This window comes from Bradyrhizobium sp. Ken64 (assembly GCF_055807555.1).
The window spans coordinates 109,020-165,543 of record NZ_JBVVPA010000011.1; the positions used below are offsets into that span (position 1 = coordinate 109,020).

Sequence of the window (56,524 nt, forward strand, 5' to 3'; positions counted from 1 at the left end):
CCAACGCCGCCAAGGTTCAAGTCTCGGGCTCGCGTGACGACGACGCCGCGACTGCCCATGTCGATGCGTTCGCGCGGCAGCATCTTCCGCCACGCGAACTCTGGCCGGAATTCATCTTCACGCGACCGGAACTGCAATATCCGCCTCGCCTCAACTGCGTCAGCTATTTCCTCGACCGCTGGGTCGAGCAGGGACATGGCGACGCTCCCTGCGTGATCAGCCCCGCCGTCGGCTACACCTATCGTGAGCTGCAAACGCTCGTGAACCGCATCGCCAATGTGCTGGTCGGCAAGCTAGGTCTCGTCACCGGCGGGCGCGTGCTGCTTCGCTCGGCCATCAATCCGATGATGGTCGCGACCTATCTGGCGGTAATCAAGGCCGGAGGCATCGTCGTAGCGACCATGCCGCTGTTGCGCGCCAAGGAGCTGTCTTATCCGATCCAGAAGGCGGAGATCACGCTCGCGCTCTGCGATGGCAAGCTCGCCGAGGAAATGGAGAAGGCGAAAGCCGCGGCCCCCGGCCTCAAGCGCGTAGTCTATTGGGGTAACGGCGGCAGCGACTCGCTCGAGGCGCTGATGGGGGATGCAAGTCCCGAGTTCAACGCTGTCGATACTGCCTCCGACGACGTCTGCCTGATCGCGTTCACGTCGGGCACGACCGGCGATCCCAAGGGCACCATGCATTTCCACCGTGACATGCTGGCGGTGTGCGATGGCTATGCGCGCAACATCCTGCGCGCGGAGCAGAAGGATCGCTTCGTCGGCTCGGCACCGCTCGCCTTCACGTTTGGCTTCGGCGGTGTGCTGTTTCCGATGCACATCGGCGCCTCCTTCGTCGTTCTGGAGAAGACGGCGCCCGACGACATTCTGAATGCGATCGAGCAGTACAAGACGACGGTCTGTTTCACCGCGCCGACCGCGTACCGGGCGATGATTGGCAAGCTTCCGGGCCGCGATATTTCCTCGCTTCGCAAATGCGTGTCCGCCGGCGAGACGCTGCCCAAGCCGACATTCGATGCTTGGCTGAAGGCGACCGGCATCAAGCTGATGGACGGCATCGGCTCGACCGAGCTGCTGCACATCTTCATCAGCGCGACCGAGGACGAAATCCGCCCCGGTGCGACGGGCAAGCCGGTGCCAGGATATGAGGCGAAGATCGTCGATGAGTCCGGCAATGATTTGCCGCCGGGCACGATGGGACGGCTCGCCGTCCGCGGGCCGACCGGATGCCGTTATCTCGCCGACGAGCGGCAGCGCAAATACGTCCAGAACGGCTGGAACATTACCGGCGACACCTATCTGATGGATAGCGAGGGCTATTTCTGGTACCAGTCACGCTCGGACGACATGATCGTGTCGGCGGGCTACAACATCGCAGGCACGGACGTCGAGGCGGCGCTGCTCACGCACCCATCCGTCGTCGAGTGCGGGGTCGTCGGCGCGCCGGACGAGGCGCGCGGCATGATCGTGAAGGCCTATGTCATTGCCGCACCGGGCGTAATGCCGGACGCCGAGTTCGTGACTGCGTTGCAGGAGCATGTCAAACGCGAGATCGCGCCATACAAATATCCGCGCGCGATCGAGTTCGTGACGCAACTCCCGAAGACCGAGACCGGCAAACTAAAGCGCTTTGCCCTGCGGCAACTGGCGCAGACCGCGGTGACGTCCTCCGGCGTCGCGGCGGAATGAGAAGGATAGAGAATTGTCTGTGACGACGCCGAAAGGCCCGCACCTCGCGGCGCTGCCGACAGCAGCCGAGGACGAAACCCGCGCCAGGGCGCAGGTGCTCCAGCCGTCCGGTTGGCCGGTGCCGAAAGGCTATGCCAACGGCATGGCCGCCGAGGGACGCATTGTCGTCACTGGCGGCGTCATCGGCTGGGATGCCGAGGAGCGTCTCGCGGAGGGTTTTGTCGCGCAGGTGCGCCAAACCCTAGGCAACATCGCCGCGATCCTCGCAGAGGGCGGCGCGCAGCCCGAGCATTTGGTGCGCCTGACTTGGTACGTCGTCGACATGGACGAGTACCTGGCGAACCTGAAAGAGCTCGGTAAGGTCTACCGCGCCATCTTCGGCACCCACTATCCAGCGATGGCGCTGGTTCAGGTCGCCCGCCTCGTCGAGACGGCGGCGCGGGTGGAAATCGAAGCCACCGCCGTCATTCCGCGCTGAACTGCGATCGGGCGCTCGCTCAGCTTGCCTTGGTCACCTTGCCTTGGTCAGCTTGCCTTGGCGAGGTCATCATCCTCGGGCGAGTTCAGATATATTCCTGACATGGTGTCGACCCAGCAGAGATGGTCATGCACCTTCTTCACGCCGTTGACGTTCTCCGCTGCGACGACCGCGGCCTGTCGCGCGCGCTCCTCGGTGATGACGCCGCTGAGATGAACGATGCCGTCGCGGACGATGACATTCAGCCCGAACGGGCACCAGTCGTTCTTCTCCATGGTATCGATGATGCGGCTGCGAATGTGATCGTCGTCCGCGGTCGGGTCGGGTACGTCCCGGGCGAGGTCCGCCACCGCCTGGAGCAGGTTCGCCCGCGACACGATGCCGACGATTTTGTCGCCGCGGATCACCGGCAGACGCTTCACATTGTTCCGTTCCATGAGGTCGACGATCTCGGCAAGTGCCGTATCCTCGCTGATGGTCACCGGTGAAGGGGTCATCACCTCCGAGACCTTGCGGCCGTGCTCGTGGATGAAGTCGTTGGCCGATTTGCCGGATCCGAGAATGAACCGCAGCCAGCGCCCGCGCTTGCGTCCCGTGCGGATTTCGCTGCGGCGGATGAAGTCGCCTTCCGAGACCACGCCGATCAGCTTGCCGGCGCCGTCCACAACCGTGAGACCGCTGACATGCCGCTTCAGCATGATGTTTGCCGCCTCGACGATGCTGGTGTCGGGGGTAACCGAGATGACCGACCGGGTCATGATCTGATGGGCACGCATGGCAGTCTCCGCTGGCTTTTGATGACTCTGAAGTTGAGCTTAATCTCGGCATGGCGATTGGATTTGACGCAGGTCAATCAAGGAAAGTCCGCCGCGGCGAGTAGCCCGACTTGATGCAGCTCAACGTTTCCGGCCCGGTTGACTGTACCCTGATGGAGAAGCGCCCCTTGTGGGTGATCAGGAGGCTGATCGTGAGTGAGCTCGTCCAGTTGCAAGAGCCTGCGGCCGAACCGTTGCCCTCCAATCCAATTGCAGGGCTGGCCAGCGCGAACCAGCGTGCGCTGGATACCGCCCTTGGAGCGCAGGGGCTCATATTCGAGGAGGTCGTGTTCATGGCCAACGAACTCCTGGACCGAACGCAAACCGAGACACATTTGTTCGCGGAGTTCGTGTCGAAACTGGCAGGCTCTCACTCCGTGAAGGATTGGACAACCATGTACCGGGAATGCAGCCAGCATCAGCTCGACTTCATTCGTCGCGACTGCGATCGGTATTTTCGGCATGGCGAACGGGTCGCGGCAGCCATCCTTGGCATGCTGAACGAGCGGCCGCGGCTGACCAGCGCTGTCGCTGACGGAAAATCCGGAACGCCTAAGAATATCCAGCCATGAACGTCACGCAGGCATCGAACCTCCTGCTAGCCGAAGGGCAACTGGCGTCGGAGCCGCCCGTCGATCTGGTAAAGGGTTCCGCAACGCCGGCCGCGACCGTTCAGGAGCGTATTCCGGCTGGCGATGCGCCGTCCGTGCCCGAACCATATCCGCTCGATCGGGCCTTCCATGCGATGCTGGCGCGATTCACCGGCGGCATTTCGCCATTAGCGCTGTCGCTCGCCTATCTCGATTGGAGTTCGCATCTTGCAGCAGCACCGCAGCGCCAATTGGAGCGGACGCGCGAGATCGTTCGGGACACCAGCCGGTATTTCGACGCCGTCGCGCATGCCGCTGCACCAGGCCAAAACCCCTGGTCGGTGATCAAGCCTCAAGCGCAGGACCGTCGCTTCGCAGGGCCGTTATGGCAAAGCCCTCCTTTCAACTTGATGGCGCAGTCGTTTCTCCTCGGAGAACGGTGGTGGCACGATGCTGCGACGGGTGTGCGTGGCGTCGCCCCCACGAATGAAGCAATCGTCGAGTTCTCGGGACGCCAGATCCTCGACATGCTTGCACCATCGAATTTCGCTGCCACCAACCCCGAGGTCCTTCAGAAGGCCTTACAGAGTGGGGGAAAGAATTTCGTACTCGGGTGGCAGAACTGGTGCAGGGACTTGATGCGCATGCTCTCCGCGGGAAAACCGGCAGGCGACGAACAGTTCATTGTCGGCAAAACCGTCGCGACGTCGCCCGGCAAGGTTGTCTATCGAAACGAGCTGATCGAGCTGATTCAGTATCATCCCACCACCGAAAAGGTGCGGCCGGAGCCGATCCTGATCGTGCCCGCATGGATCATGAAATACTACATCCTCGACTTGTCGCCGCGGAACTCGCTCGTCAAATATCTGACCGGCGAGGGCCTCACCGTATTTGCGATATCCTGGCGCAGTCCGAACGCGGCCGATCGCGACGTGGCGTTTGATGACTATCGCACATCGGGCGTCCTTGCTGCGCTGGATGCGATCGCCTGCATCTTGCCGCGCCGGAAAATTCATGCGCTTGGCTACTGCCTGGGTGGCACCTTGTTGTCGATCGCGGCCGCAGCGATGGCGCGCGACGGCGATAATCGGCTGAAGACAATCACGATGCTTGCTGCGCAGACGGATTTCACCGAAGCAGGCGAGCTGACGCTTTTCATCAACGAGAGTCAGGTCTCGTTCCTGGAAGACATGATGTGGGAGCGAGGCTATCTCGATACGACGCAGATGGCCGGCGCTTTTCAGCTGCTGCGCTCGAACGATCTGATCTGGTCGCGGCTCTCGCACAATTATCTGATGGGGGAGCGGGCACCGCCGAGCGATTTGATGACCTGGAATGCCGACGCCACGCGCTTGCCCTATCGCATGCACTCTGAATATCTGCGCAAGCTGTTCCTCAGCAATGACTTGGCTGAAGGTCGCTACCGCGTCGACGGCAAGAGCATATCACTCTCCGACATCCACACGCCGATGTTTGTTGTCGGCACGGTCAGGGATCACGTGGCGCCGTGGCAATCCGTCTACAAGATTCACTATCAAGTCGATGCCGATGTGACCTTCCTGTTGACGAGCGGAGGCCATAACGCCGGCATCGTCGCGCCTCCTGAGGAGCCCGGGCACAGCTACCAGATCATGACCAAGGCGGCGGATGCGCCCTATGTCGATCGCGATGAATGGCTGAAACTGGCACCGCATGCGAAGGGGTCGTGGTGGCAAGAATGGTCCAGATGGCTGACCGCCCGCTCTGGTGCACTCAATGAGCCGCCACGGATGGGGTTTGGGAACGTCGACAGCCTGCCCGACGCGCCGGGAGACTACGTCCACACCTAGTCCTCAGGCTCCGCATTCGGCGCAAGGTCGGCGGAGCGGAACGGCTTGGCCTTGCCGAGTTTCCGGTAGGCGCGCGAGGCGGTCCGCAACAGTTTCTTTTCGCGCTTGCGGTTGAGGAAGCGAATGCCCGCCTCGGGGACGGCCTCGTTCAATGACGCCGCCAAGGTTTGCCCTCGCGCATCGTCATTCAATTGCCCGAGGGATTTTTGCGCCTTGCGCAATTGCTTGAGGATCGACTTCTGCTTGGTCAACGACTCGTCGGCGAAAAGGTCCTCGAGCGATTCGACCGAATAGGTCAGCCGCTTGTTGAGAAGCCGCAGCTTGTGCCGTTTCCCGACGTTGAGCTTGCGGAGCTTGCGTGCTTTCTTGAGCAGCGTCCTTTCCCATTCCGTGAGTTTCGCTGTAGCGTGGTCGGCGAGCGTGCAGCGGCGTAGCCTGATAGCTTCCTTGCTGCGCCGGGTCGACCAGGGGCCGCTCTCGATCCAGGCTGACGTCTGCTCGACGAGACGGCGATACCGCGCGGATTGCAGCGCGCGCGCCAACTGGCGATGGCTCTCGGCGCGCTTTTCGTCCCAATGCTGGAGCTCGGCAATCACGGTCAACTCGCCTCCACTCTCGGCGATGACCCGCTCGATTGCCACGTCGAGGTCCCGCACCATGCCGAGTTGGCTGTTCAACCATTTTAGTTCGGTCCAGACCTCCGGCCGAAGGGCATCATCGACCATCGGCGAGAAGAAGCGGATGGCGGTGCGCAGATGCGTCAGTGCAATCCGGATCTGGTGCAGCGCCTCGGGATCGCCGCGGCAGGTGCCGTCATGCTGCGCGAGAACGGCGGCGAGGTGACGGCGAGCGATGATCCGGAAGGCCGTGTCGCAGACCATGCCGGGGCTGAGGCGGCCGGGCAGGGCATTGCGCCTCGCCGCAAGCTTGATGCGCGCGGCCGTCGAACTCGTGCTGGGTCGCGCCATCTGCAGATTGCCTTATTTGCTTTCGGCGATCGCGTCCCGGCAGTTCTGGAGCGTCTGCTCTTGCGTGCCGGATGCATCGATGGTCGCCCAACCGACATGGCCGATATTATAGTGCTCTTGCAGCGCGGCAACCTCTTGCGTGGCGTCGGATGCGTCGCCCCGGCGGCCTCCGATCCGCGCCTGCCGGGTCGGGAGATCCGCAACCAGAAACAGGCCGCTCAGCGGCACGTTGCGCTTGCGCGCCAGTGCGGCGACCGCGTCTCGTTCGTCCTCACGGGCGAACACGCCGTCGATGATCGCTGAATGGCCTTGCGCCAGCACCCGCCCGGCGTGCCCGGCCAACATGTCGTAAACGCGGGCCGTGACCTCCGGCGTGTATGCGGATGCCGGCAGCCGGTCCGTATCTTCGACCCCGAACATCTGCTTGCGGACGAGGTCGCTGCGCAGCACGACGGCCCCCGGCAGCGGCGTAATATCCGGCGCGAGCGCGCGTGCCAAAATCGTCTTTCCGGTGCCTGACAATCCGCCGACTGCTACCAGCCGGGGGGCTGGCGGCTGGATCAGCACGCGGGCGAGGCCAAAATAGCGCCGTGCACCGTCGAGAATGCCCGTATCATGGGGATGCGGCGGCTTCAGCCGTGCCAGCGCGACCTGGGCGCGGATCGCCGCCCGGATGGACATGAACAGCGGCAGTGCGGAGAGAGCGTCGAGATTCTCAACCGAAGTTGCGGCGAGGTAGCGGTTCAATACGATGTTGGCCGCGCGTGGTTGATCGTGATGCAACAGGTCCATCAATCCGAATGCGAGATCGTAGAGCACGTCGGTGGTTGCCATCTGGGCGTCGAACTCGATGGCGTCGAACAGCACCGGCTGCTCGTCGATCGCCACGATGTTCGCAAGATGCAGGTCGCCATGGCAGCGGCGCACGAAACCTTGACGGCCGCGCTCTTCGAGCAAAGGCCGGAGGCGGAGGAACATTGCCTGCGAGTCTCTGCTGATCTGCACGATCTCTTCGGCTTCGAAATGATTGCCGGCCCGCAGGCCATTGCTGTTGCCATCGATCAGGCCGGGGATGGAGGAAACCCATGCGTTGCCGTCGGCGCGAACAGCCTGCGCGTGCGAAGCCACGATCGTCTCGGCGACGGCCGATACAAGACTTTCATCCAGCGGGCCGGCCTTGGCCAGATGATCCAGCGTTCGGTTTTCGTCGAAGCGCAACATATCAACCGCGTACTCGATCGGCCGGCCGCTTCCGTCGACCTTCACCGATCCATCGGCCTCTTCCGTGATCGCGACGACGCGGTGATAGATCTGCGGCGCCAGCGGCCGGTTGATCCTGATCTCCTCCTCGCACGCCGTCCTGCGCTTCTCGAGCGTCGAATAATCGAGGAACGGAAATTGCACGGCGCGCTTGATTTTCAGAGCACGCCCGCCTTCGAGAAAGACCGAAGCTGCGTGCGTATCGATCCGCCTCACGTTTGGATGATCCGCGGAATTGGTGAGCGCCGCAAAGATCCGGTCCTGGGTCGCAGAATCGTCGGTCATTCCAGCTGGTACGTCCAGATGCGTCGGAAGGCGGCTCGCCCCGCGATCAGGGTAATCCATAGAAGCAGACCGCGGCCAGTCCTTGACTTCGGTCAACGCCTGTCTCCCTCGACCGGTCGGAGTTCCCGGGCTTGACGAGGATCAAGCGTCCCAACGAAAGCCGGCCTATTCTGGTGGCCAAGGAGAATTCCGATGCCGATCAAGGACGTCTTTCTGCCGCTCGTCGGCCAGCCACGCGGCCCGGCCCTTGCTGCGATCGAGAAATGCGTGGCCGTTGCCGGCGACCTCGGCGCCAGGATCACCGCGCTGGCACTCGAAGAGGATGTTTTCGTGCGGCCGAAGGTGATGCTCCCCGATGCGGCCGAGGCAAACGGGTCGCTTGAGGCCGGCGATAGTCAGCATCTCCTGGATGCGTTCACCCGCGCAACCTCCCGCACCGGCATTCGCGCTCAAAGCCGGTCGGCCAAGGTGCCGGCAGACCAGATCGCGTCAGTCCTGGCCGAACACGGGCGCTTCAGCGATCTCACGCTGGTCCCCGTGAAGCCACACGACAGCCGAACCGAGCACATCATCGAGACGCTCCTGTTCGAATCCGGGCGGCCAGTGCTGCTCTGCCCGGAGCAGCATGTGGACCAACTGCGCCCGGAATTCGAGAACATCATGATCGCTTGGGATCACTCGGCGCGTGCGGCGCGGGCGGTCGGCGACGCGCTGCCTATCCTTCAGGCAGCCGCCTCGGTCCGCGTGGTGACCGTAGCGGACGACAAGTCCGACGCGATCGTGCAATCCGGGACGGCTCTGGTCGATCACTTGAGGGAACACGGGGTCTACGCCTCGTTCGAAACCACGAAGGGCAGCGGCAGCTCGATTGGCAAAGTGCTCGGAAGCTGGGCGAATTCCCATGCCATCGATGCGATCGTCATGGGCGCCTACCATCATTCGCGCCTGAACGAGATCGTTTGGGGCGGTGTGACAAAGACCGTCATTGGCGAGCCACCGTGCTGGGTTATGATCTCGTACTAGGCGGGTCGCCACTTTCTCGGCTTGATCGTCAACCATCGGAACCGCCACCGACCGGGCGCATTTGCTTTCATGTCAACCTATCGTCTGAAGAACCTGCTGTCGCCGCGTTCGGTCGCGCTCGTCGGTGCGAGCGCCCGCCCGGTCTCCGTTGGACGCGCCGTTCTGGAGAACATCCGCAAGGCTGGATTCACGGGACAGTTCGGCCTCGTCAATCCGCGCCATGCCGAGATCGGCGGCGTCGCGGCCGTGGGCAACCTCGATCAATTGCCGTTCGTGCCCGAGCTTGTGGTCATCACCGCGCCGGCGCGCGCGGTTCCCGGCATTGTCGATCAAGCCGGGCGGCGCGGCTCGGCGGGCGCCCTGATCGTCTCGGCCGGGCTCGGCCATGGACCGGGCTCCCTGCACGAGGCGGCCATCGCTGCGGCCCGCAAATACGGCATGCGGCTGATCGGGCCGAACTGCTTGGGCATCATGATGCCCGGCGTGAGCCTCAATGCGAGTTTTGCCGCGCACATGCCGGGGCCTGGGAATCTCGCGCTGATCTCGCAATCGGGCGCGATCGCGGCCGGCATGGTCGATTGGGCCGCGCAGCGCGGCGTCGGCTTCTCCGGCATCGTCTCGATCGGCGATCAAATCGACGTCGATATTGCCGATCTGCTCGACTATTTCGCGATGGATCACAAGACCCGCGCGATCCTGCTCTATATCGAGGCCATCAAGGACGCGCGCAAGTTCATGTCGGCCGCGCGCGCCGCGGCGCGCGTGAAGCCCGTTGTCGTGGTGAAGTCCGGCCGAATGGCGCAGGGTGCGAGGGCGGCTGCCACCCATACCGGTGCGCTTGCGGGCGCCGACGCCGTCTATGACGCGGCGTTCCGCCGCGCGGGCGTCCTGCGGGTCTCCGATCTGCGCGAACTGTTCGATTGCGCCGAGACGCTCGGCCGCGTCGAGTCGCCGGCAGGAAAGCGCCTCGCCATCCTGACCAATGGCGGCGGCATCGGCGTCCTCGCTATCGACCGATTGGTCGAGCTCGGCGGCATTCCGGCGACCATCTCGGCGGACGCCCGCAAGAAACTCGATGACGCGCTGCCGCCGACCTGGTCCGGCGCAAATCCCGTCGACATCGTGGGCGACGCCGATGCGTCGCGCTATGCGGCGGCGCTCGAGGTGCTGCTCGCCGACGCCGACAACGACGCGGTCCTGGTCCTCAACGTGCAGACCGCGATCGCCTCGGCCGCCGATATCGCAACGATGGTGACCGAACGCGTCAAGGCATACCGCGAGAAGCACCGCAGTTGGGCCAAGCCGGTGCTTGCCGCCTGGATCGGGGCAGACCAGAACATCATCGAAACACTGTCCGGCGCCGGCATTCCGAACTATCCGACCGAGGACGACGCCGTGCGCGGCTTCATGTACCTCGTGAGGCATCGCGAAGTCGTGGAGGAGCTGAGCCAGGTTCCACCCGCAATGCCAGACACTTTCGTGCCGGACGCACGTACTGCGAAGCAGATCATAGCTGCTGCCATCGCAGACGGCCGCCAATGGCTTGAACCCGTCGAGATCAAGCACCTGCTCGAAGCCTACGATATCGCGATGGTGCCCACCTACGCCGCGGCCGATGTCGAGCAGGCGGTGGCCTACGCGAGCGACATCTTTGCGCAAGGCGCCACCGTCGTGCTGAAGATCATGTCGCGCGACATTGTCCACAAATCCGATGTCGGCGGCGTCGTGCTCAATCTGACGACGGTCGAGGCGGTGCGCGCCGCCGCTACCGATATTCTCGCCCGGGCGAGCAAGCTGCGTCCGCAAGCCCGCATCGAGGGCGTCATCGTGCAGGCGATGGTGGTCAAGGCGAAGGCGCGCGAGTTGATTCTGGGTCTCGCCGACGATCCCACCTTCGGCACCGTCGTTGTGTTCGGCCGCGGCGGGACCGCGGTCGAGATCATCAACGACAAGGCGCTTGCGCTGCCGCCGCTCGATCTGCAACTGGCCCGCGACCTGATCGACCGCACGCGCGTGTCCCGGCTGCTTCGCGCTTACCGGGACGTGCCGGCGGTGAAGCCCGACGCCGTCGCCATGGTCCTGGTCAAACTTGCGCAGATGGCCGCCGACATCCCCGGGATCCGCGAATTCGACATCAATCCGCTGCTGGCGGATGAAACCGGCGTGACCGCGGTCGACGCCCGCGTGGCGGTCGGGCTGCCGCAACGGAAGTTTGCCGGCTCCGGCGCCGCCAACTTCGCCGTTCGGGCCTATCCGTCGCAATGGGAGCGCCGCCTCAAGCTCAAGGAGGGCTGGCGGATCTTCGCGCGGCCCCTGCGTCCGGAGGATGAGCCGACCATCCACGCATTCCTGAGTCATGTCACGGCGCACGACCTTCGTCTGCGTTTCTTCGCGCCGATGAAGGAGTTCACTCACGAGTTCATCGCCCGCCTGACCCAGCTCGACTATGCGCGCGCGATGGCCTTTATCGCGTTCGACGAGGCGACCGGTGAAATGGTCGGCGTGGTCCGACTCCACTCGGACTCGGTCTACGAGAGCGGCGAATATGCGATCCTGCTGCGGTCCGACCTCAAGGGCAAGGGTCTGGGCTGGGCCCTGATGCAACTGATCATCGACTACGCGAGATCGGAGGGGCTCAAAGCGATTTCCGGTGATGTTCTCAGGGAGAACACCACGATGCTCGAAATGTGCCGGCAGCTCGGCTTCGAGGTGAAGCCGGATACGACTGAGCCGGATATTTGCGACGTCAGGCTGAAACTCTGAGCGCGCCCGTTAGGGGCGCGCTTCAGCCGGATTTGCGGCGGCGGAGTCCTCGGCCGTTCTCCGCAAATTCTTGATCAGGACCGCAATCAGCGGCACCAGCACGGGCAAGATCGTGCTGAGCGGATGATGGACGGCGCCCGACACCTGGGCCTGGAGTGTGCGCGCCTCGAGCTGAAGAGCTTCGATGGATGCGCCGTGAATCTCGTTGGCGAGTTCGATGTCGCGGCCTGCAGGAGGCCGGCCGGCAATCACAAAGAGAATTGCCGCGATGGCAAAATTGACGGCGCCAAGGATGGCGGCCGCGCCAATGGCACTCCAGATCTGCACCAGTGCGAAATAGGCGGACAGCTCCAGCATCAGGAGCCCGAACGCGGCGATCAGCGCCGCAAAGGCGCGCAGGCCGAGGCCGATCAGCAGGTGGCGCAGCCTGATGTCCGCGATGATCCTGTCGGTACGCCAGAGCACTCGCAGATGTTTGACGACGTTTTCCGTGTTCACCTAGTGCCTCCGCAGCATGAATCCGACGACCACGCCGAGCGCGAAGGCCGAGGCAAGCGATGTGATCGGGCGCTCCGCAATGAGGCCCTGAAGCTGCTCCTGCTCCTCATCGACGGTCTCGCCGAGCTCGGCGAGCGCAGCCTTGATCTGATCGGCAAGGGCCTCCGCGCGGTCTTTCGAACTTTCGAACATCTCCTCGCCGGCCGTGCTCAGCAAGCGTGTGACGTCAACCTTCAGCGTGCGCAGTTCTTCGCTCATCCTGTCGCTGTCGAACATGGACCTGATTTCCCCTTTAATGGAATCAAACCTAGGACCGGCCGGCGCGAGCGCGCTTGATTTGCGTCAAGGAGGCAGACGCGTCGTGGTCTTGAGACAGGTCAAACCGGCTGCCACATGCCGGCCTAGAATGACCGGCTGAATGCGGACCCGGTTGTCCCGATGAGGTGGAAGCGTGAACTCCGAACCGCTGTTGCTGGCAACGCCCTCCGGCGAAGAGCTGAAATTGTGCCCGGAAGGGCCGTGGATTGCCGCGAACGTGTCGATGCTGGAGACATTGTCCCGGTCGGTCGGGGCGGATGTCGATCGATCCAGAACCGTGACGCTGGACATGTCAGGCGTCAGCGCGCTCGACACGCTCGGCGCCTGGGTCCTGGAAAAGCTGTCGCGCAGGGCTTCATCATCCGGTCGATCGGCCGAGTTTATCGGTGTCGCCGACCATTTCAGTGGCCTGATGGAGGAGGTGCGTCAGGTCAACCGCCACACCCCGCCGCCGGCGCCTGCACCCAACCCTGTCCTGCTAAGACTGAACGATCTCGGCAAGTCCACGGTCGGCGGGCGCGAAGACATCACGATCTTTCTTCAAATGCTGGGCGCGTTGTTCATGGCCGTGATCGGCGTGCTGCGCCGGCCGCGCTCGCTGCGGTTGACATCGCTGATCTATCAGCTCTACCGCATCGGCTGGCAGGCCATCCCCATCGTCGTGCTGATCACCTTCCTGATCGGCGCCATCATCGCCCAGCAGGGATTTTTCCATTTCCGCAGGTTCGGCGCGGAATCCTACACCGTCGACATGGTCGGCATCCTGGTGCTGCGCGAGCTCGGCGTGCTGATCGTCGCCATCATGGTCGCCGGCCGCTCGGGAAGCGCCTACACCGCCGAGCTCGGCTCGATGAAGATGCGCGAGGAGATCGATGCACTTTCGACCATGGGCCTCGATCCCGTCCATGTCCTGATCCTGCCGCGGGTTGTGGCCCTGGTCATTGCGCTGCCGATCCTTGCTTTCATCGGATCGATCGCCGCACTCTATGGCGGCGGCCTGATCGCGCAGTTTTACGGCGGCATGGCGCCGGCGATCTATATCGCGCGGCTGCACGATGCGATCTCGGTCGCCCATTTCGAGGTGGGCATCCTGAAGGCGCCGTTCATGGCGCTGGTGATCGGAATCGTCGCCTGCAGCGAGGGCTTGCGTGTGAAGGGCAGCGCCGAGTCGCTGGGACGACAGACCACGATTTCGGTGGTCAAGTCGATCTTCCTGGTGATCGTGCTCGACGGCCTGTTCGCGATCTTCTTCGCCTCGATCGGAATGTGATCATGAGCGAATCGCTAGAGCAGTTCGCGATCCGCGTCCGCGACCTCGTGGTCGGCTTCGGCCGGCAGACCGTGCTCCATCATCTGTCGCTCGATGTGCGCCGGGGTGAGATCCTCGGACTCGTGGGGGCGTCGGGTGGCGGCAAGTCGGTGCTGATGCGAACCATCATCGGCCTCATCCCGCGCCAAGGCGGCACCATCGAGGTCACGGGACGGCCAATCGGCGGCCGCACCGAAGGCGCGGCCACGACATGGGGCATTCTGTTCCAGCAGGGCGCGCTGTTCTCCTCGCTGACGGTGCGGCAGAACATCCAGTTTCCGCTCCGTGAAAATCTCGTCCTGTCGCAGGAGCTGATGGACGAGATCGCGATCGCCAAGCTCGAAATGGTCGGGCTGCGGGCGCAGGACGCCGATAAATATCCGGCGGAGCTATCCGGCGGCATGACCAAGCGGGTCGCGCTGGCGCGCGCGCTCGCGCTCGATCCGCCGATCCTCTTCCTGGACGAGCCGACCTCGGGTCTCGATCCGATCGCGGCGGGCGATTTCGATGCGCTGATCGGGACACTGCAAAAGACCCTCGGCCTCACCGTGTTCATGGTCACCCATGATCTGGCGAGCCTGACCACGGTCTGCGATCGGGTCGCTGCTCTCGCCGACGGCAAGATCGTGGCGATCGGTCCGATGCGCGAACTGCTGCAATCCGAGCATCCCTGGGTGCGCGCCTATTTCCATGGCAAGCGCTCGCAGATGCTGCAACACGAGATGAGATGAGACATGGAAACCCGCGCTCCCTACGTGCTGATCGGCAGTTTCGTCCTGGCCGCGATCCTCGCGGTGTTCGGCTTCGTCTACTGGCTGAACAACACCGGCGGCATCGGGCCGCGCACGAGCTATCACGTGCAATTCCAGGGCCCGGTGCCCGGTCTTCTGGTCGGCGCCGGCGTGCTGTTCAACGGCATCCGCGTCGGCGAGGTCACCCAGCTCGGGCTTGCGCCGGACAATCCACGCTTCGTCAATGCGACGATATCGGTTGCTTCAACCACGCCGGTGCGCGCCGACAGCAGGGTCGGGCTCGATTTCCAGGGGCTGACCGGCGTGCCGGTGGTGACGCTGGAGGGGGGCATCATCGTCGCCAAAGCCGGCGAGCCCCCGACCTTGATTGCCGAGGCCGGTGCGGGCCAGAGCATGATGCAGGCCGCGCGCGATGCACTGCGGCGGGTCGACACCGTGCTGGAGGACAATTCGGGCCCGCTAAAGGACACCGTCGCCAATCTCAAGACCTTCTCCGAGGGGCTTGCGCGCAACACCGGCAGGATTGACGGCATTCTGGCGGGCCTTGAGAAGATGACCGGCGGCGGAACGCCGGCGCAGAAAGTCACCTATGACCTGCGCACGCCGCAGAACCTCGGTCCGGCCGGCAAGACGCTCTCGGCGTCACTGGCCATCCCCGAGCCGACGGCGGTCGCCATGCTGCAGACCCAGCGTATGCTGTTCGCGCCCGGCGGCGATAATCCGGGCTTTGCGGACTTCCTCTGGGCCGACAGCATTCCCAAGCTGGTGCAGGCGCGGCTGATCGACAGTTTCGAGAATTACGACATCGCCCACGCGCCGTTGCGCACGGCCGATCTCGGGCAGGCGGACTATCAGCTGCTGATCGACATCAGGCGCTTCCGCATTGCCACGGAAGGGGAGACACGGGTCGAGATCGGACTGTCGGCACGGATCGTCGACAAGAACGGCAAGGTGATTGCCTCGCGTCTCGTCGAGACCAGCGAAAAGCTCGACAAGGTCGAGCCGGCCGTAGCGGTCGCAGCGTTCGATACGGCCTTCACGCGCATCGCGAGGGAGCTGATCGGCTGGACGGTGCAGGCGGTGTGACGCCGGCTATTCCAGGGTCTTGAGGTAGGACAGGAGATCGTGGATCTGGTCCGGACTGAGCTCGAAGGCCGGCATGTCGGCGTGGCCGGTGTTGATGCCCTCGGCCAGCGCCTCCCCAAGGCTCTCGATGGGATAGCGCTGGTGCAGGGCCCGCAGCGGCGGCGCGATCTTGAGCGGACTGTTCGACGCACGGTCGATCGCGTGGCAGCGCGCGCAATTGGCTCGCGCAAAGGCCTTGCCGCGTTGTTCGGCGGTCGGGGCAGCCAGGGCAGGCGTCATCAGAAGCAACCCGATCAACCCGTGACGCAGCGTTCCTTGCAGCATGTAAAGTGGCCCCGTTTATGTCTGGGAGAAGAATAGGGCGGGGATTCCCTCCAAAATTGATCTGGGTCAACCGGCTTTGGCGCAGTGCAGTAAAATGCAGCCGCGCGACGGAATGGGCCTGATGGGCACCCGGCGCTTGGAGCGGTCGATGAAGCCCGTAGTCACGATTGAGCCGAACTGGCAGCTCTGCAGCGATTGCGCTGTCCGCGCATCGGCGGTTTGTTCGTCGCTGGATGCGGTCGAGCTTCGGAAATTCGAGCATCTCGGCCGGCGTGTCCATTTTTCCTCAGGCGAGACTGTGTTCTCCGAGGAGGACATCACGACCTCGTTCTACAATCTCGTTGAGGGCGTCATGCGGCTGTACAAGCTGCTGACCGACGGCCGCCGGCAGATCGTGGGCTTTGCCTTGCCCGGCGATTTCCTGGGGATGAATGTTTCGGGCAGGCACAATTTTTCGGCCGATGCGATCGGCGCGGTGACCGTATGCCAGTTCGCTAAGGCACCCTTCGGCCGTTTCATCGAGGAGCGGCTGCACCTCCTCAGGCGGATCAACGAACTGGCAATTCGCGAGCTGAACCAGGCCCGGGACCACATGGTCCTGCTGGGTCGCCGTTCGGCGGACGAAAAGGTTGCGGCCTTTCTGCTCGGCTGGCGCGAGCGGCTGGTCTCGCTGAAGGGGGCGTCGGACACGGTTCCGCTTCCGATGAGCCGCCAGGACATCGCCGACTACCTCGGCCTGACCATCGAGACCGTCAGCCGCACCTTCACCAAGCTGGAGCGCCACGGCGTGATCGAGATCATTCATGGCGGGATCAGCCTGCTCGATCCGGCGAAGGTCGAGGCCCTGGCCGCAGCCTGATTCCGACGCAGCGCGGCTCGATTTTGATCGGGATCAATGCATTCGGCCGCGTGCCTCAGACAATGCCTGAAACCACAGGGGAGGGCATCATGCCGGCTGACGCGTTGCTTATGAGCATCTTTGTCGTGGCAATCTTTGTCACATTCGCCGGGGCACTGGTCTGGGCAGACCGGCAAACCAGTCCAGGCCGGCTCAAGTCAGACGTCAAGCGTCCTAGCTCCTGAGAATCACGGTCGCATTTTGAGGCGCCCGCGGCGCGGGCTATACCGTGCGAGCTCGGGACGGTTGGCAGCGCTTCAACGCAAGGCGGCGTGCGGCGCTTGCAACTCTGCATCGACAGGGACGCATTGGCTCACCCTTCGGATGCCGGCTTCGCGCCTGAACCGCGGCATTTTCGCTGCGTTTGCCTCAAACAGCTAGCATGCTTTCCGGTTGAAAAACTGGGCTACACTGACTACGCAGGGACCCCAGTGCCTCGCAGTCTTAGGAGCCCAGTGGCGTGCCTCAGGACAAGACCGGCGACGACCCCCGACAAGCGGCGGGGAATAAATTATCGGTCCTGCGCAAGCACCCGATCTTTGCGGATCTGGAGCCGGAGGCGCTGGATCAGCTCTGCCGTTACGCCAAGCACACCACGGTGAAGCGCGGCGCGACGATCGCTGCCAAGGGCGATCCCGGCAACAATCTGTTCGCGGTGATCACAGGGACGGTGAAGATTTCCTCTTCGTCGCCCGACGGCCGTAACGCCATTCTCAATCTGATCGGTCCCGGAGAGATCTTCGGCGAAATCGCGGTGCTCGACGGCGCCCCGAGGTCGGCCGATGCGACCGCCAACACCAATTGCGAGCTCTACATCATCGATCGCCGGGACTTCCTGCCGTTCGTGAAGAGCCAGCCGGCGCTCGCAATGAAATTCATCGAGCTGCTCTGCGCGCGCCTGCGCTGGACCAGCCAGCAGGTCGAGCAGGTGATCCTGCAAAATCTGCCGGGCCGGCTCGCGAGCGCGCTGCTCGGCCTCACCGAAGAGCGCAAGTTCGACTCCGGCAGCGGCACGCTTGCCATCACGCAGCAGGAGATCAGCGAGATGGTGGGGATGACGCGCGAGAGCATCAACAAGCAATTGCGCGCCTGGGCGGGCCGCAACTGGGTTCGGCTCGAGCACGGCGCCATTGTCGTGCTCGACATGGATGCCTTGCGTGAACTCGCCGAGAGCGGGCTCGACAGCTAGCTGTCGATGATCGCCACGGCGCGGGTCCAGCCCGCGGAGGCCCGCTCGATCTTCACCGGAAAGCATGAGATGGTGAAGCCGGTCGAAGGCAGCTGGTCGAGATTGTGCAGCTTCTCGAGATGGCAATAGCCGATGTGCCGCCCTGCCTTGTGGCCCTCCCAGATCAGGCCGGCATCTTTCGTTTCGGCATATTTCTTCGCGGTATGGACGAAAGGCGCGTCCCAGCTCCAGCCGTCGGTGCCGGTCAGCCGCACGCCGCGTTCGAGCAGATACATGGTGGCCTCATAGCCCATGCCGCAGCCTGAGCTGACATAGTCGGCTTGGCCGAACTTGGCGCCGGCGCCAGTGTTGACGACGACGATCTCAAGCGGCGACAGCGCGTGCCCGATCCGCCTCAACTCCTTCTCGACGTCGTCGGCGCTCGCCACGTAGCCGTCGGGAAGATGCCGGAAATCGAGCTTCACGCCGGGCTGAAAGCACCATTCCAGCGGGACTTCGTCGATCGTCCATGACCGCTCGCCGCGATTCATGGTCGGATGGAAATGCCAGGGCGCATCGAGATGCGTGCCGTTATGGGTCGACAGCGAGACCTGCTCGACCGCCCAGCCTTGGCCGTCCGGCAGGTCCTGTGCCGTGAGGCCGTCGAAGAACTGCAGCATCCGCGGCAGGCCCTGCTGGTGATCGATGTACTGGATCGTCGGGTGATTGCCCGGCGGATCCGCCGTCACGTCGTTTCTGAGCGGCACGGAGATGTCGATCAGCTTCCGCGGCATGGGCATTCCCCGGGATGGTCCGTTTTGTCAGCATCTTGAGGGGGCCGCACCGGGGGCGTCAAGCAACGCGCATGAACACTTCCCGCGGCCGACGGCAGGTTATTTCGGAAAAACAGGACGATGAGCCGGTTGTCTGCCCGAGGCCGGTCTGATCCATCGATGCAACTCTAGCATTGATCGATGCCGGATTTGGCTTGGACAGAGAATGCCGCGCGCCCTAGGGACGACAATGGCGCTTGACTTCCCACCGGAAGTGGAGCGACCCAAAGGCGGCCCGCAACATCTGCCCAACGACATAATCAACTCAGGAGGAAGCCCAGATGAAGATACTCACCGGCATCGTCGCAGCCGCTCTGCTGGCGGTCTCAGCCCCCTTGGCGACCGCACGCGATTTCCGTTCCGCCGACGTCCACCCCGCCGATTATCCGACCGTCGAGGCCGTCAAGTTCATGGGCAAGCAGCTCGCCGCGGCGAGCGGCGGCAAGCTCGGCGTGAAGGTGTTCCCCAACGGTGCGCTGGGCTCTGAGAAGGACACCATCGAGCAGCTCAAGATCGGCGCCCTCGACATGATGCGGATCAACGCATCGCCCTTGAACAACTTCGTGCCGGAAACCATCGTGTTGTGCCTGCCCTTCATCTTCCGGGACACGCAGCACATGCGCACCGTCCTTGACGGGCCGATCGGCGACGAGATCCTGGCGGCCATGGCGCCCGCAGGCCTGGTCGGCCTCGCCTATTATGACAGCGGCGCGCGGTCCATTTACACCGTCAAGGCTCCGATCAAGTCGCTCGCGGACGTCAAGGGTCTGAAAATTCGCGTCCAGCAATCCGACCTGTGGGTCGGCATGATCCAGAGCCTCGGGGCCAATCCCACCCCGATGCCGTATGGCGAGGTCTATACCGCTCTCAAGACCGGTCTGGTGGACGCTGCCGAGAACAACTGGCCGTCTTACGAGTCCTCGCGCCACTTCGAGGCTGCCAAGTTCTACAACATAACCGAGCACTCCCTGGCGCCCGAAGTTCTCGTGATGTCCAAGACGGTCTGGGACACGCTGAGCAAGGAAGACCAGGCGATGGTCCGCAAGGCGGCCAAGGAATCGGTGCCCGTCATGCGCAAGCTCTGGGACGAGCGTGAGCAGGCGTCCCGCAAGACCGTCGAAGCGGCCGGCGTTCAAGTCGTGACGATCGCCAACAAGAAGGAATTCGTCGACGCGATGAAGCCGGTGTACGACAAGTTCGCGGGTGACGAGAAGCTGAAGAGCCTCGTCAAGCGTATCCAGGACACGAAGTAAGGCCATAGCGTCGGTCCGGCGTTGCCGACTGGCGACGCCGGACCGACGCATTGGACGCGCGCAAGGAGACTTGCAAGGAGACTTGGATGACAGACCCTCACGTCGCAGACCACGAACTGGACGTAGCCGGACGCCCGTCAACCGGCTTGCTGTCCCGGATCAATGCTCCCGTCGCTCGGCTAGGGATGTATCTGTCGGTGACCGGGCTGCTCGTCATCGTCACCATCGTCTTCTACCAGGTGTTCGGACGTTACGTGCTCAATTCCAGCCCGACCTGGACGGAGAACCTTGCGTTGGTTCTGATCCTGTATGTCACGTTGATCGGCGCCGCCGTGGGCGTGCGCGATGCCGGGCATATCGGCATGGATAGTTTGCTGGTGATGCTGCCGGACCACACGCGAGAGAAAATCGAGCTTGTGATCCACGTCCTGGTGGCCGGGTTCGGCCTCGCTATGGCCTATAACGGCTGGATCCTCGGAGCGTCGGTCGGAACCGTGAAGATCCCCAATCTCGGGTTGCCCGAGGTCATCCGTTACGTGCCGCTGATCGCCTCCGGCGTCCTGATCGTCTCCTTTTCAATCGAGCACATCATCGCTCTCCTGCGCGGCGAAGAGGTCGTCCCCTCATGGAACTGATCATCCTCGGCGCCACTTTTTTCGGCTTCCTGGTGCTCGGCGTCCCCGTCGCCTTCGCGATCGGCCTCTCGGCGATTTGCACCATCCTCTACGAAGGCCTGCCGGTCGCGGTCATCTTCCAGCAGATGATGTCGGGGATGAACATCTTCTCCTTCCTCGCCATCCCGTTCTTCGTCTTCAGCGGTGAGCTGATGCTGCATGGCGGCGTCGCCGACAAGATCGTGCAGCTCGCCAAGAATCTCGTCGGACACATCCGCGGCGGGCTCGGCATGTCGAACGTGGTCGCCTGCACGCTGTTCGGCGGCGTGTCCGGCTCGCCAGTTGCCGACGTGTCGGCGATGGGGGCCGTGATGATCCCCATGATGAAGAAGGAAGGTTTCGACACCGACTACGCCGTCAACGTCACCACCCATGCTTCGCTGGTCGGAGCACTGATGCCGACCAGTCACAACATGATCATCTATGCGCTCGCCGCCGGCGGCAAGGTCTCGATCGGCGCGCTGATCGCCGCCGGTCTCCTGCCGGCGCTGGTGTTGATGGTGTGCATGCTGGTCGCCGCTTACGCGGTGGCGGTGAAGCGAGGCTATCCGGCCGGCAAGTTCCCGGGCTGGCCCGCGGTTTTTCGTTCGTTCGCCGCCGCTCTGCCCGGCCTTCTGATCGTCGGCATCATCCTTTCAGGCATCCTGTCGGGCGTGTTCACGGCGACCGAGTCCGCGGCCGTCGCGGTCACCTATACGATCCTGCTGACGTTCTTCATCTACCGCACCATGACCTTGCCGAACTTCCTGGGCGCCGCGGCCAAGGCGGTGAAGACGACGGGCGTGGTGCTGCTGCTGATCGGCGTCTCCACCATGTTCCAGTATCTGATGGGACTTTACGAGGTGGCCGACTTCGCCGGCGAGATGATGAGCAGGGTCTCGACGCAGCCCTGGGTCATCTTCCTGCTCATCAACGTCATCCTGTTCGTGCTGGGCACGTTCATGGACATGGCAGCGACCATCCTGATCTGCACGCCCATCTTCCTGCCGATCGCGATGAAGGCGGGCATGGATCCGGTGCAGTTCGGAATGCTGATGCTGATCAACTGCGCGCTGGGGCTGAACACCCCGCCGGTCGGGACCACCCAGTTCGTGGGCTGCGCCATCGGCGGCATCTCGGTGGGCGCGGTGATGCGCACCATCCTGCCGTTCTACGCCGCTCTGATCGCAGCTCTGATGTTCGTGACTTACGTCCCCGCCTTCTCGCTGTGGCTGCCCCGCCTGCTGATGGGCTACAAGGGCTAGCTGCAACGCAGGGAGAATCTATCCGTGACTGACTATCGCAAGCTCTTCGATCTCACCGGCAAGACGGCCGTGGTGCTGGGCGCCGCCTCGGGCATCGGCAAATCGTCGGCCGAGGCGCTGGCCGGGCTCGGCGCCCGTGTCGTCTGCGCCGATCGCGCGCTTGACGCCGCCGAAGCGACCGCCGCCGGCATTCGTGAGAAGGGCGGCTGGGCCGAGGCGGCTGGGTGCGACGCGGCGAGCGCCGCGGAGGTCAATGCGCTGGCCAGGATCGTGATGCAGAAATTCTCGCGGCTCGACATCGCGGTGACGACGCCCGGGCTCAACATCCGCAAGACCATCCTCGACTACACCGAGGAGGATCTCGACCGCGTCCTCAACCTCAACATCAAGGGCACGGTCTGGTTCTTCCAGGCCTTCGGCCGCATCATGGTCGAGCAGAAGGGCGGCAGCATCATCGCCTGCTCCTCGGTGCGGGCGGTGACCATCGAGCCGGGCCTGGGCGTCTACGGCTCGACCAAGGCCGCGATCGGCCTGCTGGTGAAGGGCTTTGCGTCTGAGGTTGGACGCTCCGGCGTGCGCGTCAACGCGATCGCGCCGAGCATCGCCGAGACCGCGCTGACCGGCCCGTTCAAGCAGCGTCCCGACATCTACAATCTCTACGCCGGCCACACCGTGTTCAACCGCTGGAGCAGCGCCGACGAGGTCGCGACCGCCGTGGCCTATCTCGCTTCCGATGCTGCGAGCTATGTCAGCGGCAGCACACTGTTCGTCGATGGCGGCTGGACCGCCGTCGACGGTCCGCCGACCGGCCTCACCCAGTTGCACACATAGGGCGGTTATCTAGCCTGTAAATCCGACGCGCTGGCGCAGATCCTTGCGGTCTGCGCCGGTCAGCAACGCGATCAGCGCCGCCGCCTCTTGCGGATGTGCGGCTCGCATGGTCACGCCGGCCGTGTACATCGTCACGAGCTCGCAGCCCGGCGGCAACGCCCCTGACAGCACGATACCGTCGGTCGCGATGATCTCGGTCGCCTGCGTGCAGCCGATCGGATGCGCGGCGGTGGATGCCGCAAGCTCCCGCATCGAAGTCGCGCCGTTGGGAAAGATCTTGAGGCGCGAAGCGACCTCGTAGGCGATGCCGAGCTGATCCAGCACCTTTGCAACGTGCTGTCCCGCCGTGGAGGCTTTCGTGTCCGGGACGTAGATCGCGTCGGCGCTGCGCAGCGCCTCGCGCAGGTCAGTCTCGGTCTTCACCGTCACCTTGGGATCGCGGCTACGGACCGCCAGCGCGGTCTCGACCCGTCCGACATCCGAGATCGAGGAGGGGATGACGAGCTTCTCTTCGGCAAGCTTTGCAAGCAGCGCCTGCGTCAGGATAACGAGATCGGCCGCCGTTCCCGCGCGCAGCTTGTCGGCCATGACGCCGACCGCGCCGAACTCGCCGTCGATGCCGAAGCCGGTCTGCGTCTTGAAGGGATCGCTGAGGCCGCGCACCAGGCCTTGCGCCGCGCCTCCGCTCAAAATGCTCACTGTCGTCACGATGCCAGCTCCATGGCTGCAATGATCTTGTCGCGGGTGATCGGCAGGTCGCGCACGCGCACGCCGAGGCAATCGTAAATGGCATTCGCGATCGCCGCAGTCACCGGGCCGTGGGCGGCCTCGCCGGCGCCGACCGGCTCGATCTCCGGCCGCTGGACGATCTCGACATCCACCGCCGGCACCTCGCTGAAGGTGAGGATCGGATAGTCGGTCCAGGACGTCGACATGATGCGGGTGCGGTCGAAGCGGACGCGTTCCTTCAGCACCCAGCTCGTCGCCTGGATCGCGCCGCCCTCGATCTGGTTGATGACACCGTCCGGGTTGATGACCTCGCCGACGTCGACCGCCAGCGTCAGCCGCTTGACGCGGATGTCATCGCTGCCTTCGATCTCCGCAATCGCGGCGCAATAGGCCCCCGTGTTCTTGTAGCGGGCGAAGCCGACGCCATGACCGATGCCGGACTGCTTCTGCGGTTTCCACTGCGCGCGTCGTGCCGCGGCCCGGATGACGTCCTTCGCGCGCTCATCGCGCAGATGACGCAAGCGGAACGCGATCGGGTTTTCGCCGCGCAGCGCGGCGACCTCGTCGAGCAGGGACTCGATGGCGAACACATTGCCTTGTCCGCCGAGTGTCCGCAGTGCCGAGGTTCGCACCGGCATGGTCAGCAGCCGGTGGCTCGTGATCGTCCAGGCCGGGAAGTCGTAGAGCGGAACGGAGTTGCGGTCGCCGCCGCCGCCATTGGCCGCGGGCGGATTGGTCGAGATCATGCGCGGCCAGGGGGTCGCAATCTCGGTTGCGGCAAGCAGCGCGGGCTGTGCCGCGCGCCCCGGCCGCGCCGCGTGGCCGTTGCTCCAGATCGCATGGCGCCAACCGACGATCTCGTTGTCCGCATCGAGGTCGGCCTCGATCTCGATCGCCATCGCCGCGCCAAACGGCGCATGGGACATCTCGTCGTGGCGCGACCACTGCACCCGCACCGGACGGCCGCCGGCAGCCTTCGCCAGCAGCACGGCATCGAGCGCGACATCGTCGGCGGCATTGTGCCCGTAGCAACCCGCGCCCTCCATGTGCTCGACGACGATATTTTGTGCCGGCAGCTTGAGCACGATCGCGAGATCGGCGCGCAGCAGATAGACGCCCTGGCTGTGGGTCCAGACATGGACACGATCGCCGTCCCATCGGGCCATGGCGCAGGACGGTGCGATCGAGGCATGCGTAATGTAGGGACGGATGTATTGCCGGCGGAGGGTGCGAGCAGCCTTCTTTATCGTTGCCGCAGTGGTCCTGGCGTCGATCACCGTGGTCTCGACCGGCTGGCTCTTCAGGAATCCGGCCAGATCATTTTCATCCGGCAGCGGCTCACCGGCCGACCATGTCGCGCCCCTGCGCAAGGCTTTCAGCGCGGCTTCCGCCGCTGCCTCGCTGTCGGCAACCACCCCGGCAAAGCTGCCGTCGCGGACGATCGCGACGAGCCCGGGAACGGCTCGCGCCGCCATCTCGTCGAGCGCGATCAGTTTGGCGCCCGAGGTCTCCGGCCGCAGCACGCGTCCGTGCAGCAAGTCCGGCAGCGGACAGTCATGAATGAAGCGCGGCCGTGCGAACACCTTGTCGGGAATGTCGACGCGCTGGACCGAATGTCCGGCGACGGTGCGCTTGGCGACAATCTTCGCCGTCGCGCCCGCATTGGCGTCCTGGTCGAGCGAGATGTCATCGGCCAACTCCCAATAGCTGGTCCTGACATTGCCGGGGCCCGAGATCGTGCCGTCATGGATCTCGAGCAGCGATGCATCGACGCCGAGACGCTCCGACGCCGCGGCGAGGAAGCGCCGGCGGATTTCGGCACAGGCATGGCGTAGCGCGCGGCCGGATTGCTGGACCGAAAGGCTGCCCGAGGTGACGCCCTCGTTCGGGCTGGCCGCCGTGGAGGCGCGGATCATCTCGATGCGACCAATATCGACGTCGAGCTCGTCGGCTGCGATCTGCGCCAGGGCCGTGACGATGCCCTGGCCGATCTCGACCTTGCCGGGCGAGATCGCCACACGGCCGTCGCCGATGAGCTTTACCCAGGATGACAGCTTGGGATTGGCAGCAAGGCTGACCGGCAGTGTCGGGGCAGGGGACGGCGCACTCATGATGTCGCCATCTCCGCGGCCGCCCGCAGCACGGCGCGGACCATGCGGTTGTGCGATCCGCAGCGGCACAGATTGCGATCAAGCGCCGCTTTCACCTCGTCCTCCGTCGGCGACGGATTGCGCTTCAGCAGCGCCGCCGCGCTGATCAGGATTCCCGATACGCAATAGCCGCATTGCATCGCCTGCTCAGAGATAAAGGCACGTTGCAGCGGATGCGGTTGCTCCGCCGTGCCGAGGCCTTCCACCGTAACGATCTCCTTGTCCGCGACCGACCACATCGGCATGTCGCAGGAGGCCATCGCGCGATCACCGACCATGACATAGCAAGCGCCGCACTCGCCGGCTCCGCAGCCGAAATGCGGACCGGTGACGCCGAGCCGGCCGCGCAGCACATCGAGCAGCGTCTGATCCGGATCGGTATCCACGGCCGCCGCCGTGCCGTTGAGCTGGAATCGAATGGTCGGCATTGTCGCTCTGCGGCCTCAGGACTTGTCGAACTTCTTGACCACGTCGGCCCATTTCTCGATGTCGCCGCGGAGGAATTTGTCGAATTCCTCCGGCGTCATCGACATGGGCGCCGCGCCCTGCGCAGTCCAGAGCTTGACGATGTCGGCCCGCTTCACCATCGCGTTCACGGCGGCATTGAGCTTGTCGATCACAGGTTTCGGCGTGCCGGCCGGCGCCATCAGGCCGAGCCAGATCGTGGCTTCATAGCCTGCTATGCCCGCCTCGATCGCCGTCGGCACGCTCTGTAGCACGGCTGAGCGTTGTTTGCCGGTGGTCGCGAGCGCGCGGACCTGGTTCTCGCCGATGTTCGGCGCCATCGCCGGCACCGCGTCGATCATCATCTGCACCTGCCCGCCGATCACGCCACTGCGCGCCTCCCCACTGTTGCGGTAGGGGACGTGGACGAGATCGATGCCGGCCATGGCTTTGAACAGCTCGCCGGCCATGTGATAGGGCGTGCCCTGGCCGGAGGAGGCGTAGTTCAACTTGCCCGGCTGCGACTTGGCGAGCGCGACGAACTCCTGCAGCGTCTTCGCTGCGACTTGCGGGTTCACCACGATGACGAGATCTGAGGAGTTCACCGGCGCGATCGGCGCGAGGTCGCGCATCAGCTCGTATTTGCGCTTATCCGGCGTCAGGAGGGATTCGTTCGCGGTCTGGGTATTGGACATCATCAACAGCGTGTAGCCGTCGGCGGGCGACTTCGCCGCTTCGACCGTGCCGATGACGCCGCCCGCGCCGGTGCGGTTCTCGATCACGAAGGGCTGGCCAAAACTCTCCTGGAGTGCATTGCCGATCTGCCGGGCCGCGACATCGGCCGGTCCGCCCGCGCCGAAGGGCACGACGATCCGGACCGCATGATTGGGATAGTCTTGCGCCAGGGACGGTGCTGCGGAGCATGCACTGAGCAGGCCGGCAGCCAGCGCCAGCATGAATTGTCGGGCCGTCACACCCACCTCCCTGATGTCGTTCTTGTTGGCGGCACTGTAGCGGCAGGGGAGGCGGACTGTCGACGCCTCACAAGGCCGATCGTGCCTGGAATATCCTGCGGTTTTCGGTGTGGCGGCGCGACTTTTCGCGCTCGCGGCAGGAACCGGCGGCGCGCGATTTGAGCAAATCGCATGGGCGTTGCCGGATAAATACCCTCGGCTGACAGGTATTTTGGTGTTACCAAATTGGACATGAACCAGCACGCCAAGATCGAAATCCGCCATTCGACCTGTCCGCATGATTGCCCGTCGGCCTGTGCCCTCGATATCGAGGTGGTCGAGGGACGCAGCATCGGTCGTGTCCGCGGTTCGAAAAAGCAGACCTATACGGCCGGCGTGGTCTGCGCCAAGGTCGCCCGCTATGCCGAGCGCATCCATCATCCTGAAAGGCTGGTGTATCCGCTGCGCCGAACCGGGCCGAAGGGCTCCGGCCAATTCGCCCGGATCACCTGGGACGAGGCGCTGGACGAGATTGCGGATCGCTTCAACCAGGCCGAGCGCGAATTCGGCGCGGAGTCAGTCTGGCCCTATTATTACGCCGGCACGATGGGGCTGGTGATGCGCGACGGCCTCAACCGGCTCACGCATGTGAAGAAATATTCGCGGTTCTATCAGACCATCTGCGCCAATGTCGGCCGCATCGGGTTCGCGATCGGCACAGGCAAGATCGCGGGCGTCGATCCGCGCGAGATGGCGCTGTCCGATCTCGTGGTGATCTGGGGCACCAACCCCGTCAACACGCAGGTCAACGTGATGACGCACGCCGCCCGTGCCCGGAAGGAGCGTGGCGCCAAGATCGCGGCCGTCGACATCTACGACAACGAGACCATGAAGCAGGCGGATATCAAGATCATCCTGCGGCCCGGCACCGACGGCGCCTTTGCCTGCGGCGTGATGCATGTCCTGTTCCGCGACGGCTATGCCGATCGCGCCTATATGGACAAGTACACCGATTGCCCCGGCGAGCTCGAGGCGCATCTGAAGACGCGCACGCCCGAATGGGCATCCGCGATTTCAGGCGTGCCGGTGGCGGAGATCGAGGCTTTTGCCAAACTGGTCGGCCAGACCAAGCGGACCTTCTTCCGGCTCGGCTACGGCTTCACCCGCTCGCGCAACGGCGCGGCGCAGATGCATGCCGCCAACTGCATTCCCGCGGTGACCGGCGCCTGGCAATATGAAGGCGGCGGTGCCTTCTTCAACAATTACGCGCTGTGGCACTTCAACGAATCCATCATCGAAGGCCATGACGCCATCGACCAGACCATCCGCGCGCTCGACCAGTCGCAGATCGGCCGCATCCTTACCGGCGATTCCAAGGCCCTGCACGGCAAGGGTCCGGTCAAGGCGCTGCTGATCCAGAACACAAACCCGATGACCGTTGCGCCGGAGCAGGCGCTGGTGCGGCAGGGTTTTGCGCGCGAGGATTTGTTCGTGGCGGTGCACGAGCAGTTCATGACCGAGACGGCGCAGATGGCCGACATCGTGCTGCCGGCGACGATGTTCATGGAGCACGACGATCTCTATTACGGCGGCGGCCACCAGCACATCTCGGTCGGGCCGAAGCTGATCGACCCGCCCGGCGAATGCCGCTCCAACCACGAGGTGCTGCAGGCGCTGGCGCCGCGGCTTGGCGCCAGGCATCCGGGGTTCGAGCTGACGCCGCGCGAGTTGATCGACGCGACGCTGAAGCTGAGCGACCACGGCGACATTGCCGGCCTCGAAGCCGATCTCTGGCGCGACCTGCAGCCGGACTTCCGCACGTCGCATTATCTCGATGGCTTCGCCCATGCCGACAGGAAATTCCATTTCAAGGCCGATTGGGCGCATCCGCCGTTCGGCCAGACGATGGGTGATTTCGACAAGATGCCGTCGCTGCCGGACCATTGGGCGGTGATCGAGCATTCCGATCAGGCACATCCGTTCCGGCTTGCCACCAGCCCGTCGCGCAGCTTCCTCAACACCACCTTCAACGAGACGCCGTCCTCCCAGGCGCGTGAGGGCAAGGCGAGCGTGATGATCCATCCCCTGGATGCCGCCGCGCTCGACATCGCCCATGGCGACGCCGTGACGCTCGGCAACACCCGCGGCGAGACCACGCTGATCGCCACACTGTTCGAAGGCGTGCGGCGGGGTGTGCTGATCGCGGAGTCCGTTCATCCCAACAAGAACCATATCGGTGAGCGCGGCATCAATATGCTGACGGGCGCGGACACAATCGCGCCGATCGGCGGCGCCGCTTTCCACGACAACAAGGTCTGGATCAGGAAAGCGGTCGCGGCCTGAGCCTGCGCTTCGATCGCCTTTCAAGTTTGTGTCGAGGCGCTAAAGCGGCGCCGCGCCGCAGTTTGCCCTTGCACCTTCGGCCCGAGCTGCCGCAAATGGCCGCTAAACGGGAGCCCAAGGAAGCGAGCGTGCCATGACCGACACCACAGCCGTGATCACCGAGAAGCGCGGGCAGGCGCTCTGGATCACCATCAACCGGCCCGAGAAACGCAACGCGCTGAATGGCGAGGTCATTGCCGGCATCGCGCGTGGCTATCGCGACGCGCATGACGACAAGGATGTCCGGGTCATCGTGCTGACCGGCGCGGGCGACAAGGCGTTCTGTGCCGGTGCGGACCTGCAGAACTCGGGCGCGGCTTTCGCGATGGATCATTCGAAGCCGAATGTCGACTATGCCGATCTGTTGCGCTTGTCGCAGAACGCGACCAAGCCCGCGATTGCGCGCGTTGGCGGGGTCTGCATGGCCGGCGGCATGGGCCTGCTCTGCATGACCGACATGGCCGTCGCCGCCGATCACGTCATCTTCGGCCTGCCGGAGGTGAAGGTCGGCGTATTCCCGATGCAGGTGTTGAGCCTGTTGCAGGAGATCGCACCGCGGCGCCTCGTCAACGAATGGGCGCTGACCGGCGAACCGTTCGACGCGGACGCGGCACTCGACGCAGGCCTTCTCAACTACGTCGTGCCTGCGGCCGAGCTCGACGCCAAGGTCGACTGGCTGATCGGCCGTATCGTCGACAAATCCCCGACCGCCATCCGACGTGGCAAATACGCCATGCGGGCCATCGCGTCGATGTCGTTCGACGAGAGCATCGCCTACACCGAAAGCCAGATCTCACTACTGGCGATGACCGAGGACGCCAAGGAGGGCCTGAAGGCATTCGCCGAGAAGCGCAAGCCGGTCTGGACGGGGAGATGAGGGGCGCTCCGGTCATCAGCTTTCGTTAAGCTGACTGAGATCGTGCATGGCGAACGACCTAGTTATGGTGCTGATGCAGGGAACGCAGACGGAAGACTGCCTGCCCTCAATTCCACCATCATCGACCCGCTGACCGCAATGCCCTGACCGCTTCGCGCGGGTTGCGTTTTGGAAGCGCTTCCGAAGCGTGCATCGCCACTCGCTCCTCTGTTTGCGCTATTCTTGGTCTCGCAGTCGTTCGGCCGCTCACGGGACATCTAGTCAGGCAATCAATGAGCGTGCGCTCGATCGCCTATAGGTCATTTCTTGGATCAAAGCTCCTCCCATTCGGGCTGTCCTCCCTCTCTAGTTTGACGGCAAAAGCGAAAACTTTTCGCATTTGGATTTTCTCCCCGGACCGTGCCGAGTTGCCATCATACGGAAAAGATTGACGTTTTTCCGTTTTGGTGTATCCTGACCGAGGATACTTCAAACGAGAGAGCGTTGGAGCGCGCACGACCATGATGGGCGGCGATCAGTTCGACTATGGCCAAATTCCTCCCCAGATGCGGGACAGGCTGCCGGAGCTCGAGGTCGTCATCCAGGAGGGGGTGGAGCGGGAGGCCTGCAGCGGACTTGTGATCGGCGTCGCGCTGGTAGAGGCCAAGGAAGGTCTGGGGCACGGCATTTTCTTGCGGTGGTGTCGCGTGGTTTTGGGGTTCAAGCCGCGGAAGGCGCAACTCTATATGAACGCAGCGCATCTGTTCCAGCGCCACGGCGAGGTCGTGTGCCGGCTGCCGCTGACCGCCGCTCAGGCGCTGGGTGCTGCGTCGGTGAGCGAGGAAACGGTGCACGAGGTGATCGCGCGGGTGCGGCGCGGCGAGCGGGTGACAGTCGAGTTCGTGAAGCAGACGATCCGGCGCGCCAAGGAGGGCTCCGCTAAAATGGAGACGGACTCGGCTGAATCGGTTCAGATCGCGGCGATGATCACGGAGGCGTTGGACGCCCACCAATGCCGGCTGCTGCACGCTTTTCTTGAGGAGCGGCCGTCCGCGCGCCATTTCGTGGCGGATCTTGCCGATCGCGCGGCCGCGAAGATTCGCAGGAGCCGCTCTGCGCGGGCGACGCCCTCGATCCTCAGCCTGCCGGCGCCCTAATCGAGCATTCCACGTCGTGAAGGGCGGGCCACGCGCAAGCCCAACGGAAGGTATTTTGTTCATCATCTAAGGGCAATGGCACCGCGATGATCCTTGACGAGTTGTTGACGCCGATAGTTGCTGCGCTGGCCGCGACCGAGTTGGGCGTTCCGAAAACGCAAATGGTCATCGACCAACACGTCGGCTCGTTCGAGGCGATTTTGGAGCATGGCTTGACCTACAAGCAGATTGCCGAGGGTCTGAACGTCCGGGGGGCGCGAGGTCGCACGGGCGCGGAGTTCACCGGGCAATCGCTCTACAACTTCATCAAGCGTGCTAAGGGGAAGAAGGATCGGCCGCCCGGAGCGGCAACGAGGGGGCCGTCCGTTCGACCAACCGATGTTGGCGGACCATCGCCGGCGAGCACAGCGAAGAACCAGCCGACGTCGCCCGAACTTGAAAGGTTTAAGCACCGTATCGACCAGGCCCGGATCCACAACGCAATAGACGATCTCTTCCGTCGTGGAAAACGGTAGCGCGCATGCTTATCGAGGAGGATCGTGCCGAGGTTAAGAGCCTCGTCCTCCGGGTCCGCCGTCCTTCGGCGGATGTCGCGGTCCATCTCGAAGCCCTCGACCGGGCCGCGTCGTTGTTTCAGTGCCGGAGCGCGCGGCGCGAGGCCTCGGCTCGTATCGGGGAAGTCATCTCGCAGCTGTCCGTGCTCGTAGATGCGGCGCATCACGCGGCTCACACCGGCGTCGCCTGCATTCCGTCCGAGATATTGCCTGAGACTTTCGACGCGCTGATCGGGCGTTATCCATTCTCGAATTGCGACATGGCGCCTGTCACCGCTGAAGTGCTGAAGAATGCCGTCAGTTGCGCAGTTTCTTCCCGGACGGTCGTCGTAGCTGCGCCCATCGAGCCCCATGTTGTGAATGCGGCGCTGCGCCAGGTCCCGGGCCAACCGCATTTGGTGGCCGTCAGGTCGACACCCTTCCCATTTGACGCGGCGACGACGTATTTTTTCGAAGGTTTGGCCACGCCGGCTGCGGGCGATCTGAGAAGGCGGCTCGGAGATTTCATCGCTGGGATGACAGATGTCGCGCCCAGCTTCCTTGAACATGTGCGCGATCGCGTGTGCCTCGCCACACGAGATCCGCAGCGGCAAAACCGCGGACGGCGAACGCTCTATGATTGGGCCGAGCCGTCGCCCGGAGCCCGTCTGGTTTGGGACGTGCTCGAGGCCGTTCTGGATCCCATGACGGAGCGACCGCAAGGCCCGGTTCAGGACGTCATCATTCGGATCGTCGATATCCTGGCGGGGTCGATTGGCGTAGACAACATCCGTTCCGACGTCGTTTCCGCGATGTTGACGATCTGGGTCGCGAGCTGTCAGCACCATATCGTGGCAACGCGTCTGTCGGAACTCCTGGACGGCGCGTCGGGGCGAGCGGAAACGCTGCGCCATCGGCGTCGACGCGGCTTCTGGATCGCCTGCCATGGCGCCGTCCGTGACTCGGCCGCCGAACTCTGGCGCCGGGCATGCATGGGCGACTATCATCATGTCGCGCTGCTTGGCGGCTCTTCCAAGCCGTTCGATGCCACGTCAGCCTCGCCGGCCGGCGGCGTCAGCAGCACGCCGAAAGCCCGCGCGACGGGAATGCCGATGCCGACTCTCGATCTTGCCGCCGCAGCTAGCGCCGGGACGACTTTTCGATTCCTCCGCACCCTTGCAAAAGCCTGCGCGCCCGCGCTCCGCCCGTAAGCCGAGCCAGGCGTCCTCAGACGATTGATATCAATTTCCGACGGATGACGACAATCTACGACAGTTTCCACATAGGGTTCGTGGGGGCCTTGTTCGTCAAGCCATGCCTTATTCAGCTGCTCGCCGACAGAGGAGAAGCAGCTGATGCCAGCTTGGTACTTCATTGTCATCTTGTCCGCCATCGGCGGCCAGGGAAAGAGCCTGTTTACCGAACTCGTGGCGCTGATCTTGCGCTCGCGCGGATGCAAGATTGAGGTCTTCTCGGCGGACGTCGCCGAGCGGTTGGCTGACAAGCTCGGCAGCGTCACCAAGATCGACACCGATCTGCTCGACGCATCCGACGATCCGCTTGCTTTGTTGCGGGCATTTTCACCCCTGTCTAACGCCCTCGATCAGGCGGTGACAAGCGGTAGCAGCATCGTGCTCGACACGGCGGCCACATGGGACGTGACGGTCTTGCGCTTCCTGCGCGACATGGACGTCGATAAGTTGGTCGCCGACGGGGGCGGCCAGATGATCGTGGCGCTTGTGACCACCTCGAATCGTGACGCCATGCGCGCATTGGCGACGAACACGAGCTTAGTGCGCACCGCGCTACCGCTCGCCCGGCCGCTGTGGGTGCTCAATGAACGGGTCGGCGTCGTGTTCCCGCCGAATTTCGATCCGGGCATCATCGACCTGGAGCCGGAGCACTTCGACGAGATGCGTGCGGGCGTGACGGAGATCGCGCTGCCGCGGCTCGATGACCGTCTGTGGCAGCCGGTGGACCGTGCAGGATTGAACCTCGTCGATTTCGTGAACGCCGATCCGGCGAAACTCGCCCCCTTGTGGCTCGATGCCTCCGGCCGGCCGCTCGATCGGCTGTCGGCGGCGGCGGTCCAGCGGCGCATCGCGAGCTGGATCGCAAAGATGATGGAGGAGGCCTCGCGCGGGCTCAGGTTTCCCGATGCCAATTAAGCTTGGGCCGACCTTCGCACGAGCCGAACAGCGCGGAGCCGCGGCTTCTTGCACGCTGGTCGGGCGCCTCGCTCGATCGACCAGCCTGATTTCCTTGCTGCTAGATCCGCCACGGGAGTTTCAGATGCTGACGCGGGCTGAACGCGAGCAAGTCCTCAAACTCCGGGTCCGTATCCGTCGAAGCCGGATCGGCCGGTGCGAGCACCGGCTGCGGCTCATCGGCCGCTGGATGGACGCCTTCTGGAGCAAAATCACGTGGGTGTAAACAGCTCCAAGCAGGGCAGGAAAAAGCCATTGGCGAAGCATCCAGAGATTGGCTGTAATACGCCGATCACGACCAACGCTCCTTTTTCCGTGCGGTTGCCGCAGGCACTCAAGGACCAGGCCACCGAGCGAGCGGCATCGATGAACATCGACCTCAGCCAATTCATCAAGGATGCGATGGAGGCCTACTTGTCGGGAACCCGTCCGCGCAGGAGGCGGGCCAAACACGACGGAATAAGACAAAAGCTCGCGGAAATCCACGCAACGATCATTCGCTGTGCGAACGAAATCAAGCAGAGCCGCGCTCAGGGCGCAGATGCCCAACACCTCGTGCAGACGACAATCTTGTTGCGAGATGCAGTATCCGCCTTGCTGCTGATCGCCCGCTCGATCGGGCCGCGCTGATGATCGCGCGCGCCTTTTCATATCGGGGGTCGCTAACGGACGCCCGCCGCCTCGATGCACACCTCTGGAAGGACAAGGATCAGCGTCCAGAACTCCTCGAGATGCGCAATCTCTGCGTTCGTCGGACCATCGACGGGATGCAAGTCATGGCGGCCCTGACGGCTGCGTCCCGCGCCGAGATTGCGCTCTGGCATCTCTATATTTCGCCCCGGCGTACGCTGACGGCGGACGAAGTGGCGAAGGTCGTCGATCTCGTCCTCACAGAACTCAAGGCACATGACCACCCGTTGATGGTGTTCGCCCACAACGACAAGCCGCGTGCTGGAGGAGGTGCAAATCATCTGCACCTGGTGTTGGGCCACGTTTCCCCTCAAACTTTTCGCGCGCTGGACATGCGCCATCATGCACCGAGACTCCACAAAGTCATGGCGCTCGCGGCCTACCTGATCGAGGGCGAGGCCGTCCCGAGCCGTTGGCAAAAGTCGGTCATCGAGGCGCTTCGCGCCGATGGCAACGGTCACGTTGCCGACTGGCTTATCGACGAACTCGGGGTCGTGCCGGTCATCGATGCGCCGCGCATGACCGATTCCATGCGCCGAGCGGCTCAGGCTGTTGACTTCCCGCTGCCCAGGTTTCAGTCGGAGCTGAAACGCCTGTGGAAGAGTTCAGCGACGGAAGCCGAATTCGCCTCGTTCCTGGGCCGCAACAACGTGGCGGTCAAACCGGGGAATGCGCCGAGAGTGATCGCGTTTCACCATCCGCAGTTGTTCGTTGGTGCCTTGCATCGCATTCTCAGGCAGGAGGTCTCGGTTGCTTATCACGAGGCGCAGCGCCGGATCCCCCGGTTACTTCACGCCGATGAAGGCAACCCACTCGATGCTGCCTCGTCAGATGCTTCGGCCGAGGTCCTGAAGCCGTCCGATGCTGATCGGCGCGCCCGCCTCGATTTGCAGAAGAGGATCGATGCGATAGAGCGGCCGTTGGCTCGTCTGAAGACGGAACGTCTATCGCTGATCTACCAACCGGGCCGTACAGGCTCGGGCGAGCCGATTTCCCCGGACGAAATCGCCATCCGCATTCACCGTCTTGCCCGAGCCGAGTCCATTTTGGAAAAAGCGATTTCGCTGCTGTGCCAGGATGCTGGATGGATGGTCAGACCGGAGCTCGATTTGATGCAAGCAGCGGCGAAGATCGTCACCTCGGCGGCCGAGGACATTCCGCCGAACATTGAGATCGCGCAGCGCGGGGAGGTGGAAGATGTGCGAGTTTCCGGCTGGAGTCCTTAGTGACGGAAGTTCATGCGGTTGCGAGCCTTTGAAAGCGTCCTCAAGAGACAGGGCTGATCCCGCGGGGGACTTTGGATGACAACGCCTGAGACCTTACCCGCTGTGGCACAGGGGATCGGCGCTATCGTTCAATGGCGGCTTGCGTTGACCTCGCGCTGGCGCAACACGATCTCGAGGAGGCGGCGGAGCCGTCGCACTGATCCGCCGCGCCAATGGTGCGCGATGGCGGAAGTTTCGCTCGGGCTCAGGCCCTCGATCCAGCGCCGGTCCATACCCTGGTCGCGCAGGATATCGGTGATCACCGCGGGGATGAGAGCCAGAAGGTCGGCCTCCGTCGGCTTGGGAAAGTCTATCTTGCGGAAGCGATCGAGCAAAGGAGAGGGCAGGTTGTCGATGAAATTCGCCGTAGCAACGTAGCAAACGTGTCGCAGGTCAACGGGGGTCTGCAGTGCGGGGTCCGGATATTGCCGCGCCGAGTCGATTTCGAGGAACCCAAGAAGGCAATCAAACAGGCGGCCATGGTCTCGCCCCGTCGCGGCTTTGTCGAGCTCATCGAGCAGGATCATTACGTTGGCATGCCGAGCGCGCGCGATCGCCAGAAGCGGATGGCACGGCTGCGCGGTCGCCCATCTGCGGTCGGTTCCGGAGAACGCCGCGCCATCGGCTCCACTTGAATCAGTCCGCCACATGCCGACGCCAAGCAGCTGCTGCAGCCGTTGCGCGAAACGCGTCTTCCCGCTCCCGGGCGGCCCCACCATCAGCAGCGGGCGGAAGGCGACCGTGGGGCGACCGACGAGGTCGGATAGCACAAAATCGACGACATTGGCCGCGTAGCTGAATTCCGCCATCAACTGGCGGCGCACTTCCGCAAGCGCCGGTGTCTTGATCAGCGGCAAGGGTACATCGATCAGGCCTTTCAAGGGCGTGACGATCTCTTTCAATTTATAGCCCGTCATGGTGACCGGATCCGTTCGCACCACGATGACATGCCCCTCGGGAACGTCCAGCAGCGGCCTCTCACTACTGGCGTCGCTGCGCATTGCCTCCCGCTCGTCGGCTTTACGCAGACGCTCCCGCGAGCGGGCGAATGCTGTCTCCTCGGCTTCCTCGATCCTGCGCCGCGCCATGCTGGCGCCGAGCATCGCAGCTGCCCGGATTGCGGGCGTCTGAAAGGCACCTATAACTTCGTGCGCGCAGACTGGCAGTGCCGCCCAGCCATAAACGAGGGCCTCGATCTCGGCGGCGAGCTCGAGGGGGATGGACGGCGGAAGTTTGTGAAAGGCGGCAACAAGCGCGCTTGCGACACGGCGGTGCTCTTCGTCGAGCCCCCTGTCGCGAGGTAGCGCCAGCGAGATCAGCCGCACGCCATCGGCAAGGCTCCGGCACTCCGGCTTGTCTTCGCGGACCGCCCGGTGGTCGAGCTCGACGGCAAGCGCGCATCCGCTTGCGGCGTCGGGCGTGTCGATCCATGTCTCCGTCAGGGCGATGCCCGGGCAGACCGTCTCGATTTCGGCGGCGAGGCGCTGGTAGACCGAATGGTCGGCGCGCGAGGCCAGAACAGCGTAGCGCAGCACGCGTGGCAAGCTGGCAGTGGCCTGCTCGCCGGATGCGGAATCCTCGGCCGCGCCCTCGATGACCTCCTCATCGAGGTCGCTCGGAGGCAGGTCATCCAGATCATCGATCATGAGATTGCTCGGCTCGCGTCGACGCCGAAACACGGCGCCAGCCGGTCCTACTGTGAAAATCGCGGATCGCTCTTGCCATTGCGGAGGAGGGCAAGGCCCCGCCTACGCAAACGACGAACATGGACGCTGCAGAAAACCTTCCGCAGCGTCCAGTCGCGCTCAGGTCTAGAGCTGCATCACCGGGCGCTGCGTCGGATCGACCGGCCGCCACTTCGAGCTGTCGACATGCGCCCCGCAGACGGCCTTGGCGGCGGTCGCCATCGAGGGGAAGGCGATGTCGACGGTGATCCGCATGCGATCTATGGCTCCCGGGATCGGCGTCAGCACGCCGGCCTCGAACAAGGCGGCTCGACGCGCCCGGGTCACCGGGCTCGCGCTCGGATTGGTGGCGATGCGGAAATCCGAGCCGGCGGCCACGACAAATCGGTCGTTGGCGGGATAGCCGCGCGCCCAGATCGTCTCATCATAACGCAACTCGAACTCCGCGCCGCCAGGCGACAGGTGCACGTCGATCTCCATCGGGCCGCTCTCTACATCGTCAGCCGCCTCCGGCGACAGCACCGGCGCGTCCACCTGTGGCATGCCGCCCGGCGGCGGTTCGAAGGCGGTCAAGCCGGCATCGAACAGCAAGCGCTGTGCGTCTTCGAGCATGCGCTCATGCAGCGGCAGGTCCAGCGGATCGATCTCGGGCATCCGTGGCGGGCTGCCCGCGACCACTTTCATGACGCCGCAGCGATCGGCCGCATGCGTCAGCCAGAACTGCAGGTAGGCTGCGGTCTCTTTCGTGAAGCGCACCTCCTTCGAGGTCCCGCGCACCACCACCACCTGGCGGGCCCACGCCTTCTGCGGATCGGCAAGGTGTTCACCGAGCCGCCGGCTGAAGCAGTTCGTCTCGCCGAGATAGATCGGAACGTTGCCGTCCTGAACGTCGCCGGTCATGGCATAAAAGGCCGGGCAGGCGAGCTCGCTCGCCACGAGCTTGGGGCCGAGGCTCATCGGGAACACCAGAACTTTGACATGGGCGGCGCGGTCGATGATCTCGCGAACGTCGGCAACACCTCCATACGGGCGGTGCACATGGCTCGTGGTGCGCGTGCTGATGAGCGGCTTGTCCTTGAAGTAAGACATGTTGAAGATCTCCGGTTCGATCGAATGTCCGTTGAAATCCGAACGGCAGCAGTCCCCAACACCTTGCGTGCCGAGAAGCTGTGCCGTTCGGAAAGCTCGATGGGGGGCGAGGCTAGTGGATCGCGATCCACGACAGCGAAACGCCGCCATCCACGCGCGTCAGGCGGCCCGACGAGCTCATGAGCTCCGAGTGCGCAAGGCGCGACCGGACAGCCATCTGGGAGGGAACAAGAAGATCAAAAGAGAAATTCGCCGACGAATCGGCAATATACTGGCCGATAGCCATTGGTAGACTCCTGGTTAGTCTGCTGTGGTTAGGTCGCCGTCCGATCTGAACCATCGGCGGCGGCCGCCCTTGCGGTTATGCGTAGGCCGGACAAACATAGAACAAAATGTGGCCGGCGCAAAGTCCAAATATTTGTCGATTTTCCCGAAATTCGCCCCCGGGCGATTTTCTCTCCAATTGTGCAGCTCGCTTGACAAGGCGACAACCTCGCTACCAGCCGGCCTGCGGATGGCGGAATGCTGCTCAGAGATATCTTTGCTCCCAGTTTGATAGTAAAGACCGCGAACGAAAGTTTGAGGGCCATCCGTCGTTATCTCAATAGGCGCGACGATTCTAATCAGTCGATCGACCGGTCGCGCACGCAGCAGGCGCGGTAAATTCTATTGAGGCAGGCGGATGATGCTAATGTCCTCTCCGCAACTTTATCTGTGACATTTTTCCGGTGCGCAGCGCTCGAGGGGGACATCGCTACCCAGCGTTGGCCTTTAGGGCCGCGGCCTGGATGCCCGCCACCGCACAAGCTTCGTCATTGTCGGACGTGTCGCCCGACACACCCACCGCGCCGAGCAGGGTCGTGCCGTCCATGATCAGCACGCCGCCGGGGACCGGCACCAGCGCGCCCTTGGCAATCGTGTTCACGGAATCAATGAAATAGGCCTGCTCCTGCGCGCGCTGGAACAGGGCGCGCGAGCCCATGCCCAAAGCGAGCGCGCCATAGGCCTTGCCGTGCGCGATCTCGGCGCGCATCAGGCTGGTGCCGTCCTGCGCCGCGGCGATCTTGAGCACCCCGCGGGCGTCCAGGATGGTGACGACGAGCGGCTTCAGCTTCAGTTCGGTGGATTTCGCGAAGGCGGCGTCGAGGATCTTGCGGGCGGTGTCGAGGGTGAGGTCAGCCATGACTGGTTTCCTTTGCAAGGGGAGTAGTTGTAGATCGGGTTTCGGCGCGATCGAGGCTCATCGCCAGCACGCGAGCAACGTGAAGCGCCTCGCGCTGGGCGCCGTCGTGGATCTGATGCCGGCAGGAGGTGCCGTCGGCCACGACGAGTGTATCTTGGTCCGCGCGCCGCACGGTGGGTAGCAGCGACAGCTCCGCCATCTCGATCGAGGCATCGTAGGTGTCCGCGCCATAGCCGAAGGCGCCGGCCATGCCGCAGCAGCTTGACTCGATGGTCTCGACCTTCAGGCCGGGGATGAGGCGCAGCACCTGCTCGACCGGCTTGAACGCGCCGAAGGACTTTTGATGGCAATGGCCGTGCACCAGGGCTTTGTCTGCGACGGTGCCGAGCGGCAGTTGCAGCCGGCCGGCCTCGGCCTCCCGCACCAGGAATTCCTCGAAGGTCAGCGCGTGGGCGCCGACGGCCTTGGCGTCGTCGTCCTGGCGCAGCGAGGCGAGCTCGTCGCGCAGGGTCAAAAGGCAGCTTGGCTCGAGCCCGACGATCGGCACGCCGCGTGCCGCAAAGGGCGCGAATGCGGCGACCAGACGATCGAGCTCGGATCTGGCTTCGTCGACGAGACCGGCGGACAGGAAGGTGCGGCCGCAGCACAGCGGGCGGCTGCCGCTTGCGGGTTTCGGCAGATGCACGCGATACCCGCCCGTCGCAAGCACGCGCAACGCGGCGTCGAGATTCTCGCGCTCATAGATGCGGTTGAAGGTATCGGCGAACAGCACGACCTCGCGGCCGGTTTCCGGCCCGACCGCTTCGGCAGGCGGCACGAACACGTCGCTGCGGAAGGCGGGCAGCGCCCGCCGCGCGCTGATGCCGGCAAAACGCTCGAACAGCTTTCGCAGCAGCGGGCTGCGGTTGCGCAAATTCGCCAGCGGCGCGAAGCGCGACGCGAGGCCGGCATAGCGTGGGAGGTAGCCGACCAGGCGGTCGCGCAAGGTCAGGCCATGCGAGGCCGTTCGCGCGGCGAGCACCTCGATCTTCATCTTGGCCATGTCGACGCCGGTTGGGCATTCGTGGCGGCAGGCCTTGCAGGACACGCAGAGCTTCAGCGTCTCCATCATCTCGTCGGAGGAGAGTGCGCCCGCGCCAAGCTGGCCGGAGATCGCGAGCCGCAATGTGTTGGCTCGCCCTCGCGTCACGTCCTTCTCGTTGTGCGTCGCGCGGTAGGACGGACACATCACGCCGCCCTCGAGCTTGCGGCAGGCGCCGTTGTTGTTGCACATCTCGACAGCGCCCTGAAAACCGCCGCCGGCCCCGGGATAAGCTGACCAGTCGAGTTTTGTCTTGAGCTCAGCGACGCGATACTCGGGCTTGAAGCGAAACAGCGAGCGGTCGTCCATCTTCGGCGCATCGACGATCTTGCCGGGATTGAGCACGCCACCGGGATCGAAGCGCTGCTTCACCTCGCGGAAGTCGGCGACGAGGCGCTGGCCGAACATCGTTGCGTGGAATTCGGAGCGCACCAGGCCGTCGCCGTGCTCGCCGGAATGCGAGCCCTTGTATTCGCGCACCAACTCGAAGGCTTCCTCGGCGATGGCCCGCATCGCCTTGACGTCCTTCTCCAACTTCAAATTCAGCACGGGCCGCACATGCAGGCAGCCTTCGGAAGCGTGAGCATACATCGTGCCGCTGGTGCCGTGCTTGGCGAACACCTCGCTCAGCCGCGCGGTGTAGTCGGCGAGATGCGGCAGCGGCACGGCGCAGTCCTCGACGAAGGAGACCGGCTTGCCCTCCTGCTTCATCGACATCATGACGTTGAGGCCGGCGGCGCGGAAATCGGCGATCCCGCTCTGCTGCGCGGGCTCGGTGATTTCCACCACGCCGCCCCATTTGCGCTTGTCGTTGTTCCAGCCGAAGCCGAGATCGCCCATCAGCTCGCCGAGCTGCCTCAGGCGCACGAGGTTGTCCGCCTGATCCTCCTCGGCGAACTCGACCACGAGCACCGCATCCGGATCGCCCTTGATGGCGGTGGAGATGATGGGCCGGAACATCGCGATCTCACGGCCAAGCGCGAGCATGGTGCGATCGACCAGCTCGACCGCAATTGGCTTCAGCTTGACCAGATGCTGGGCCGCATCCATCGCCTCGTAAAAACTGCCGAAATGACAGATGCCGAGCGCTTTGTTGCGGATCACAGGCCAAAGCTTCAGCTCGACCTTGGTGGTGAAGGCGAGGGTACCCTCGGAGCCCACCAGCAGATGCGCCATGTTGTTGCGCGCATTGCGCGGCACCAGCGCATCGAGATTGTAGCCGCCGACACGGCGCTGCACTTTTGGAAAGCGTGCGGCGATCTCGCCGGCCTCGCGGGCGCCGAGATCGAGCATGTCGCGGAACAGGGCGCGGGCGCTGTCGTTCGCATCCAGATCGGAGAGATCGCGCGACACCTCGCCGTAACGGCCCAGCGTGCCGTCGGCAAGCGCGGCCTCCATCGACAGCGTGTTGTCCCGCATGGTGCCGTAGCGCAGGCTACGCCCCCCGCAGGAATTGTTGCCGGCCATGCCGCCGATGGTGGCCCGCGAGGCCGTGGAGACGTCGACCGGAAACCAGAGGCCGTGCTTTTTCAGCTGGCGGTTGAGGTCGTCGAGCACGATGCCGGGTTCGACCACGCAGGTGCGGCCTTCGACGTCGAGCGACAGGATCCGGTTCAGGTGCTTCGAGAGATCGACAACGAGGCCGTCATTGACGGTCTGGCCGCATTGCGAGGTTCCGCCGCCGCGCGGGGTCACCTTCAGTCCCTCGTCGCGCGCGATCGCCAGCGCCCGCAAGGCCTCGTCCATGGTGCGCGGCACCACCACGCCGGTGGGCATGATCTGGTAGAAGGAAGCGTCCGTGGCGTAGCGGCCCCGGCTGAAAGCGTCGAACAGGACGTCGCCGGTCACTTCCCGGGCCAGACGTGCCGCGAGGCCGTCCTTTTTGGCCGATTCCTGTGATTTCCCGGGCACTTCCGCCGCCATGATCCACTCTTGCCTGTTCGCTGCCCCGTCTTGCCTCCGGTCACGGCCCTTGGCAAGGCGAGCCCTGCTTCTTGTGCATTGACGGACCCCGCCCGGCGAGGGACAAGCCCGGCGAATAGTGATATTCGAGCGGCTCGCGCAGCCCCCTTCGGCCAACAGGCTCGAAGTCGAGCTGGGCTCAAGACAGACTCAAAGACCGGGAAGGACGCCGATGACCGTGCATACTGGAAGGCATTTTCTCCAGATTCCAGGACCGACCAACGTGCCCGACCGGGTGCTGCGGGCGATGGACATGCCGACGCTGGATCACCGTGGTCCGGAGTTTGCCGAGCTCGGTTTCGCCGTCCTCGCCGGCATGCAGCGGGTGTTCCGCACCAAGCAGCCCGTGATCATCTTCCCCTCGTCCGGCACCGGCGCCTGGGAAGCTGCGATGGTCAACGTGCTCGCGCCCGGCGACAAGGTCCTGATGTGCGAGACCGGCCAGTTCGCCGTGCTGTGGCGCGGTATCGCCGACAAGTTCAAACTCGACGTCGACTTCATCCCGAGCGACTGGCGCCATGGCGCCGATCTCGCCGAGATCGAGAAGCGTCTTGCCGCCGACAAGCAGCACGCCGTCAAGGCGGTCTGCGTTGTCCACAACGAGACCTCGACCGGCTGCGTGACGCCGCCGCTGGAAGTGCGCAAGCTGCTCGACCGGGTCAAGCATCCCGCGCTGCTGATGGTCGACACCATCTCCGGCCTCGGCTCGATCGAGTACGAGCACGATGCCTGGGGCATCGACGTCTCGGTCGCGGGCTCGCAGAAGGGCCTGATGCTGCCGCCGGGCCTCGGCTTCAACGCCGTCTCGGAGAAGGCGCTCGCGGTGGCCAAGGCCAACCCCGGCATGCGCTCCTATTGGGACTGGCAGGAGGTCATCGGCTTCAACAAGCTCGGCACCTTCCCCTATACGCCGGCCACCAATTTGCTCTACGGCCTGCGCGAGGCGATCAAGATGCTGGAAGAGGAGGGGCTCGAGAACGTCTGGACCCGCCACAAGCGCCACAGCGCGGCGACGCGCGCCGCGATCAAGGTCTGGGGCCTGGAGACGCAGTGCGCCGATCCTGCCGCGCATTCGCCGGCGCTGACCGGCGTGCGCGTGCCGGATGGCCACGATGCCGATGCCTTCCGCAAGGTGGTGCTGGAAAACTTCGACATGTCGCTCGGCACCGGCCTGAACAAGGTCAAGGGCAAGGTGTTCCGCATCGGCCATATCGGCCATTTCAACGATCTGATGCTGATGGGGACGCTCGCCGGCGTCGAAATGGGCCTCGATCTTGCAAAGATCCCGCACCGGAGCGGCGGCGTGTTGGCGGCCATGGACGTCCTGAAGGGACGCGACGTGGTGCCGATGACCAAAGCTCAAGTGGCCTGAAGGCTCAGCTTGCCTGAGCTAACTTCGAGAAAAGAGAGCGCGCGATGAACGCACCGACGACCGCCAACGAAGACCTGCTCTACTCCGTCACGGACGGCATCGCGCGGATCACCTTCAACCGCCCGCAGGCGCGCAACGCACTGACCTTCGCCATGTACGAGCGCATGGCGGAGATCTGCCAGGAGATCAACGCCGACCGCTCGATCAAGGCGCTGATCCTGACCGGCGCCGGCGACAAGGCATTTGCCTCCGGCACCGACATTTCTCAATTCCGTGCGTTCAAAACCGCGCAGGATGCGCTCGACTATGAGGCGCGCATCGACCGCGTGCTCGGCACGCTGGAGCAGTGCCGCGTGCCCGTGATCGCAGCGATCGCGGGGGCATGCACCGGCGGCGGCGCCGGAATTGCGGCCTGCTGCGACCTCCGCATCGGGACTGAAACGACGCGCATCGGGTTTCCGATCGCGCGCACGCTCGGCAATTGCCTGTCGATGTCGAACATCAGCCGGGTCGTCTCGCTGGTCGGCCCCGCCCGCACCAAGGATATGATCTTCAAGGCGCGCCTCGTCGAGGCGCCGGAAGCACTGGCCCTCGGCCTCCTCACCGAGGTCGTCCCTGATGTCGAGACGCTGCAGCGGCGCGCCGACGAGACCGCCAGGCTCGTGGCGAGCCACGCCCCGCTGACGCTCGAAGCGACCAAGGAGGCAGTGCGCCGCATCCGCCGCACGCTGTCGCGCGAAGAGGGCGAGGATCTGATCCTCAAGGCCTATATGAGCGAAGATTTCCGCGAGGGAATGGACGCCTTCCTCAACAAGCGCACGCCGAACTGGAAGGGCAAGTAGCGCATCTCCGGCTTGGCTTCGTCAGCCGAAAGTCATAGGCAGCAGCATGCCCGCCTGCTTGAACTCGCTCGCATTAGTCCGCACAATGCGTTGATAAACAAAGCCAACAATTTAAGGGACGAAACTCGTGCGAATTCTGATGCAAGCTGTTGGCGTCGCAGCGGCGCTATCGTTGAGCGCGCCGGCTTTTGCCGGCTGGGAGCCGGCCAAACCGGTCGAGATCGTGGTCGCGGCGGGCGCGGGCGGCGCCTCCGACCAGATGGCGCGGATGATGCAGGCCGCCATCCAGAAGAACAATCTGATGAAGCAGCCGATCGTGGTCTCGCTCAAGGGCGGGGCTTCCGGCGCGGAAGCGCTGATGTACATGAAATCCAGCGAGGGCGACCCGAACAAGGTGCTGATCGCCTATTCGCTGATTTACATGCTGCCGCTGTCGGCGAAGATCCCGTTCAACTGGCGTGAGCTGACCCCGGTTTCGGTGATCGCGCTCGACCAATTCGTGCTGTGGGACAACAGCGCAGGCCCGAGGACGGTGAAGGAGTTCGTCGCCGCCGCGAAGGCAGCGAGCGCGCCGTTCAAGATGGGCGGCACCGGCTCCAAGCGCGAGGATCACGTGCTGACCGTGTTCCTCGAGCAGAAGACCGGGGCGAAATTCTCCTATCTGCCCTACAAGTCCGGCGGCGAGGCCGCGACCCAGCTGGTCGGCAACCACACCGAATCCAACGTCAACAATCCATCCGAAAATCTCGAAGTCTGGCGCGCGGGCCAGGTGCGTCCGCTCTGCGTGTTCGACAAGGAGCGAATCTCCTACACCAGCAAAGTGACGGAGACGCAGTCCTGGGCCGACATCCCCACCTGCAAGGAGGAGGGCGTCGATGTGCAGTATCTGATGCTGCGCGCGATGTTCCTGCCCGGCAAGGTCACAGCGGAACAGCAGGCGTTCTATGTCGAACTGTTCCACAAGGTGACGCAGACCGCGGAATACAAGGACTACATGGAAAAACAGGCGCTGAAGCCGATCTTCCTCACCGGCAAGGACATGGTGCAATTCCTCGAGGAGGACGATGCAGTCAACAAGTCGCTGATGACGGAAGCCGGATTCGTCGCGAAGTAGCCGCCTGTTCTCACTCGCCCCGTTTTTGCGGGAGCGCGACGAGCTTCGCTCGCGCTCGGGGGGGTGGGTGAGGGCTCTCTCCGCGAGTTCAATCCTCACCGTCATCGCGGACACTCCCGCTCACCCCAACCTCTCCCCGCAAGCGGGGAGAGGGGGAATTGAACTTACTCCATCCCCAACGGCTCATGCCCCAAACCGATCTTGAAATCGTCGTTGACGATCCGACCGCGCCCGAAGACGACTCGCCTTCCGTCGTCTCCTCCGGCACGATCGAGATATTCGTCTGTCTCCTGTTGCTCGCGCTCGCCGCCACCCTCGGTTACGACAATTGGCGTACCGGCGCCTCCTGGGATTCGACGGGGCCCGAGCCCGGCTATTTCCCGTTCTACCTCTCGGTCATCCTCGGTGGTGCCAGCCTCTACGGCCTGATCGTGGCGCTGGTCGCGCACCGCGCGGCACCCGAGATCTTCGTCACGCGCGCTCAGGCCCGCCGCGTGATGGCGGTGTTCGTGCCGACGCTGCTGTTCTGCCTGGCGACGCAGTTTCTCGGCCTCTATGTCGCGAGCTTTCTCCTGATCGCCAGCTTCATGCGTCTCGTCGGCAAGATCGCGCTGTGGAAGTCGCTGCTCACCGCTGTCGTATTCACGGCGATCATGTTCGTCACCTTCGATATCGCCTTCGACGTCATCATGCCGAAAGGGCCGCTCGAAGCGGCCTTCGGCCACTAAGGCGGGCCGCGATGGAAGCTTTCGGTCTGTTGCTTCACGGCTTTGCGGTCTTGCTGACGTGGAAGACCCTCGTGCTGATGATGGTCGGGCTGGTGCTCGGGATTTTCGTCGGCGTTTTGCCCGGACTCGGCGGACCCAACGGTGTCGCGATCCTGTTGCCGCTCACCTTCACGATGGATCCGACCTCGGCGATCGTGATGCTGTCCTGCATCTATTGGGGCGCGTTGTTCGGCGGCGCGATCACCTCGATCCTGTTCAACATCCCCGGCGAAGCCTGGTCGGTCGCGACCACCTTCGACGGCTATCCGATGGCGCAGCAGGGCAGGGCGGCGGAGGCGCTGACGGCGGCGTTCACGTCCTCTTTCATCGGCTCGCTGGTCGCGGTGCTGCTGATCACCTTCCTCGCCCCGATGATCTCGTCCTTTGCGTTGAAGTTCGGACCGCCCGAGTTCTTCGCGGTGTATCTTTTAACCTTCTGCTCCTTCGTCGGTCTCGGGCGCGAGGCCAAGCACAAGACCGTCATCTCGATGTCGCTGGGGCTGTTGCTCGCCGGCATCGGCATGGACACGGTGTCTGGCAATCTGCGCATGACCTTCGGCTCGTCCGAGCTGCTCCGCGGCATCAATTTCCTCGTCGCCGTCATCGGCCTGTTCGGCATCAGCGAGATCCTGCTGACGATGGAGGAGCGCCTCGCCCTGCGCGGACACGCGGCGAGCATTTCGCTGCGCGTCGTGCTGAGTGTGTGGAAGGACCTGCCGAAATACTGGGTGACGCTGCTGCGCTCCTCCTTCATTGGCTGCTGGCTCGGTATTACCCCGGGCGGCGCGATCGCGGCCTCTTTCATGGGCTACAATCTCGCCAAGCGTTTCTCCAAGGATCCCGAGAGCTTCGGCAAGGGCCGCATCGAGGGCGTGTTCGCCCCGGAGACGGCGGCGCATGCCTCCGGCACCGCGGCGCTGCTGCCGATGCTGGCGCTCGGCATTCCCGGCTCCGGCACCGCTGCAATCCTGCTCGGCGGCTTGATGGTGTGGGGGCTCAATCCGGGACCGCTGCTGTTTGTCGAGCACAAGGACTTCGTCTGGGGCCTGATCGCCTCGATGTATCTCGGCAATGTCGTCGGCCTCGTGCTGGTGCTGACGACGGTGCCGATCTTCGCGTCGATCCTGCGCGTGCCGTTCGCCGCGGTGGCGCCGATGATCGTGGTGTCCTGTGCGATCGGCGCCTATGCGATCCAGAACGCGATGTTCGACATCTGGCTGATGCTCGGATTCGGCGTCGTCGGCTACGTCTTCAAGAAGATCGGCATTCCGCTCGCGCCGTTCACGCTGGCGCTCGTGCTCGGCAACCGCGCCGAGGATGCCTTCCGTCTGTCGATGATCGGCGCCGGCGGCGACCTCAAGGTGTTCTGGTCGAACGGCCTGGTCGGCTCAATCACGACGCTGGCGATCGTTCTCCTATTTTGGCCGGCTATCGAAAAGTTCGCGCGGAGGATTTCTTGAACTTTGCCAATCCTCTTGCGAAAAATGCTAGAATGCTCACGTCGTTGTCGAGGATACCGGAAGGTTATCATGACATATAACGCCTGTCTTGACACCTGAATCTAGGAACTCTCCCAAGACTGCTGCTATATTTGGCTTCCTAGGTATAGAGTGACTAGGGGGACTCGTTGGTTCTGCGTCTGAAGTGTTTTGAACTAAATCGTAAATCGGAACGCGCTCGGTATGCCATTGGGCCAATACACTACCGCAATGGCATTGGAATTCTCCCGACTCTCTTGCCGGAGCTTTTTTCACGGAGCGGTGATAGATGCTGAGACATTGTGGGCAGATCACACAGTCATGCATACTGGTTGTACCCTTGAGGGTATGTCGGCGCTGACGTGCTCTCTACAGCACACCGTCTCTGGTCGAACTCTACCGAAATCCGTCGCAAGAGCCGCGCCATTTTTTGGATACCTCACGCATGACGCTCATACCACTTTGGCGTCCCGCAGGCTTGCGATCTCGTCCGTGCCGAAGCCGAATTCTTTAAGCACATCGTCAGTCTGCTCGCCGAAGTCCGGCGGCCGCGCTACCATTCTGCTCGGCGTGCGCGATAGCGTCACGGGCTGGCCGACGAGGCGGATCTCGCGACCCTCGTCATTCGGTACCTCCTGCGCGATGCCGAGATGCTTGACCTGCTCGTCTTCGAACATCTGGTCGATGGCGTAGATCGGCCCGCAGGGCACGCCGGCCTCGTTGAGTTCACGGACCCAGGTCTCGGTGGACTTCGTCAAGGTACGCTTTTCGATCTCGGCATTGAGCGCGTCGCGGTTCTTGGAGCGGGCCGGCGCGGTCAGATAGTCGGGATGGCTGTAGAGTTCCGGCGCGCCGATCGCCTGCGCGCAGCGCTCCCAGATCCGGCCGCCCGTGGTGGCGATGTTGATGTAGCCGTCCGAGGTCTTGAACACGCCGGTCGGGATGCTGGTCGGGTGGTTGTTGCCGGCCTGCTTGGCCACTTCCTTCTCCATCAGCCAGCGAGCGGCTTGGAAGTCGAGCATGAAGATCTGGGCCTGCAGCAGCGAGGTCTGCACCCACTGGCCCTTGCCGGAAACCTCGCGCTCCAGCAGCGCGGTGAGGATGCCCATGGCACAGAACAGACCGGCGGTGAGGTCGGCGACCGGAATGCCGACCCGCATCGGGCCTTCGCCCGGCGCGCCGGTGATCGACATCAGCCCGCCCATGCCTTGCGCGATCTGATCGAAGCCCGGACGCTTGTGGTAGGGCCCGTCCTGGCCGAAGCCCGAGATGCTGCCGTAGACGATGCGCGGATTGATCCTGGCGAGGCCCTCGTAGTCGATGCCGAGCTTCTTTTTCACGTCGGGACGGAAATTCTCAACCACAACGTCGGCCTTGGCGGCGAGGCGCTTGAACACGGCGAGCCCGCGCTCGTCCTTCAGGTTAAGCGTCATCGCCCGCTTGTTGCGATGCAAATTCTGGAAGTCGGAGCCCCGCCGCGGCCCGCCCGGCTGCTCGCCGCCGGCATCCTCGGTGAGCGCGTCGATCTTGATCACGTTCGCGCCCCAGTCCGCGAGCTGCCGCACGCAGGTGGGCCCGGACCGGACGCGGGTCAGATCGAGCACGGTGAAGCGTGACAGGGCTTCCGAGGCATGCGGAAAGGGCATCTTGATGGGCTCCGGGACAGATTGCGGGCCTACCATAGTGCCGAAAGGCCATGCGGCAAGACATCACGTGGCAGGTCAGGGCCGCGCGGATGCCGCCGGTCGAAATGCAACGGCTGAGCGGCGCCCGCGCAGGATCAGCGCGCCAGCTGTTTCAGCTCGGCGCGCGCCTGCTCGGCCAGCGGGTCATCGCCGTGGCGCGCAATGAACAGCTCGAACGCCTCCCGCGTTCCCTTGCGACGGGCGGATTCGTACTCCTCCGCGACCGCAGCCGACGGGTCGCGGGCCATTGGAACGGAGGGCGCGCGCGCTGTGCCGCCTTGTTTGCCGCTCTCATCCGCATTGGCTTTTCCGACCATGACAGGCAGTCCTCCGAAGGGCAGATGGCCCGGTCCGGCGAGCGCCATCAGGGCGCCGAACAGACCGGCCGAGAGGGTACGTCGTTTCATGATTTCACTCGCAACACGCCAGCTGGCCGGAACCGACGTCCTTGTCCTGGCCCGTATGACTACGGGATCTGATGGCTAACACGGCCTTATGGAAGGAGTCCGGACCGGCTCGCCAAAATTAAACCAAACGTTTACTCCTCTAGCTAGAATCACCTGTCGCGCCCCGAATCGAACGGGGTTTGCTGCTTCGGAGATTCCCTTGGCTACCGCCGTCAACGTCAGTGCGACCAACAACGCTGAAATCGACGGCTTGCTGTCGGGCTACAAATGGTCCGGGGCGATCACCTACAGCTTTCCGGACGCTGCAAGCGACTACGCCAATCCCTACAGCGGCGGCAGCAGTGAGCCGACGACCTCGGGTTTTGCCTCCGCGCCGAGTCAGATGCAGGCGGCGATCAATTACGCGATCGGACTGATCCTCGGCTACACCAACGCCAACATCCAGTACGCCGGGACGAACGGCTCCGACATCATGGTCGCGCAGTCGCCAGCGGCCAATCCGACATCCTACGCCTATTACCCCGGCAATTACGCGTCCGGCGGCGACGTGTGGTTCGGAACCGCCTACAACTATTCGCTGGCTGCGCTCGGCAATTACTATTTCACGACCGCGTTGCACGAGCTCGGACACGCCCTTGGCTTGAAGCACAGTCAGGAGACAGGCGGCCCCGCCAATGTCGCGGTGCCGAGCGCGCATGACGACAGCGAATACACCGTCATGAGCTATCGCAGCTATGTCGGTGCTCCCACCACGAGCGGCTATACCAACGAAGCCTATGGGTACCCGCAGACCTATATGGCCAACGATATTCTCGCGCTGCAGACGATGTACGGCGCGGACTACACCACCCAGGGCGGGACCACCGTCTATACGTGGAGCTCCACCACCGGGCAGGAGTTCGTCAACGGCGCTGGCCAGCCGGCCGACAATGGCGGTGCCGGTGGCTCGGCCAATCGCATCTACCAGACGATCTGGGATGGTGGCGGCGTCGATACCTATGACCTGTCGAACTATACGACGAACCTCAGCATCAATCTCAATCCGGGTGCGTCGTCCGTGTTCTCGTCGATTCAACTGGCCAATCTCGGAAACGGCCATTACGCGTCGGGCAACGTCTACAATGCCTATCTCTACAACAATGACGCGCGTTCCTACATCGACAACGCCATCGGCGGCTCCGGCAATGACACGATCATCGGCAATGCCATCGCCAACGCACTGAACGGCGGTTCCGGCAACGATACGCTGACCGGCGGCGGCGGCAACGACATCCTATCTGGCGATGTCTCGGTCCTCTCATTCGGCTCAAACGGCGCAGTCGATCGGATTGCCGACTTTAATGGCGATAACAAGGCCGATGTCATACAACTCAACCAGAACGGAATGCTGGACGTGTGGTTATCGACCGGGAGTGGGCTGGACAACTATGCTCAATGGGGCAACGGGTCTCAACCGTCCGACAAACTTGGCGACTTTAATGGCGACGGTAACACAGATGTCCTCCAGTTCTCGGGCGGCAACGCCTATGTCTGGGTCTCCAACGGCGTAGGGTTCAACAACTACGCCCTCTGGGGGAGCGGTTTCTCGCCCAATGACAAGTTTGGCGACTTCAATGGCGACGGTAAAACCGATGTCCTTCAATTCTCTGGGGGCAACGCCTATGTCTGGATCTCCAACGGTGCGGGGTTCAACAACTACGCCCTCTGGGGCAGCGGGTTCTCGCCCAACGACCAGTTCGCCGACTTTAACGGCGACCATAAAGCCGATGCCATTCAGTTCTCAGGCGGCAACGCCTATGTCTGGGTCTCCAACGGTGCAGGGTTCAACAACTACGCCCTCTGGGGCAGTGGCTTCTCGCCCAACGACCAGTTCGCCGACTTTAACGGCGACGGTAAGACCGATGTCCTTCAGTTTTCAGGCGGCAACGCCTATGTCGGGGTCTCCAACGGCGCAGGGTTCAACAACTACGCCCTCTGGGGGAGCGGTTTCTCGCCCAATGACAAGTTTGGCGACTTCAATGGCGACGGTAAAACCGATGTCCTTCAGTTCTCTGGCGGCAACGCCTATGTTTGGATCTCCAACGGCGCGGGGTTCAACAACTACGCCCTCTGGGGCAGCGGTTTCTCGCCCAATGACAAGTTTGGCGACTTCAATGGGGACGGCAAAACCGAAATTATTCAGTTCTCGGGCGACACCTCTTACGTGTGGCTTTCCAACGGCACGTCCTTCGCTCCGTATGCCGCCTGGGGCAAAGGCGCCGGCTCAGGCGACGGAACCGGTAACGATACGTTTGTGTTTAGTGCCAACTTCGGCAAGGATACCATTACCGATTTCCAGGCTGGCCCGGCTGTCGGCGACGTGATCCAGTTCGATCACGCGCTGTTCGCGGACTTTGCGAGCGTGCTCTCCCATACTGCTGACGATGGCCACGGCGATACGGTCATCACCTATGATGCCAACGACACAATTACCCTCAACCACGTGTCGAAGGTCAACTTGACGGCTAACGATTTTCAATTCGTGTGAACACGGAAGTTGAGAACCTGACGTTACCCCTCGAGCCAAATCGGAAAGACGTGGCTGGCGAGCAGATCGAGTCGCTCAAATTATAAGTTCCATCAGGGAGTGATGGTGGCCTGATATTTGGGACCGCCATCGGAGTGAGGTGGTTGGTCCCGGTTTGTGAGACAAGGCGGCCAAGGTGGATTTGATGACAAAAGAGGATGATCCACCATGAGGACGCGCAGACAGTTCACGGCTGAGTTCAAAGCCAAGGTTGCGCTGGAAGCAATCAAAGGCCACCCGACGGTTGCGCAGTTGGCGACCAGACTCGAATTACATCCCACCCAGATTACGGCGTAAAAGCGCGAGGCGATCGAGAAGCTGGCCAAGGTTTTCGACGACAAGGGGGCTGGGGTTCAGGCCAACCGCGACGCCGAGGTGATGAAGCTTCATGCCAAAATCGGTCAGCTTGTTGTGGCGCCGGATTTCGGCCAAAGCCTTCGATCGCTCTTGATCGGAGGAAGGCAATGATCGAACCCGGTCATCCACGGCTCTCGATTGTACGCCAGTACGAGCTGGCCTCGATCAGCCGCTCGTCGTTCTATCGTGCTCCCCCGGTGGAGAATGAAGCGATGCTCAGATTGATGCGTCTGGGGCTCCAAAGCTGATGACGAAGATCGGTTGGGCAACGATCTATCAGCATGTTCTGGTCTATCTGCACCCTGCGATAAAGCGCTCAATTTCTTGATCTATGGCTGCGACGGCACTCACGGGATCACTCACATTCACATCTTGGATATTCCAGTAGTTGACACGAGCCTCCCACCCAGGAAACCTAACACGAAGCAGTTCCCGATGTTCGGTTTCGGCCAACGCGACAATCGCGTCTGCGCAACGAAGATCGTCGATCTTGCATGCTTTCGGCAAACGATCAGCTCCAAGAGGAAGAACCCGACGGTGTATGAGCGCCTCGTGCGTATGAGTAGACATGGGCCCGACGTTCGAGGACCCCCGTTCGAGCGCCAAACCACGCGAGAATGCCTTCCAATCCAAGCCACGTAAGTTGGCGCGGTGATTGAACAGCTCTTCCGCAAAGCGGCTTCGATAGTAATTTCCGGTACAAAGAAAGAGCACTTGCCGCTTCGTCGAGTTGCTCATGAGGCCCAAAAACCTTTACCACCTGATGCTTCTTGACATGAACAAACAATGAACATTCTCGCGCGACTACGGTGAGTATTTGGAGGCGGCACATCGTATTCGGTTGACCGAGCTTAGCTAACTTGGCATCTGGAGATCAAACAAGGACTGTCACTTGCCCATTGCCGCCAACGTTCAGCTTGGAAAAGGTACGCGGATTCCACTCCCGGATCTCGTGAATCTCTATGGATGTTCCATTGGAGATGATACCTTTATTGGCCCGTTTGTTGAAATTCAAGCCGGAGCAATCATCGGTCGCCTGTGCAAGATACAATCGCACGCTTTTGTTTGCGCAGGCGTCGAGATAGGAAATGAAGTCTTCGTGGGTCACGGTGTTATGTTCACGAATGATCTTCTGCCCAGAGCTACTGACGAATCTGGGGAGCGAATTACAGACTCCTGGCTGATGTCGCGCACCTCAATTGAATTCCGAGCCTCGATCGGCAGCGGGTGTGTCATTCTGCCCGTGAGGATCGGCACGTCCTCTTTGATCGGTGCCGGCTCCGTCGTGACTAAGGATGTCCCACCATATGCGATCGCGGCTGGAAACCCTGCACGGGTGATCGGGGATGTGCGCGACAGGCGCGATAGCTAACTGGTATTGGACTTCTCGTGAAAGTACCTTTCAACGATCTAACATGGCAGTGGCGCCATATCGAAGACAAGGTTCGGTTTGATTTTGAACGTGTCTTTGCCAGCAGCCAATTTTCGTCTGGTTCGTTCGTCGATGCCTTTGAGCGCCAGATCGCGGAATGGTTGAGTGTCCCCCACGCGATCGCTGTAGATTCCGGAACGTCGGCGATTCATCTAGCGCTTATTGCTGCGGGTGTGGGCGCTGGCGATGAGGTCCTGCTGCCCGCTCACACGTTTATCGGCAGCGCTTGGGGTATCCTGTACATTGGAGCGGTCCCCGTTTTCTGCGATGTCGATGAGGAGACCGGAACAATCGACGTCGAGGTCGCCCGCCGACTTGTGACTTCGCGGACGCGCGCCGTCGTTCCTGTTCATCTATACGGTCAGCCTGCGAACATGGATGCGGTTCTCAGCTTCGCCCTGGATTATGACCTGAAGGTGATCGAAGACGCCGCGCAGTCCATCGGAGCAACCTGGAATGGACGTTCGACTGGCTCGCTGGGGGATTTGGGTTGCATTAGCTTCTATCCGGGCAAGAATCTCGGGGCCGCGGGCGAAGCCGGATTGATCGTGACCTCAAATGACAGTTATGCGGACCGCTTACGCTCCTTGCGCAATCACGCTCAGAGCGAGCGATATGTCCATGCGGAACTCGGGTTCAACTATCGGATGGACGGGCTGCAGGCGGTCGTTCTGGCGCACAAGCTGCCGCTGCTTTCAGCCTGGACGAAGAGGCGGAACGAGCTCGCCAATCAATATATTACGAAGCTCAAGGGGCTTCCGCTCGAAGTCCCATCTGTCCGGCATCAAACGCACTGCTGGCATCTTTTCGTCGCGCGCACGCCGTCGCGAAACTCGCTCCGCGACGCGTTGTCAAAATCTGGGATCGAGACGGGCCTGCATTATCCGGTGCCCTTGCACCGGCAGCCCGCTCTTTCGCCTTATGTGAAGCCCGGTGCGGCCTATCCGGTGTCCGAGCGGTGGGCAGACGAGGGTCTTTCGTTGCCGCTATTCGTCGGAATGACGGATGAGCAGCTCGACTACGTCGTCAGGGTCGTCGCGGCTTTCTATCGCTAAACAAGAGCGCGGTGGCCACAATCCGCAGGAGATCATTTCACATGCCGGTTTTGCCCGACGTTGTCATTGGAGGCGCTCCGCGTTCAGGCACGACGTTCCTATGCGAAGTGCTTGACAAGCATCCTGGCGTTTATCTGGCGAAGCCGATTGCGCCGGAGCCGAAAGTTCTGCTGACGGACGATCCGGATGGCGATGC

The 56,524-nt window shown here is 63.3% G+C and carries 54 protein-coding genes (2 of these 54 only partly in view); 34 read left to right on the forward strand and 20 right to left on the reverse strand.

Features of this window, described 5'->3' with window-relative positions:
* Positions 1–1,688, forward strand: the 3' portion of a protein-coding gene (locus AC0L2F_RS19615; protein ID WP_473249507.1) for a benzoate-CoA ligase family protein. 4 nt of this gene lie to the left of the window's left edge; 1,688 of the gene's 1,692 nt are visible here — the last part of the coding sequence; the start codon falls outside the window, past its left edge; its stop codon occupies positions 1,686–1,688.
* A 19-nt stretch (positions 1,689–1,707) separates the two neighbouring features.
* Positions 1,708–2,166 carry a RidA family protein gene (locus AC0L2F_RS19620; RefSeq protein WP_473249596.1) on the forward strand — a complete coding sequence of 153 codons (459 nt, stop codon included), beginning with the start codon at positions 1,708–1,710 and terminating at the stop codon, positions 2,164–2,166.
* Positions 2,167–2,213: 47 nt separating this feature from the next.
* Here AC0L2F_RS19620 and AC0L2F_RS19625 read toward each other — a convergent pair whose 3' ends face one another.
* On the reverse strand, positions 2,214–2,942 hold the full coding sequence (locus tag AC0L2F_RS19625; protein WP_473249508.1) for a CBS domain-containing protein: 729 nt from the start codon (positions 2,940–2,942) through the stop codon (positions 2,214–2,216).
* A 110-nt stretch (positions 2,943–3,052) separates the two neighbouring features.
* Between AC0L2F_RS19625 and AC0L2F_RS19630 the strand changes: the two genes are divergently transcribed.
* Together AC0L2F_RS19630 and AC0L2F_RS19635 are read left to right on the forward strand one after the other, a co-directional pair.
* A complete protein-coding gene (locus AC0L2F_RS19630; protein WP_473249509.1) occupies positions 3,053–3,553 on the forward strand; it encodes a hypothetical protein in 501 nt (166 codons plus the stop codon).
* Entirely contained in the window at positions 3,550–5,400 is a 1,851-nt protein-coding gene (locus AC0L2F_RS19635; RefSeq protein ID WP_473249510.1) for a PHA/PHB synthase family protein, read from the forward strand. The genes AC0L2F_RS19630 and AC0L2F_RS19635 overlap by 4 nt, the downstream gene beginning before the upstream one ends.
* On the opposite strand, the gene AC0L2F_RS19640 is transcribed toward AC0L2F_RS19635, so the two are convergent.
* Positions 5,397–6,368: a CHAD domain-containing protein gene (locus AC0L2F_RS19640; RefSeq protein ID WP_063995543.1), complete on the reverse strand. Its 972-nt coding sequence runs from the start codon at positions 6,366–6,368 to the stop codon at positions 5,397–5,399. The two genes, AC0L2F_RS19635 and AC0L2F_RS19640, sit on opposite strands and share 4 nt — an antisense overlap.
* 12 nt (positions 6,369–6,380) lie before the next feature.
* On the reverse strand, positions 6,381–7,913 hold the full coding sequence (locus AC0L2F_RS19645) for a bifunctional aminoglycoside phosphotransferase/ATP-binding protein (RefSeq protein ID WP_473249511.1): 1,533 nt from the start codon (positions 7,911–7,913) through the stop codon (positions 6,381–6,383).
* Between the two features lie 192 nt (positions 7,914–8,105).
* On the opposite strand from AC0L2F_RS19645, the gene AC0L2F_RS19650 reads away from it, so the two are divergent.
* Positions 8,106–8,936, forward strand: coding sequence for a universal stress protein (locus AC0L2F_RS19650; RefSeq protein ID WP_473249512.1), 831 nt, complete (start codon positions 8,106–8,108; stop codon positions 8,934–8,936).
* Between the two features lie 69 nt (positions 8,937–9,005).
* Complete coding sequence (locus tag AC0L2F_RS19655; protein WP_473249513.1) at positions 9,006–11,699, forward strand: bifunctional acetate--CoA ligase family protein/GNAT family N-acetyltransferase; 2,694 nt, start codon at positions 9,006–9,008, stop codon at positions 11,697–11,699.
* Positions 11,700–11,708: 9 nt separating this feature from the next.
* Here the strand turns inward: AC0L2F_RS19655 and AC0L2F_RS19660 are convergent, their stop codons facing one another.
* Both AC0L2F_RS19660 and AC0L2F_RS19665 read right to left on the reverse strand, forming a co-directional pair.
* A complete protein-coding gene (locus AC0L2F_RS19660; protein WP_473249514.1) occupies positions 11,709–12,197 on the reverse strand; it encodes a phage holin family protein in 489 nt (162 codons plus the stop codon).
* The gene (locus AC0L2F_RS19665; RefSeq protein WP_473249515.1) at positions 12,198–12,473 is read right to left on the reverse strand and encodes a hypothetical protein; all 276 of its coding nucleotides are present in this window, start codon (positions 12,471–12,473) and stop codon (positions 12,198–12,200) included.
* A 175-nt stretch (positions 12,474–12,648) separates the two neighbouring features.
* Between AC0L2F_RS19665 and AC0L2F_RS19670 the strand changes: the two genes are divergently transcribed.
* The 3 genes from AC0L2F_RS19670 to AC0L2F_RS19680 are packed head-to-tail and all read left to right on the forward strand — an operon-like array spanning position 12,649 to position 15,662.
* On the forward strand, positions 12,649–13,785 hold the full coding sequence (locus AC0L2F_RS19670; protein WP_473249516.1) for an MlaE family ABC transporter permease: 1,137 nt from the start codon (positions 12,649–12,651) through the stop codon (positions 13,783–13,785).
* A 2-nt stretch (positions 13,786–13,787) separates the two neighbouring features.
* Positions 13,788–14,555: an ABC transporter ATP-binding protein gene (locus AC0L2F_RS19675; RefSeq protein WP_473249517.1), complete on the forward strand. Its 768-nt coding sequence runs from the start codon at positions 13,788–13,790 to the stop codon at positions 14,553–14,555.
* Positions 14,556–14,558: 3 nt separating this feature from the next.
* Positions 14,559–15,662, forward strand: a complete 1,104-nt coding sequence (locus AC0L2F_RS19680; RefSeq protein WP_473249518.1) for an ABC-type transport auxiliary lipoprotein family protein — start codon at positions 14,559–14,561, stop codon at positions 15,660–15,662.
* A gap of 6 nt (positions 15,663–15,668) precedes the next feature.
* Here AC0L2F_RS19680 and AC0L2F_RS19685 read toward each other — a convergent pair whose 3' ends face one another.
* Positions 15,669–15,986 (reverse strand): c-type cytochrome, encoded by a 318-nt coding sequence (locus tag AC0L2F_RS19685; RefSeq protein WP_473249519.1) that lies wholly within the window; start codon positions 15,984–15,986, stop codon positions 15,669–15,671.
* Between the two features lie 148 nt (positions 15,987–16,134).
* On the opposite strand from AC0L2F_RS19685, the gene AC0L2F_RS19690 reads away from it, so the two are divergent.
* Both AC0L2F_RS19690 and AC0L2F_RS19695 read left to right on the forward strand, forming a co-directional pair.
* A complete protein-coding gene (locus AC0L2F_RS19690; protein ID WP_473249520.1) occupies positions 16,135–16,845 on the forward strand; it encodes a helix-turn-helix domain-containing protein in 711 nt (236 codons plus the stop codon).
* Positions 16,846–17,344: 499 nt separating this feature from the next.
* Positions 17,345–18,073 (forward strand): Crp/Fnr family transcriptional regulator, encoded by a 729-nt coding sequence (locus AC0L2F_RS19695; protein WP_007601607.1) that lies wholly within the window; start codon positions 17,345–17,347, stop codon positions 18,071–18,073.
* On the opposite strand, the gene AC0L2F_RS19700 is transcribed toward AC0L2F_RS19695, so the two are convergent.
* The gene (locus AC0L2F_RS19700) at positions 18,070–18,846 is read right to left on the reverse strand and encodes a cyclase family protein (protein ID WP_473249522.1); all 777 of its coding nucleotides are present in this window, start codon (positions 18,844–18,846) and stop codon (positions 18,070–18,072) included. The two genes, AC0L2F_RS19695 and AC0L2F_RS19700, sit on opposite strands and share 4 nt — an antisense overlap.
* A gap of 320 nt (positions 18,847–19,166) precedes the next feature.
* Here AC0L2F_RS19700 and AC0L2F_RS19705 point away from each other — a divergent pair, with 320 nt between their 5' ends.
* The 4 genes from AC0L2F_RS19705 (at position 19,167) to AC0L2F_RS19720 (ending at position 22,887) form a co-directional block, all read left to right on the forward strand.
* On the forward strand, positions 19,167–20,138 hold the full coding sequence (locus AC0L2F_RS19705; protein WP_007612646.1) for a TRAP transporter substrate-binding protein: 972 nt from the start codon (positions 19,167–19,169) through the stop codon (positions 20,136–20,138).
* Positions 20,139–20,224: 86 nt separating this feature from the next.
* Positions 20,225–20,773, forward strand: a complete 549-nt coding sequence (locus tag AC0L2F_RS19710; protein ID WP_473249524.1) for a TRAP transporter small permease — start codon at positions 20,225–20,227, stop codon at positions 20,771–20,773.
* The gene (locus tag AC0L2F_RS19715; protein WP_063995550.1) at positions 20,764–22,056 is read left to right on the forward strand and encodes a TRAP transporter large permease; all 1,293 of its coding nucleotides are present in this window, start codon (positions 20,764–20,766) and stop codon (positions 22,054–22,056) included. Before AC0L2F_RS19710 ends, AC0L2F_RS19715 begins: the two co-directional genes overlap by 10 nt.
* Before the next feature lie 24 nt (positions 22,057–22,080).
* A complete protein-coding gene (locus tag AC0L2F_RS19720) occupies positions 22,081–22,887 on the forward strand; it encodes an SDR family NAD(P)-dependent oxidoreductase (protein WP_007612643.1) in 807 nt (268 codons plus the stop codon).
* A 9-nt stretch (positions 22,888–22,896) separates the two neighbouring features.
* On the opposite strand, the gene AC0L2F_RS19725 is transcribed toward AC0L2F_RS19720, so the two are convergent.
* The 4 genes from AC0L2F_RS19725 to AC0L2F_RS19740 are packed head-to-tail and all read right to left on the reverse strand — an operon-like array spanning position 22,897 to position 27,166.
* Entirely contained in the window at positions 22,897–23,595 is a 699-nt protein-coding gene (locus AC0L2F_RS19725) for a molybdate ABC transporter substrate-binding protein (protein ID WP_473249525.1), read from the reverse strand.
* Positions 23,592–25,727 (reverse strand): xanthine dehydrogenase family protein molybdopterin-binding subunit, encoded by a 2,136-nt coding sequence (locus AC0L2F_RS19730; protein ID WP_473249526.1) that lies wholly within the window; start codon positions 25,725–25,727, stop codon positions 23,592–23,594. The genes AC0L2F_RS19725 and AC0L2F_RS19730 overlap by 4 nt, the downstream gene beginning before the upstream one ends.
* Positions 25,724–26,194, reverse strand: coding sequence for a (2Fe-2S)-binding protein (locus AC0L2F_RS19735; RefSeq protein WP_473249527.1), 471 nt, complete (start codon positions 26,192–26,194; stop codon positions 25,724–25,726). Before AC0L2F_RS19735 ends, AC0L2F_RS19730 begins: the two co-directional genes overlap by 4 nt.
* Before the next feature lie 15 nt (positions 26,195–26,209).
* Entirely contained in the window at positions 26,210–27,166 is a 957-nt protein-coding gene (locus AC0L2F_RS19740) for a tripartite tricarboxylate transporter substrate binding protein (protein WP_473249597.1), read from the reverse strand.
* A gap of 249 nt (positions 27,167–27,415) precedes the next feature.
* Here AC0L2F_RS19740 and AC0L2F_RS19745 point away from each other — a divergent pair, with 249 nt between their 5' ends.
* From AC0L2F_RS19745 to AC0L2F_RS19780, 8 genes are all read left to right on the forward strand, one after another.
* Positions 27,416–29,506 carry a molybdopterin-dependent oxidoreductase gene (locus AC0L2F_RS19745; protein ID WP_473249528.1) on the forward strand — a complete coding sequence of 697 codons (2,091 nt, stop codon included), beginning with the start codon at positions 27,416–27,418 and terminating at the stop codon, positions 29,504–29,506.
* Between the two features lie 133 nt (positions 29,507–29,639).
* Positions 29,640–30,422: an enoyl-CoA hydratase/isomerase family protein gene (locus AC0L2F_RS19750; RefSeq protein WP_247411803.1), complete on the forward strand. Its 783-nt coding sequence runs from the start codon at positions 29,640–29,642 to the stop codon at positions 30,420–30,422.
* 500 nt (positions 30,423–30,922) lie between these two features.
* On the forward strand, positions 30,923–31,558 hold the full coding sequence (locus tag AC0L2F_RS19755; RefSeq protein ID WP_247411811.1) for a hypothetical protein: 636 nt from the start codon (positions 30,923–30,925) through the stop codon (positions 31,556–31,558).
* A gap of 86 nt (positions 31,559–31,644) precedes the next feature.
* Positions 31,645–32,073: a hypothetical protein gene (locus AC0L2F_RS19760; RefSeq protein WP_473249529.1), complete on the forward strand. Its 429-nt coding sequence runs from the start codon at positions 31,645–31,647 to the stop codon at positions 32,071–32,073.
* Positions 32,074–32,078: 5 nt separating this feature from the next.
* Complete coding sequence (locus tag AC0L2F_RS19765; RefSeq protein ID WP_473249530.1) at positions 32,079–33,302, forward strand: hypothetical protein; 1,224 nt, start codon at positions 32,079–32,081, stop codon at positions 33,300–33,302.
* A 144-nt stretch (positions 33,303–33,446) separates the two neighbouring features.
* The gene (locus tag AC0L2F_RS19770; protein WP_473249531.1) at positions 33,447–34,259 is read left to right on the forward strand and encodes a hypothetical protein; all 813 of its coding nucleotides are present in this window, start codon (positions 33,447–33,449) and stop codon (positions 34,257–34,259) included.
* 294 nt (positions 34,260–34,553) lie between these two features.
* On the forward strand, positions 34,554–34,928 hold the full coding sequence (locus tag AC0L2F_RS19775) for a hypothetical protein (RefSeq protein ID WP_247411832.1): 375 nt from the start codon (positions 34,554–34,556) through the stop codon (positions 34,926–34,928).
* Positions 34,928–36,214: a relaxase/mobilization nuclease domain-containing protein gene (locus AC0L2F_RS19780; protein ID WP_247411840.1), complete on the forward strand. Its 1,287-nt coding sequence runs from the start codon at positions 34,928–34,930 to the stop codon at positions 36,212–36,214. The genes AC0L2F_RS19775 and AC0L2F_RS19780 overlap by 1 nt, the downstream gene beginning before the upstream one ends.
* 128 nt (positions 36,215–36,342) lie before the next feature.
* Here AC0L2F_RS19780 and AC0L2F_RS19785 read toward each other — a convergent pair whose 3' ends face one another.
* From AC0L2F_RS19785 to AC0L2F_RS19805, 5 genes are all read right to left on the reverse strand, one after another.
* Positions 36,343–37,899 carry an AAA family ATPase gene (locus AC0L2F_RS19785; RefSeq protein ID WP_473249532.1) on the reverse strand — a complete coding sequence of 519 codons (1,557 nt, stop codon included), beginning with the start codon at positions 37,897–37,899 and terminating at the stop codon, positions 36,343–36,345.
* A 165-nt stretch (positions 37,900–38,064) separates the two neighbouring features.
* A complete protein-coding gene (locus AC0L2F_RS19790) occupies positions 38,065–39,027 on the reverse strand; it encodes a GIY-YIG nuclease family protein (protein WP_247411850.1) in 963 nt (320 codons plus the stop codon).
* Positions 39,028–39,139: 112 nt separating this feature from the next.
* Entirely contained in the window at positions 39,140–39,313 is a 174-nt protein-coding gene (locus tag AC0L2F_RS19795) for a hypothetical protein (RefSeq protein ID WP_247411853.1), read from the reverse strand.
* Positions 39,314–39,781: 468 nt separating this feature from the next.
* Entirely contained in the window at positions 39,782–40,210 is a 429-nt protein-coding gene (locus tag AC0L2F_RS19800; RefSeq protein WP_247411856.1) for a GlcG/HbpS family heme-binding protein, read from the reverse strand.
* Positions 40,203–43,214: an FAD-binding and (Fe-S)-binding domain-containing protein gene (locus AC0L2F_RS19805; protein WP_473249533.1), complete on the reverse strand. Its 3,012-nt coding sequence runs from the start codon at positions 43,212–43,214 to the stop codon at positions 40,203–40,205. The genes AC0L2F_RS19800 and AC0L2F_RS19805 overlap by 8 nt, the downstream gene beginning before the upstream one ends.
* Before the next feature lie 211 nt (positions 43,215–43,425).
* On the opposite strand from AC0L2F_RS19805, the gene AC0L2F_RS19810 reads away from it, so the two are divergent.
* The 5 genes from AC0L2F_RS19810 (at position 43,426) to AC0L2F_RS19830 (ending at position 48,808) form a co-directional block, all read left to right on the forward strand.
* On the forward strand, positions 43,426–44,625 hold the full coding sequence (locus tag AC0L2F_RS19810) for a pyridoxal-phosphate-dependent aminotransferase family protein (protein ID WP_473249534.1): 1,200 nt from the start codon (positions 43,426–43,428) through the stop codon (positions 44,623–44,625).
* 44 nt (positions 44,626–44,669) lie between these two features.
* Complete coding sequence (locus tag AC0L2F_RS19815) at positions 44,670–45,467, forward strand: enoyl-CoA hydratase/isomerase family protein (protein ID WP_106946172.1); 798 nt, start codon at positions 44,670–44,672, stop codon at positions 45,465–45,467.
* A 139-nt stretch (positions 45,468–45,606) separates the two neighbouring features.
* Positions 45,607–46,581, forward strand: a complete 975-nt coding sequence (locus AC0L2F_RS19820) for a tripartite tricarboxylate transporter substrate binding protein (protein ID WP_473249535.1) — start codon at positions 45,607–45,609, stop codon at positions 46,579–46,581.
* 185 nt (positions 46,582–46,766) lie between these two features.
* The gene (locus tag AC0L2F_RS19825) at positions 46,767–47,309 is read left to right on the forward strand and encodes a tripartite tricarboxylate transporter TctB family protein (RefSeq protein WP_473249536.1); all 543 of its coding nucleotides are present in this window, start codon (positions 46,767–46,769) and stop codon (positions 47,307–47,309) included.
* Positions 47,310–47,320: 11 nt separating this feature from the next.
* Positions 47,321–48,808 carry a tripartite tricarboxylate transporter permease gene (locus AC0L2F_RS19830; RefSeq protein WP_473249537.1) on the forward strand — a complete coding sequence of 496 codons (1,488 nt, stop codon included), beginning with the start codon at positions 47,321–47,323 and terminating at the stop codon, positions 48,806–48,808.
* 470 nt (positions 48,809–49,278) lie between these two features.
* Here the strand turns inward: AC0L2F_RS19830 and AC0L2F_RS19835 are convergent, their stop codons facing one another.
* Both AC0L2F_RS19835 and AC0L2F_RS19840 read right to left on the reverse strand, forming a co-directional pair.
* The gene (locus AC0L2F_RS19835) at positions 49,279–50,472 is read right to left on the reverse strand and encodes a CaiB/BaiF CoA transferase family protein (protein ID WP_473249539.1); all 1,194 of its coding nucleotides are present in this window, start codon (positions 50,470–50,472) and stop codon (positions 49,279–49,281) included.
* A 134-nt stretch (positions 50,473–50,606) separates the two neighbouring features.
* Complete coding sequence (locus tag AC0L2F_RS19840) at positions 50,607–50,918, reverse strand: hypothetical protein (protein ID WP_473249540.1); 312 nt, start codon at positions 50,916–50,918, stop codon at positions 50,607–50,609.
* A 199-nt stretch (positions 50,919–51,117) separates the two neighbouring features.
* Between AC0L2F_RS19840 and AC0L2F_RS19845 the strand changes: the two genes are divergently transcribed.
* Both AC0L2F_RS19845 and AC0L2F_RS19850 read left to right on the forward strand, forming a co-directional pair.
* On the forward strand, positions 51,118–53,445 hold the full coding sequence (locus tag AC0L2F_RS19845; RefSeq protein ID WP_473249541.1) for a M10 family metallopeptidase C-terminal domain-containing protein: 2,328 nt from the start codon (positions 51,118–51,120) through the stop codon (positions 53,443–53,445).
* A 207-nt stretch (positions 53,446–53,652) separates the two neighbouring features.
* A complete protein-coding gene (locus tag AC0L2F_RS19850) occupies positions 53,653–53,781 on the forward strand; it encodes a transposase (RefSeq protein ID WP_473249542.1) in 129 nt (42 codons plus the stop codon).
* On the opposite strand, the gene AC0L2F_RS19855 is transcribed toward AC0L2F_RS19850, so the two are convergent.
* Positions 53,755–53,916, reverse strand: coding sequence for a hypothetical protein (locus AC0L2F_RS19855; protein WP_473249598.1), 162 nt, complete (start codon positions 53,914–53,916; stop codon positions 53,755–53,757). The two genes, AC0L2F_RS19850 and AC0L2F_RS19855, sit on opposite strands and share 27 nt — an antisense overlap.
* A gap of 32 nt (positions 53,917–53,948) precedes the next feature.
* On the opposite strand from AC0L2F_RS19855, the gene AC0L2F_RS19860 reads away from it, so the two are divergent.
* Positions 53,949–54,089, forward strand: a complete 141-nt coding sequence (locus AC0L2F_RS19860; RefSeq protein WP_473249543.1) for a hypothetical protein — start codon at positions 53,949–53,951, stop codon at positions 54,087–54,089.
* A 43-nt stretch (positions 54,090–54,132) separates the two neighbouring features.
* Here AC0L2F_RS19860 and AC0L2F_RS19865 read toward each other — a convergent pair whose 3' ends face one another.
* The gene (locus tag AC0L2F_RS19865; protein ID WP_473249544.1) at positions 54,133–54,579 is read right to left on the reverse strand and encodes an arsenate reductase/protein-tyrosine-phosphatase family protein; all 447 of its coding nucleotides are present in this window, start codon (positions 54,577–54,579) and stop codon (positions 54,133–54,135) included.
* A gap of 154 nt (positions 54,580–54,733) precedes the next feature.
* Between AC0L2F_RS19865 and AC0L2F_RS19870 the strand changes: the two genes are divergently transcribed.
* The 3 genes in view from AC0L2F_RS19870 to AC0L2F_RS19880 are tightly spaced (at most 41 nt apart) and all read left to right on the forward strand, a layout consistent with a single transcriptional unit that may run on beyond the window.
* Positions 54,734–55,213 carry an acyltransferase gene (locus AC0L2F_RS19870; RefSeq protein WP_247460587.1) on the forward strand — a complete coding sequence of 160 codons (480 nt, stop codon included), beginning with the start codon at positions 54,734–54,736 and terminating at the stop codon, positions 55,211–55,213.
* Between the two features lie 17 nt (positions 55,214–55,230).
* Positions 55,231–56,328: a DegT/DnrJ/EryC1/StrS family aminotransferase gene (locus AC0L2F_RS19875; protein ID WP_473249545.1), complete on the forward strand. Its 1,098-nt coding sequence runs from the start codon at positions 55,231–55,233 to the stop codon at positions 56,326–56,328.
* Between the two features lie 41 nt (positions 56,329–56,369).
* Positions 56,370–56,524 carry the beginning of a sulfotransferase family protein gene (locus AC0L2F_RS19880; RefSeq protein WP_473249546.1) on the forward strand. It continues 604 nt past the right edge of the window, so the window shows 155 of its 759 coding nt (coding positions 1–155); its start codon is at positions 56,370–56,372; its stop codon lies beyond the right edge, outside the window.

Coding starts and splice junctions, on each gene's coding strand:
- AC0L2F_RS19805 (WP_473249533.1), bottom strand. CDS start 43,214: ATGGCGGCGGAAGTGCCCGGGAAATCACAGGAATCGGCCAAAAAGGAC.
- AC0L2F_RS19825 (WP_473249536.1), top strand. CDS start 46,767: ATGCCCCAAACCGATCTTGAAATCGTCGTTGACGATCCGACCGCGCCC.
- AC0L2F_RS19640 (WP_063995543.1), bottom strand. CDS start 6,368: ATGGCGCGACCCAGCACGAGTTCGACGGCCGCGCGCATCAAGCTTGCG.
- AC0L2F_RS19750 (WP_247411803.1), top strand. CDS start 29,640: ATGACCGACACCACAGCCGTGATCACCGAGAAGCGCGGGCAGGCGCTC.
- AC0L2F_RS19705 (WP_007612646.1), top strand. CDS start 19,167: ATGAAGATACTCACCGGCATCGTCGCAGCCGCTCTGCTGGCGGTCTCA.
- AC0L2F_RS19795 (WP_247411853.1), bottom strand. CDS start 39,313: ATGGCTATCGGCCAGTATATTGCCGATTCGTCGGCGAATTTCTCTTTT.
- AC0L2F_RS19730 (WP_473249526.1), bottom strand. CDS start 25,727: ATGAGTGCGCCGTCCCCTGCCCCGACACTGCCGGTCAGCCTTGCTGCC.
- AC0L2F_RS19625 (WP_473249508.1), bottom strand. CDS start 2,942: ATGCGTGCCCATCAGATCATGACCCGGTCGGTCATCTCGGTTACCCCC.
- AC0L2F_RS19835 (WP_473249539.1), bottom strand. CDS start 50,472: ATGCCCTTTCCGCATGCCTCGGAAGCCCTGTCACGCTTCACCGTGCTC.
- AC0L2F_RS19815 (WP_106946172.1), top strand. CDS start 44,670: ATGAACGCACCGACGACCGCCAACGAAGACCTGCTCTACTCCGTCACG.
- AC0L2F_RS19760 (WP_473249529.1), top strand. CDS start 31,645: ATGATCCTTGACGAGTTGTTGACGCCGATAGTTGCTGCGCTGGCCGCG.
- AC0L2F_RS19810 (WP_473249534.1), top strand. CDS start 43,426: ATGACCGTGCATACTGGAAGGCATTTTCTCCAGATTCCAGGACCGACC.
- AC0L2F_RS19645 (WP_473249511.1), bottom strand. CDS start 7,913: ATGACCGACGATTCTGCGACCCAGGACCGGATCTTTGCGGCGCTCACC.
- AC0L2F_RS19770 (WP_473249531.1), top strand. CDS start 33,447: ATGCCAGCTTGGTACTTCATTGTCATCTTGTCCGCCATCGGCGGCCAG.
- AC0L2F_RS19740 (WP_473249597.1), bottom strand. CDS start 27,166: ATGCTGGCGCTGGCTGCCGGCCTGCTCAGTGCATGCTCCGCAGCACCG.
- AC0L2F_RS19840 (WP_473249540.1), bottom strand. CDS start 50,918: ATGAAACGACGTACCCTCTCGGCCGGTCTGTTCGGCGCCCTGATGGCG.
- AC0L2F_RS19830 (WP_473249537.1), top strand. CDS start 47,321: ATGGAAGCTTTCGGTCTGTTGCTTCACGGCTTTGCGGTCTTGCTGACG.
- AC0L2F_RS19635 (WP_473249510.1), top strand. CDS start 3,550: ATGAACGTCACGCAGGCATCGAACCTCCTGCTAGCCGAAGGGCAACTG.
- AC0L2F_RS19765 (WP_473249530.1), top strand. CDS start 32,079: ATGCTTATCGAGGAGGATCGTGCCGAGGTTAAGAGCCTCGTCCTCCGG.
- AC0L2F_RS19850 (WP_473249542.1), top strand. CDS start 53,653: ATGAGGACGCGCAGACAGTTCACGGCTGAGTTCAAAGCCAAGGTTGCG.
- AC0L2F_RS19860 (WP_473249543.1), top strand. CDS start 53,949: ATGATCGAACCCGGTCATCCACGGCTCTCGATTGTACGCCAGTACGAG.
- AC0L2F_RS19700 (WP_473249522.1), bottom strand. CDS start 18,846: ATGCCGCGGAAGCTGATCGACATCTCCGTGCCGCTCAGAAACGACGTG.
- AC0L2F_RS19685 (WP_473249519.1), bottom strand. CDS start 15,986: ATGCTGCAAGGAACGCTGCGTCACGGGTTGATCGGGTTGCTTCTGATG.
- AC0L2F_RS19735 (WP_473249527.1), bottom strand. CDS start 26,194: ATGCCGACCATTCGATTCCAGCTCAACGGCACGGCGGCGGCCGTGGAT.
- AC0L2F_RS19780 (WP_247411840.1), top strand. CDS start 34,928: ATGATCGCGCGCGCCTTTTCATATCGGGGGTCGCTAACGGACGCCCGC.
- AC0L2F_RS19665 (WP_473249515.1), bottom strand. CDS start 12,473: ATGTTCGACAGCGACAGGATGAGCGAAGAACTGCGCACGCTGAAGGTT.
- AC0L2F_RS19820 (WP_473249535.1), top strand. CDS start 45,607: ATGCAAGCTGTTGGCGTCGCAGCGGCGCTATCGTTGAGCGCGCCGGCT.
- AC0L2F_RS19710 (WP_473249524.1), top strand. CDS start 20,225: ATGACAGACCCTCACGTCGCAGACCACGAACTGGACGTAGCCGGACGC.
- AC0L2F_RS19680 (WP_473249518.1), top strand. CDS start 14,559: ATGGAAACCCGCGCTCCCTACGTGCTGATCGGCAGTTTCGTCCTGGCC.
- AC0L2F_RS19785 (WP_473249532.1), bottom strand. CDS start 37,899: ATGATCGATGATCTGGATGACCTGCCTCCGAGCGACCTCGATGAGGAG.
- AC0L2F_RS19675 (WP_473249517.1), top strand. CDS start 13,788: ATGAGCGAATCGCTAGAGCAGTTCGCGATCCGCGTCCGCGACCTCGTG.
- AC0L2F_RS19715 (WP_063995550.1), top strand. CDS start 20,764: ATGGAACTGATCATCCTCGGCGCCACTTTTTTCGGCTTCCTGGTGCTC.
- AC0L2F_RS19690 (WP_473249520.1), top strand. CDS start 16,135: ATGAAGCCCGTAGTCACGATTGAGCCGAACTGGCAGCTCTGCAGCGAT.
- AC0L2F_RS19800 (WP_247411856.1), bottom strand. CDS start 40,210: ATGGCTGACCTCACCCTCGACACCGCCCGCAAGATCCTCGACGCCGCC.
- AC0L2F_RS19865 (WP_473249544.1), bottom strand. CDS start 54,579: ATGAGCAACTCGACGAAGCGGCAAGTGCTCTTTCTTTGTACCGGAAAT.
- AC0L2F_RS19655 (WP_473249513.1), top strand. CDS start 9,006: ATGTCAACCTATCGTCTGAAGAACCTGCTGTCGCCGCGTTCGGTCGCG.
- AC0L2F_RS19745 (WP_473249528.1), top strand. CDS start 27,416: ATGAACCAGCACGCCAAGATCGAAATCCGCCATTCGACCTGTCCGCAT.
- AC0L2F_RS19790 (WP_247411850.1), bottom strand. CDS start 39,027: ATGTCTTACTTCAAGGACAAGCCGCTCATCAGCACGCGCACCACGAGC.
- AC0L2F_RS19650 (WP_473249512.1), top strand. CDS start 8,106: ATGCCGATCAAGGACGTCTTTCTGCCGCTCGTCGGCCAGCCACGCGGC.
- AC0L2F_RS19755 (WP_247411811.1), top strand. CDS start 30,923: ATGATGGGCGGCGATCAGTTCGACTATGGCCAAATTCCTCCCCAGATG.